52 protein-coding genes and 1 rRNA gene (1 of these 53 cut by a window edge) are annotated in these 56275 nt (G+C 62.8%); 26 read left to right on the forward strand and 27 right to left on the reverse strand.

What is annotated here, in order from left to right:
* Positions 1-160 (reverse strand): 16S ribosomal RNA (locus B9A31_RS12625); the annotation flags it as partial.
* A 457-nt stretch (positions 161-617) separates the two neighbouring features.
* On the opposite strand from B9A31_RS12625, the gene B9A31_RS12630 reads away from it, so the two are divergent.
* Positions 618-1514, forward strand: a complete 897-nt coding sequence (locus B9A31_RS12630; protein WP_019098624.1) for a formate/nitrite transporter family protein — start codon at positions 618-620, stop codon at positions 1512-1514.
* Between the two features lie 3 nt (positions 1515-1517).
* On the opposite strand, the gene B9A31_RS12635 is transcribed toward B9A31_RS12630, so the two are convergent.
* Positions 1518-2609, reverse strand: coding sequence for an MBL fold metallo-hydrolase (locus tag B9A31_RS12635; protein ID WP_019098625.1), 1092 nt, complete (start codon positions 2607-2609; stop codon positions 1518-1520).
* Between the two features lie 128 nt (positions 2610-2737).
* Here B9A31_RS12635 and B9A31_RS12640 point away from each other — a divergent pair, with 128 nt between their 5' ends.
* Positions 2738-3811, forward strand: a complete 1074-nt coding sequence (locus B9A31_RS12640) for a diguanylate cyclase (RefSeq protein WP_026020440.1) — start codon at positions 2738-2740, stop codon at positions 3809-3811.
* A gap of 51 nt (positions 3812-3862) precedes the next feature.
* Positions 3863-6448 carry a bifunctional diguanylate cyclase/phosphodiesterase gene (locus tag B9A31_RS12645; protein WP_084297040.1) on the forward strand — a complete coding sequence of 862 codons (2586 nt, stop codon included), beginning with the start codon at positions 3863-3865 and terminating at the stop codon, positions 6446-6448.
* A gap of 87 nt (positions 6449-6535) precedes the next feature.
* Here B9A31_RS12645 and B9A31_RS12650 read toward each other — a convergent pair whose 3' ends face one another.
* The 8 genes from B9A31_RS12650 to B9A31_RS12675 all read right to left on the reverse strand — a co-directional run bounded on the left by B9A31_RS12650 (position 6536) and on the right by B9A31_RS12675 (position 11827).
* The gene (locus tag B9A31_RS12650) at positions 6536-6862 is read right to left on the reverse strand and encodes a DUF2025 family protein (protein WP_016713809.1); all 327 of its coding nucleotides are present in this window, start codon (positions 6860-6862) and stop codon (positions 6536-6538) included.
* A 150-nt stretch (positions 6863-7012) separates the two neighbouring features.
* Entirely contained in the window at positions 7013-7882 is an 870-nt protein-coding gene (locus B9A31_RS12655; protein ID WP_019098628.1) for an efflux RND transporter periplasmic adaptor subunit, read from the reverse strand.
* A gap of 12 nt (positions 7883-7894) precedes the next feature.
* Positions 7895-8101 carry a DUF1656 domain-containing protein gene (locus B9A31_RS12660; protein ID WP_019098629.1) on the reverse strand — a complete coding sequence of 69 codons (207 nt, stop codon included), beginning with the start codon at positions 8099-8101 and terminating at the stop codon, positions 7895-7897.
* Positions 8088-10076, reverse strand: a complete 1989-nt coding sequence (locus B9A31_RS12665) for an FUSC family protein (RefSeq protein ID WP_084297041.1) — start codon at positions 10074-10076, stop codon at positions 8088-8090. The genes B9A31_RS12660 and B9A31_RS12665 overlap by 14 nt, the downstream gene beginning before the upstream one ends.
* A 183-nt stretch (positions 10077-10259) precedes the next feature.
* Entirely contained in the window at positions 10260-10376 is a 117-nt protein-coding gene (ccoM, locus tag B9A31_RS27635; RefSeq protein WP_012273831.1) for a cytochrome c oxidase subunit CcoM, read from the reverse strand.
* 135 nt (positions 10377-10511) lie between these two features.
* A complete protein-coding gene (locus B9A31_RS27305; RefSeq protein WP_016713805.1) occupies positions 10512-10673 on the reverse strand; it encodes a hypothetical protein in 162 nt (53 codons plus the stop codon).
* A gap of 66 nt (positions 10674-10739) precedes the next feature.
* Positions 10740-11069, reverse strand: coding sequence for a hypothetical protein (locus tag B9A31_RS12670; protein ID WP_016713804.1), 330 nt, complete (start codon positions 11067-11069; stop codon positions 10740-10742).
* A gap of 62 nt (positions 11070-11131) precedes the next feature.
* Positions 11132-11827, reverse strand: coding sequence for a M949_RS01915 family surface polysaccharide biosynthesis protein (locus tag B9A31_RS12675; protein ID WP_027615427.1), 696 nt, complete (start codon positions 11825-11827; stop codon positions 11132-11134).
* Positions 11828-11989: 162 nt separating this feature from the next.
* Between B9A31_RS12675 and rapA the strand changes: the two genes are divergently transcribed.
* Both rapA and B9A31_RS12685 read left to right on the forward strand, forming a co-directional pair.
* Positions 11990-14836, forward strand: coding sequence for an RNA polymerase-associated protein RapA (gene rapA / locus B9A31_RS12680; RefSeq protein ID WP_019096589.1), 2847 nt, complete (start codon positions 11990-11992; stop codon positions 14834-14836).
* A 237-nt stretch (positions 14837-15073) separates the two neighbouring features.
* A complete protein-coding gene (locus B9A31_RS12685) occupies positions 15074-17338 on the forward strand; it encodes a putative bifunctional diguanylate cyclase/phosphodiesterase (RefSeq protein ID WP_025754554.1) in 2265 nt (754 codons plus the stop codon).
* On the opposite strand, the gene B9A31_RS12690 is transcribed toward B9A31_RS12685, so the two are convergent.
* Positions 17238-18125 carry an NAD(P)-dependent oxidoreductase gene (locus B9A31_RS12690; RefSeq protein WP_019096587.1) on the reverse strand — a complete coding sequence of 296 codons (888 nt, stop codon included), beginning with the start codon at positions 18123-18125 and terminating at the stop codon, positions 17238-17240. The genes B9A31_RS12685 and B9A31_RS12690 overlap by 101 nt on opposite strands.
* 169 nt (positions 18126-18294) lie before the next feature.
* Positions 18295-18606, reverse strand: coding sequence for a DUF2288 domain-containing protein (locus tag B9A31_RS12695; RefSeq protein ID WP_016713799.1), 312 nt, complete (start codon positions 18604-18606; stop codon positions 18295-18297).
* 359 nt (positions 18607-18965) lie between these two features.
* Between B9A31_RS12695 and B9A31_RS12705 the strand changes: the two genes are divergently transcribed.
* From B9A31_RS12705 to nhaA, 8 genes are all read left to right on the forward strand, one after another.
* The gene (locus tag B9A31_RS12705; RefSeq protein WP_025754556.1) at positions 18966-20081 is read left to right on the forward strand and encodes a branched-chain amino acid ABC transporter substrate-binding protein; all 1116 of its coding nucleotides are present in this window, start codon (positions 18966-18968) and stop codon (positions 20079-20081) included.
* A gap of 185 nt (positions 20082-20266) precedes the next feature.
* On the forward strand, positions 20267-21190 hold the full coding sequence (livH, locus tag B9A31_RS12710) for a high-affinity branched-chain amino acid ABC transporter permease LivH (RefSeq protein WP_016713796.1): 924 nt from the start codon (positions 20267-20269) through the stop codon (positions 21188-21190).
* Positions 21187-22443 (forward strand): high-affinity branched-chain amino acid ABC transporter permease LivM, encoded by a 1257-nt coding sequence (locus B9A31_RS12715; protein ID WP_016713795.1) that lies wholly within the window; start codon positions 21187-21189, stop codon positions 22441-22443. Before livH ends, B9A31_RS12715 begins: the two co-directional genes overlap by 4 nt.
* A complete protein-coding gene (livG, locus tag B9A31_RS12720) occupies positions 22440-23207 on the forward strand; it encodes a high-affinity branched-chain amino acid ABC transporter ATP-binding protein LivG (RefSeq protein WP_013973920.1) in 768 nt (255 codons plus the stop codon). Before B9A31_RS12715 ends, livG begins: the two co-directional genes overlap by 4 nt.
* On the forward strand, positions 23208-23909 hold the full coding sequence (locus B9A31_RS12725; RefSeq protein ID WP_003254879.1) for an ABC transporter ATP-binding protein: 702 nt from the start codon (positions 23208-23210) through the stop codon (positions 23907-23909).
* 159 nt (positions 23910-24068) lie between these two features.
* Positions 24069-24743, forward strand: coding sequence for a COG3650 family protein (locus tag B9A31_RS12730; protein WP_084297042.1), 675 nt, complete (start codon positions 24069-24071; stop codon positions 24741-24743).
* A gap of 103 nt (positions 24744-24846) precedes the next feature.
* On the forward strand, positions 24847-26454 hold the full coding sequence (locus B9A31_RS12735; protein ID WP_019096585.1) for an NAD(P)/FAD-dependent oxidoreductase: 1608 nt from the start codon (positions 24847-24849) through the stop codon (positions 26452-26454).
* A gap of 250 nt (positions 26455-26704) precedes the next feature.
* Positions 26705-27880 (forward strand): Na+/H+ antiporter NhaA, encoded by a 1176-nt coding sequence (nhaA, locus tag B9A31_RS12740; RefSeq protein WP_019096584.1) that lies wholly within the window; start codon positions 26705-26707, stop codon positions 27878-27880.
* A gap of 69 nt (positions 27881-27949) precedes the next feature.
* On the opposite strand, the gene B9A31_RS12745 is transcribed toward nhaA, so the two are convergent.
* Positions 27950-28414 carry an outer membrane lipoprotein gene (locus tag B9A31_RS12745; protein WP_019096583.1) on the reverse strand — a complete coding sequence of 155 codons (465 nt, stop codon included), beginning with the start codon at positions 28412-28414 and terminating at the stop codon, positions 27950-27952.
* Between the two features lie 147 nt (positions 28415-28561).
* Between B9A31_RS12745 and B9A31_RS12750 the strand changes: the two genes are divergently transcribed.
* Positions 28562-28795 (forward strand): hypothetical protein, encoded by a 234-nt coding sequence (locus B9A31_RS12750; RefSeq protein ID WP_019096582.1) that lies wholly within the window; start codon positions 28562-28564, stop codon positions 28793-28795.
* Positions 28796-28837: 42 nt separating this feature from the next.
* Here B9A31_RS12750 and pdxH read toward each other — a convergent pair whose 3' ends face one another.
* The 5 genes from pdxH to dinG all read right to left on the reverse strand — a co-directional run bounded on the left by pdxH (position 28838) and on the right by dinG (position 36296).
* The gene (gene pdxH, locus B9A31_RS12755; protein ID WP_019096581.1) at positions 28838-29485 is read right to left on the reverse strand and encodes a pyridoxamine 5'-phosphate oxidase; all 648 of its coding nucleotides are present in this window, start codon (positions 29483-29485) and stop codon (positions 28838-28840) included.
* Positions 29486-29503: 18 nt separating this feature from the next.
* The gene (locus tag B9A31_RS12760) at positions 29504-30484 is read right to left on the reverse strand and encodes an OmpA family protein (protein ID WP_016713789.1); all 981 of its coding nucleotides are present in this window, start codon (positions 30482-30484) and stop codon (positions 29504-29506) included.
* Positions 30485-30583: 99 nt separating this feature from the next.
* Positions 30584-31729 carry an EstA family serine hydrolase gene (locus B9A31_RS12765; protein WP_019096580.1) on the reverse strand — a complete coding sequence of 382 codons (1146 nt, stop codon included), beginning with the start codon at positions 31727-31729 and terminating at the stop codon, positions 30584-30586.
* Positions 31730-31837: 108 nt separating this feature from the next.
* Positions 31838-34072, reverse strand: coding sequence for a beta-galactosidase (locus tag B9A31_RS12770; protein WP_019096579.1), 2235 nt, complete (start codon positions 34070-34072; stop codon positions 31838-31840).
* 79 nt (positions 34073-34151) lie between these two features.
* Positions 34152-36296 carry an ATP-dependent DNA helicase DinG gene (gene dinG / locus B9A31_RS12775; protein ID WP_019096578.1) on the reverse strand — a complete coding sequence of 715 codons (2145 nt, stop codon included), beginning with the start codon at positions 36294-36296 and terminating at the stop codon, positions 34152-34154.
* Between the two features lie 98 nt (positions 36297-36394).
* Here dinG and B9A31_RS12780 point away from each other — a divergent pair, with 98 nt between their 5' ends.
* Positions 36395-36859 carry a CopD family protein gene (locus B9A31_RS12780; RefSeq protein ID WP_016713785.1) on the forward strand — a complete coding sequence of 155 codons (465 nt, stop codon included), beginning with the start codon at positions 36395-36397 and terminating at the stop codon, positions 36857-36859.
* Positions 36860-36908: 49 nt separating this feature from the next.
* On the opposite strand, the gene B9A31_RS12785 is transcribed toward B9A31_RS12780, so the two are convergent.
* From B9A31_RS12785 to B9A31_RS12800, 4 genes are all read right to left on the reverse strand, one after another.
* On the reverse strand, positions 36909-37667 hold the full coding sequence (locus B9A31_RS12785; RefSeq protein ID WP_019096577.1) for a hypothetical protein: 759 nt from the start codon (positions 37665-37667) through the stop codon (positions 36909-36911).
* Entirely contained in the window at positions 37660-37935 is a 276-nt protein-coding gene (locus B9A31_RS12790) for a DUF1145 domain-containing protein (protein WP_016713783.1), read from the reverse strand. Before B9A31_RS12790 ends, B9A31_RS12785 begins: the two co-directional genes overlap by 8 nt.
* 98 nt (positions 37936-38033) lie before the next feature.
* Positions 38034-38753 carry an OmpA family protein gene (locus B9A31_RS12795; protein WP_016713782.1) on the reverse strand — a complete coding sequence of 240 codons (720 nt, stop codon included), beginning with the start codon at positions 38751-38753 and terminating at the stop codon, positions 38034-38036.
* An 89-nt stretch (positions 38754-38842) separates the two neighbouring features.
* Positions 38843-39535, reverse strand: a complete 693-nt coding sequence (locus B9A31_RS12800; protein ID WP_016713781.1) for an OmpA family protein — start codon at positions 39533-39535, stop codon at positions 38843-38845.
* A 159-nt stretch (positions 39536-39694) separates the two neighbouring features.
* Here B9A31_RS12800 and B9A31_RS12805 point away from each other — a divergent pair, with 159 nt between their 5' ends.
* Genes B9A31_RS12805 through B9A31_RS12820 form a run of 4 tightly spaced genes read left to right on the forward strand, consistent with a single transcriptional unit; the run spans position 39695 to position 41352 of the window.
* Positions 39695-40189 (forward strand): DUF6231 family protein, encoded by a 495-nt coding sequence (locus tag B9A31_RS12805; RefSeq protein ID WP_016713780.1) that lies wholly within the window; start codon positions 39695-39697, stop codon positions 40187-40189.
* Positions 40190-40191: 2 nt separating this feature from the next.
* On the forward strand, positions 40192-40668 hold the full coding sequence (locus B9A31_RS12810; protein WP_025754557.1) for a YchJ family protein: 477 nt from the start codon (positions 40192-40194) through the stop codon (positions 40666-40668).
* Between the two features lie 2 nt (positions 40669-40670).
* Positions 40671-41147, forward strand: a complete 477-nt coding sequence (locus B9A31_RS12815; RefSeq protein WP_027615422.1) for an LEA/WHy family protein — start codon at positions 40671-40673, stop codon at positions 41145-41147.
* A 7-nt stretch (positions 41148-41154) separates the two neighbouring features.
* Complete coding sequence (locus B9A31_RS12820) at positions 41155-41352, forward strand: SEC-C metal-binding domain-containing protein (RefSeq protein WP_009684590.1); 198 nt, start codon at positions 41155-41157, stop codon at positions 41350-41352.
* A gap of 32 nt (positions 41353-41384) precedes the next feature.
* Here the strand turns inward: B9A31_RS12820 and B9A31_RS12825 are convergent, their stop codons facing one another.
* Genes B9A31_RS12825 through B9A31_RS12840 form a run of 4 tightly spaced genes read right to left on the reverse strand, consistent with a single transcriptional unit; the run spans position 41385 to position 44990 of the window.
* On the reverse strand, positions 41385-42287 hold the full coding sequence (locus B9A31_RS12825) for a pyridoxal-phosphate dependent enzyme (protein WP_025754558.1): 903 nt from the start codon (positions 42285-42287) through the stop codon (positions 41385-41387).
* Positions 42284-43495, reverse strand: a complete 1212-nt coding sequence (locus tag B9A31_RS12830; protein ID WP_016713768.1) for an MFS transporter — start codon at positions 43493-43495, stop codon at positions 42284-42286. The genes B9A31_RS12825 and B9A31_RS12830 overlap by 4 nt, the downstream gene beginning before the upstream one ends.
* Positions 43492-44280: an alanyl-tRNA editing protein gene (locus B9A31_RS12835; protein WP_084297043.1), complete on the reverse strand. Its 789-nt coding sequence runs from the start codon at positions 44278-44280 to the stop codon at positions 43492-43494. The genes B9A31_RS12830 and B9A31_RS12835 overlap by 4 nt, the downstream gene beginning before the upstream one ends.
* Positions 44277-44990 (reverse strand): serine O-acetyltransferase, encoded by a 714-nt coding sequence (locus tag B9A31_RS12840; protein ID WP_178092346.1) that lies wholly within the window; start codon positions 44988-44990, stop codon positions 44277-44279. Before B9A31_RS12840 ends, B9A31_RS12835 begins: the two co-directional genes overlap by 4 nt.
* Positions 44991-45161: 171 nt before the next feature.
* On the opposite strand from B9A31_RS12840, the gene B9A31_RS12845 reads away from it, so the two are divergent.
* The 7 genes from B9A31_RS12845 to pdeM all read left to right on the forward strand — a co-directional run bounded on the left by B9A31_RS12845 (position 45162) and on the right by pdeM (position 56209).
* Positions 45162-46502, forward strand: a complete 1341-nt coding sequence (locus B9A31_RS12845) for an aminotransferase-like domain-containing protein (RefSeq protein ID WP_025754560.1) — start codon at positions 45162-45164, stop codon at positions 46500-46502.
* Between the two features lie 103 nt (positions 46503-46605).
* Complete coding sequence (locus B9A31_RS12850) at positions 46606-49053, forward strand: penicillin acylase family protein (RefSeq protein ID WP_084297044.1); 2448 nt, start codon at positions 46606-46608, stop codon at positions 49051-49053.
* Positions 49054-49160: 107 nt separating this feature from the next.
* Positions 49161-50177 (forward strand): ligase-associated DNA damage response exonuclease, encoded by a 1017-nt coding sequence (locus B9A31_RS12855; protein ID WP_025754562.1) that lies wholly within the window; start codon positions 49161-49163, stop codon positions 50175-50177.
* Entirely contained in the window at positions 50174-51832 is a 1659-nt protein-coding gene (locus tag B9A31_RS12860) for an ATP-dependent DNA ligase (protein ID WP_027609174.1), read from the forward strand. Before B9A31_RS12855 ends, B9A31_RS12860 begins: the two co-directional genes overlap by 4 nt.
* 99 nt (positions 51833-51931) lie before the next feature.
* Positions 51932-53047, forward strand: coding sequence for a succinylglutamate desuccinylase/aspartoacylase family protein (locus B9A31_RS12865; protein WP_019096567.1), 1116 nt, complete (start codon positions 51932-51934; stop codon positions 53045-53047).
* 67 nt (positions 53048-53114) lie between these two features.
* Positions 53115-55562, forward strand: coding sequence for a ligase-associated DNA damage response DEXH box helicase (locus B9A31_RS12870; protein WP_027609172.1), 2448 nt, complete (start codon positions 53115-53117; stop codon positions 55560-55562).
* The gene (gene pdeM / locus B9A31_RS12875) at positions 55559-56209 is read left to right on the forward strand and encodes a ligase-associated DNA damage response endonuclease PdeM (protein ID WP_025754565.1); all 651 of its coding nucleotides are present in this window, start codon (positions 55559-55561) and stop codon (positions 56207-56209) included. The genes B9A31_RS12870 and pdeM overlap by 4 nt, the downstream gene beginning before the upstream one ends.
* 6 nt (positions 56210-56215) lie before the next feature.
* On the opposite strand, the gene B9A31_RS12880 is transcribed toward pdeM, so the two are convergent.
* Positions 56216-56275 carry the final stretch of a hypothetical protein gene (locus B9A31_RS12880; protein ID WP_016713758.1) on the reverse strand. 168 nt of this gene lie beyond the right edge of the window, so only the last 60 of its 228 coding nucleotides appear in the window; its start codon lies beyond the right edge, outside the window — the gene reads right to left on this strand; the stop codon is at positions 56216-56218.

Raw genomic sequence — 56275 nt, forward strand, 5'->3', positions numbered from 1 at the left:
TTCCTTTCGAAACGTTGTCCCCCACTACCAGGCAGATTCCTAGGCATTACTCACCCGTCCGCCGCTGAATCAAGGAGCAAGCTCCCGTCATCCGCTCGACTTGCATGTGTTAGGCCTGCCGCCAGCGTTCAATCTGAGCCATGATCAAACTCTTCAGTTCAATACTGCTTGGGTTTTTAAGAAACCCTAAACTTGGCTCAGCAATCTCAAATGACTATGTGATTTCTCGCATGGCCACTTGTGATGCTGATAATCTTTTTGACTATCAGTCCGTACCCACAAGCACCCACACGAATTGCTTGATTCAATTTGTTAAAGAGCGTTTGGTTAAGAGCTTTTCGTCTCAACCGAGGCGCGCATTCTACGCTTTCCTCATTCACTGTCAAGCGTTTATTTTGAAGTTTTTACTACCGCTTCCTTTTGAAAGCTAACAACTTCAAACACTTACCGCTTGCCCCGAAGCGTTCATCGCTGCGAGGAGGCGAATAATACGCGCTTTGAAATCAGAGTCAACACCTTGATCTGAAAAAACTTTCCGCGCGTGTTTTAACCCCACCTGGCAACTAATGAAAGCGCCATGGATCTGTAGAGAAACACCACCACGGAGCGTAGCGGCCATGAGCGATGCGCAAAGCGAGAAAACCCCGGGCCTGTCTGCAGATGAAGAACAGGAGGTCAGCCACAACCAGCCGCCGCGGGCGGCAGTGCTGCACGAGATGATCCGCTACCAGGGCGATCAGGAACTGGAACGTACCCTCGCGGCGTTGTGGTGGTCGGCACTGGCCGCCGGCCTGTCCATGGGGCTGTCGCTGATGGCCATGGGGCTGTTCTACGCACGCCTGCCGGAAGGAGAGAGTGCCCAGGTGGTCGCAAGCATCGGCTACAGCGCCGGCTTCCTCGCGGTGATCCTGGCACGCCAGCAACTGTTTACCGAAAACACCCTCACCGCCGTGCTGCCCGTCATGACGACCCCCACCCTGGCCAACTTCGTTCGCCTGCTGCGCCTGTGGGGCGTGGTGTTGCTCGGCAACCTGGCGGGCACCCTGCTAGTGGCTTGGGTCATGCTGGAGCTGCCGATATTCGACAGCAAGACGGACGTGGCGTTTCTGGAGGTTGGCCGCAAGGTCATGAAGAACGACCTGAGCCAGATGTTCGCCAAAGGCATCGTGTCGGGCTGGATGATCGCCACCATGGTCTGGATGATCCCGTCCATGGAGCACGCCAAGGTCTGGATCATCCTGATGATCACCTACCTGATGGCCCTCGGCGATTTCACCCATATAGTAGTGGGCTCCGTCGAGGTGTCCTATCTGGTGTGGGCCGGCGATGAAACCTGGCGCAGCTTTTGGCTGGAATTCGCCTTGCCGACCCTGACAGGCAACATTATTGGTGGCAGCTTCATTTTTGCCCTGATCAGCCATGCCCAGGTACGCAGCGACAGTGGCAAGCCACCCTCGCAACTGCTGAAAGACGACCAAGCCCCGCGCCGGCGCAGCAAGGATGACCACAGCTGAATCTCAGCGTGCCGCCATCGTGCGCTCTTTGGCGTGGCCCCGCTGACGCACAGGCCGTGGCTGCCACCAGTTCTGCCCGGCATGCGGTGAGTCAAGGCTGACCCGCTCGCCCATCTGCGGCGTGCTCAAGCGCACCTGGGCCTGGTTGGCCAGCGTCAGTATGCGTTCGAAAGGCTCCTGCCAGCCGTGGGTAGACAGGTCGAACGTACCGTTGTGAATCGGCAGCATCCAGCGCCCGCGCAAATCCAGGTGGGCCTGCAGGCTCTGCTCCGGCTGCATGTGTACGTTGGGCCAGGCGACATTGTAGGCGCCGGTTTCGATCAAGGTCAGGTCGAACGGCCCGAAACGCTCGCCTATCTGCTTGAAACCGTCGAAGTACCCGGTATCGCCACTGAAGAACACCCGCACATCGCCATCGATGATCACCCAGGACGCCCACAGCGTCCGATTGCTGTCCAGCAGCCCGCGCCCGGAAAAGTGCTGTGCCGGGGTGGCGACAAAGCGCACGCCCTCCACCTCGCTTTCTTGCCACCAGTCCAGTTGGCGCACCTTCGCCGGAGCCACGCCCCAGCTCATAAGTAGGTCGCCCACGCCCAGTGGGGTAAGGAATACCCCGGTGCGTGGCGCCAAATGGCGAATCGCCTGCTCGTCGAGGTGGTCGAAATGATCGTGCGACAGTACAACCGCGGCCAGTGGCGGCAACTGGTCAAGCGCCAGCGGTGGCGCATGGAAGCGCAGCGGCCCCGCCCACTGCACCGGCGAGGCGCGCTCGGCGAACACCGGGTCGGTGATAAAGAAGCGCCCGCGCAGCTTGAGCAATACTGTGGAATGGCCCAGGCGCCACATGCTGTGATCAGGGGCGTCGAGCACCTGCTCGCGGGTCATGGGCTGGAGGCTGATCGGGGTAGCCGGCCGGGTTTGCGGGGGCTTGCGCAGGAACAGGTACTTGAGCCCGATGCGCAGCTTTTTCAGCACCCCATCCTGCGGCAACGATGCCTGGTTGTGAAAACGCCCATCCCGATGTGGCGCCGGCTCGCCGGCAGCGTTGGCCAAAGGGACCATCAGCAACACTCCAAGCAACAGGAAAGCCTTCATGTTACCCCACAGTGATCAGATCAACCGTGAATTGGCTTGTAAGGTCATTTTTCGCCGTTGAAACAATGTTCAACAATATTCATGCGAGTTATGCGATAAACGGTACCCCGGCAGAAGCGATGACCACGATGGACAACCGCAGCGGCAAAGGCCTTTCATTCGTCAAGCGCATCTACCTGCCGCGCGTCATTGGCCTGGGTATCGGTCTGTTCAGCGTCATGGCGGCCATTGCGCCGCTGTCTCCCCCCACCTGGGCATGGCTGCTGGTGCTGCTCAACGGGTTGCTGTGGCCGCACATGGCCTACTTGTGGGCAAGCCGCTCGGCGATGCCCTACCAGGCAGAACAGCGCAACCTGCTGCTGGACTCGCTGATGGGCGGGTTCTGGACTGCCGCCATGCATTTCAACCCGCTCCCCAGCGTGACGGTACTTTCCATGATGACCATGAACAACGTCGCAGCCGGCGGCAAGCGCATGGTCTTTCGTGGGCTGCTGGCCCAGGTGGCAGGCATGCTTGTCTCCGTCCTGCTGCTTGGCCCCGGCCTGCAGCTGACCGCCACCCCCCTGCAGGTGTACGCCTGCCTGCCAATGCTGACGCTGTACCCGCTGGCACTGGGCTGGGTGTGCTACCAGCTGGCGATCAAACTGGCTGACCACAAGCGCCGGCTGAGCGCCCTGAGCCTCACCGACAGCCTGACCGGGCTGCTCAACCATGGCGCGTGGAAAGACCTGCTACTGCTGAAGTTCCAGGCCTGTAAACAACAGCAGGGGCACGCGGTCATCGCCCTGATCGACATCGACCATTTCAAGACCATCAACGATACCTTCGGCCACGTGGTCGGCGACTGTGTGCTGCGCCAGCTGAGCGCCGAGCTGCGCCGTAACCTGCGCGAAGGCGACCAGGCAGGGCGTTATGGCGGCGACGAGTTTTGTGTGATGCTGCCGAACACCAGTGAGGCCCAGGCTTGTCAGGCCATGGAGCGCCTGCGCGAACGGGTCGCTAACTACCGCAACCCACAGTTGCCGCACCTGCGCATCAGCCTGAGCATCGGCCTGTCACCCTTCGAAGCCACCGTGGAGTCACCCGAGCACTGGCTCGACCAGGCTGACAAGGCGCTTTACACCGCCAAGCACGCCGGCCGCGACCAGGTCAATTTTGCCCGCGGCGACGCTTCTACGCTCAAGCTGGCCTATCCTGATTGAACCTCCTTCCTGACTGCCTGGCGGGAGGCTGCTTGAAGGAGCCGCTCACGCATGGCCAGGACTGCCAAACACCGCCCAGCCAGCCCTACACCGCGCTTTCAGGTGCGCCACCTGATTGCCGGTTTCAGTGCAGTTTTCGGCCTGGCCTGCCTGGTTACGCTGGGCGCACTGTTAAACATCGCCGCCACCCTTGATCACCAGGAGCGTCAGCGTAGCGCCTTCCATGCGAACCAGGCCCTTGAGCAGCGACTGATCGCCTCGCGCCAGTTCTTGTCCAGCTATGCCGTATGGGATGCTGCCTTCGAACACCTGGCGGGCCAGGTAGACTGGAAATGGGCTTATGAAGAAAAGAACGTGGGCGAGTCGCTGTACAGCGCCAACGGCTACGAAGGGGTGTTCGTTGTAGAGGACAGCCGCACCACCTACGCGCTGTTCAAGGGACAGCCCAGCCAGGCAGGCGCTAACACTTATATAGACGCGCCCCTGCAGCCGATCATCGACCAGGCCCGCGCCGCGGCCGTACCACGGGAACAGATCACCCGGTACGTGCTGTTCAACGGCTGGCCGGCCGTGCTGACTGCCGCCGCTGTTCGACCGGATCGCGATGTCACCGACACTGAGGTACGCCACGCCCCGGTGATGCTGTTCATCGACCAGCTCACCGAAGACAAGCTGACACGGCTGGGCACCGGCGCCGGCCTTACCGGCATGCATGTAGACAAGGACAACAGGGGTGAGCACGGCCACTTGCGCATCGAGCTGGGCGATACCGGCTACCACCTGGCCTGGAACAGCCCGCTGCCGGGGCGCCAGCTGCTGTGGGCCGTTTTGCCGCCACTGGTAGGCGCGCTGCTGATGCTTGGCTTGATCATGCTGTACCTGTTCCGCCTCACCTTGCGCAGCTCGCGGGCAATCGGCCTTACACTCACTCACCTGCAACAGAGCAACCAGGCGCTGGAAGCCAGCGAGCAGCGTTTTCGCGCGGTGGCCGAATCGGCATCCGACTGGATCTGGGAAACCGACCGGCAACAACGCCTGACCTACCTGTCGCAACGCTTTGCCAACGTCACCGGCTACTCCGTGGACGACTGGCTGGGCCAACCGCTCAACCTGTTGCTGGCCTGCGATACCACCCCGCTCTCGCCTTGGCTGGACGCCCTGACCAGCGCCGATCCACAACAGTTGGCCAATTTGCGCTGCACCTACCGCGACCAGAATGGCCAAAACCGCTACTGCAGGATTTCGGCCCGAGCCATCTGGTATGACGACAAGCCCAGCGGTTTTCGCGGCACCGCCAGCGACATCACCGACGAAGTCGACGCCCACGCGCGCATTCAGCACCTGTCGTTGCACGACCCACTGACCGGCCTGGCCAACCGCAACAAGCTCGCCAGGCACCTGGAGCAAGCCCTGCTGCGTAGCACCGACTCGCCACCCTTGAGCCTGCTGCTGCTGGACCTCGACAACTTCAAACCGATCAACGACTCGCTCGGCCATGCTGCCGGGGATGCCGTGCTGCAAGAGGTGGCGACGCGTCTGCGCGATACCACCCGCGACGGTGACCTGGTAGCGCGTCTGGGTGGCGACGAGTTCATCCTGGTGCTAAGCGGCATGGACAACCGCAACGAAATCGACCGTTTCTGCGCGCGCCTGATCAGCCTGCTGCAACAACCCATCACCTTCGACAACCAACCCCTGCACGTCGGTGCCAGTATTGGCGTCGCCCAAACCCGCACCCAGGGTTTCGATGCGGGCGAATTGATCCGCTGCGCCGACATTGCCCTGTACCAGGCCAAAGCCGATGGCAAGAATACCTGGCGTTACTTCGCTGCCGAGATGAACCAGCAGATCCAGTACCGCCGCCAGTTGGAAAACGACCTGCGCAGGGCCCTGCGCAACCAGGAGTTCGAACTGCATTATCAGCCGCGCTACCGCCTCAGCGACCGACGCATCGTAGCGGTCGAAGCCTTGCTGCGCTGGCAGCACCCGCAGGAAGGGTTGCTAGGGCCGGACATTTTCATCCCGCTGGCCGAGCAAAGCGACATCATCGTCGCGCTGGGCCGCTGGGTGCTGCGCGAGGCTTGCCGCACAGCCCATGACTGGCCAGCCGACATTCTGGTTTCGGTGAATCTGTCGCCCGCGCAGTTCCTGCGCAGCGACGTGGTAGCCGATGTGCGTGAAATCCTGCTGGAAACCGCCTTCCCGGCCCAGCGCCTGGAGCTGGAAATTACCGAGAACGTGATGCTCAACGACATCGAAGGCGCGCTGGGCACCATGCTCTCGCTCAAGGAGCTGGGCGTGCGCCTGAACATGGATGATTTCGGCACGGGTTACTCATCGCTGGGCTACCTGCGTACCTACCCGTTCGACAGCATCAAGATAGACAAGCGCTTCATCAGTGGCCTGAACAACAACGGCGGCAGCGACCGTGCGGTGGTTCAGGCCATCATCAACCTGGGCGAAGCGATGGGGTTGACGGTGACTGCCGAAGGCGTCGAAAGCGAACAGCAGCTCAAAGCACTGGAGAAGGACCGCTGCCACGAAGTACAGGGCTATTTCATGAGCCGACCGCTGGACAGTGCCGGGCTGGAGGCGTTGTTGCACCAAACATCCCAAAGCAGCAAACAACCTCTGTAGGCGCGGGTTTACCCGCGAACACCGGCAACGCCGGTGCCATGCACCGCGGGGAATTCTTCGTGGGCAAGTCAGCTCCTGCAGGGGGCATCAGGGTTGTTGCAGGCTGCGCTCGGCCACGATCTCTGGCAGGTCCTGGCGGCGCAGGTAAGCACGCAGCGGCTCACCAATATTCAAGCGGTCATCCACATGCTGCTCCAGCAACAGCGCCAGCCGCTCACGGCACAACGCCATGCGCTGCCCTTGCTCAGGCCGCCAGACAAACTCGTTGCACGGGGTAATGCTGTCGTCGGCCACGTCCATGCCGAACGAATCCTCGGAAAAACGCACAATATGGACACCGCGCTTGCCATGAAAACCGACAAAGCCCTTGAGCTGGTCGGCAGCGTTGCAGATGTCCTGGGAAGTGATGGCCATGACGTAACCTCGCAATGATATCGGAAGATACGCACGCCTGGCGGGGGATGGGTCGCCTCTACCGGGCAACTCGCAAGCCGCAGCCTAACGCAGGTGCGCATGAACGCGCCATGGTTTTCAGCGCTCACCGCTCAGGGTGTAGGGTTGGAGCTACTGCCGATCCCGGTCCTCGTGCACCTGCACACTGGCCGTCATCCCCGCACTCAGGGTCACCCCTTCCGGCACCTGGTCCAGGCGAATCCTTACCGGTATGCGCTGGGCCAGACGCACCCAGTTGAAGGTAGGTTCCACTTCCGGCAGCAATTGACTGTCCGGGTTGCTGTTGCGGTCGGTAATACCGCGGCTGATGCTCTCCACATGCCCTTGCATCGGCTCACCCGCCCCCATCAGCCAGACTTTCACGGTATCCCCCACACGAATACGGGGCAGCTTGGTTTCCTCGAAGTACGCCTGGATATAGAAGGTTGAATCATCCACCAGGGCCATGACCGCTTCCCCGGTGTTCACATAGTTGCCTTCGGCCAGACGCAGGTTGGTGATATGCCCGCTGCGCGGCGCCCGCACTTCACTGCGCGCAAGGTTGATCCTGGCCACCTGCAACTGCGCCTCGGCTTCGTGCAACTCGCCACGCGCGATGGCCGCATTGATCTGGGCGTTTTCACGCAACTCGGCACTGATCGCCTCGGGCCCCAAGGCCGTGCGCCGGGCGGCTTCGCGTTCGCGCAGGCGCAATTGCTGGGCGCGGGTCTCGGTCACGGCGCTGGCCTGGTCGAACGCGGCCTGGAAGCGCTCGCGGTCGATAGTCATCAACAGGTCGCCCGCCTTGACCTGCTGGTTGTCATGGACCTTGAGCCCGCGTACCCAACCGGACACGTCAGGCGCAATCACCACCACATCGGCACGCACACGGGCGTCGCGGGTCCAGGGGGTAAGCATGTAGTACTGCCACAACCGGTAGCCGGCCAACACGGCCAAGGCCACCACACACAGCGTCACCAAGGTACGTACGGCCGCACGCATCGAAACACTCCTTCATAAAGGCCCCAGTAGGCGTACCACCAGGAACAACACACAAACGAACAGCGCCGCATCGAACAGCGCCTCATGCCAGATCCAGCGCCCCAGCGGCGTGGCCTGCACCACCAGGCGTAACAGGCCGGTGAACAGCAGCGCCAGCAACACATAAATCAGAAACGGGCTGAGCAGCACGCCGCCCACTTCCCATTCACGCAACCCCATGGGTTTCCTCCTGCCAGCGGCACCACTTGCCCCAGCTTTTTTGCAATTGCAGCACCGCACCTTCAGCCAGCCGCAATGGGTCGCTGGCAGGCAGCTGGCGCAGGGCCGCGATAAATTGCTCACTGGCGGGGTCCAGGCGCTGCCCGCGCCCGGCGGCAGGCCCTTTTGCCAGTACCGCCTCCACCTGTTGCAGGTACTCGCGCTCGGCACGCCCCAAGGGGGCCTGGGCGACCGCCAGACACATGCGCAGGTGTACCAGTTCATCACCAATGTCCAGCCCATGCAGGCCGTCGTCCCAGCGCTTACGCTCGTCTTCCGGTAATTCACTGGCATGCCGCGCCAGTTGCATCAGGCGGTCCGCCATCCGCCCGCCAAACCAGCTGTCGGCCCCACGCAGGTCGCGCCGGGTCAGGCGCACCAGGTCGCTCTGGGTGGCTGCGCGCAGTCGCCGGCCCAGCCAGGCCGGGTGACGGAACACCAATAAACGAAAGGCCATGACTGCTGCAGATACACCCACCAGCATGGCCAAGGCACTGTTCAGCATGGTCGCCACGCCAAACTGCATGGCGTTGAGCGGCGATACCAGCACAATGAAGTGCAGGCAATAGGAGGTGGCCGTGGCCCCGGTACGGGGGTGGGCCATGCCCAGCGCCCCAAGAAACAGCGGCACACCCATGGCAAGGCACAGCATGGCGAAGCTGCTCCACTGCGGCAGCACAATTTGCCCGACCAGCAACGCAGCAGGTATGGCCAGGAAAATCCCGCGCAAAAAACTCAAGCCAATTTGCGCGCCGTTCTCACGGCTGGCGAACAGGCTACAGACTACGCAGGTCAGCACCAGGCCACCCGGCGCCGAAGGCCAGGCCGTGGCCAGCCAGAACCCGCTCATAACCAGAAAGGCCAGCGCACTACGCGAACCAAACAGCAAGGCCAGTGACCAGTCGCGGTGCGCAGCCAGGCCTTGGGACACATCCTTGGGCGCCCTGCCCGCCTCCACATCCTCCAGCGCCTGGCCGGCAGCCATGGCGTAATCCAGCAGCAGGGCCATGCGCGCCAGGCAGAAGTGCTCCGCCGAACTGATCTGCTCGTCGTGGGCGGCATCCCAGATACGTTGGCGCAACAGCAACAAGCCGGGCTTGTCGGGTTTGCCCAACAGTGTGCGCACTTCGTGCAACCAGGGCGCCAGGTGCTCAGCCTCCCGCTCATCCAGTTGCCGCCACTGACGGCGCACCGAACGGGAGATGCGCAACAGCACCATCAATTTCTGGCTGAGCCCACGAATGGCGCGGGCACGCTGCCGGCCACGGTTGCCTTCGAACCAGGCATGTTCGCGCTGGCTGTCGATGGCCACGATGCGCCCCAAGCTCTCCAGCAAGCCTTTGCGCGCCTCGTCCTCGCCACCCAGCATGGCACTGGCAGCTTGCAGACCGTTCTGCCAGGCCTGTCGGGCCTGCCCGCCCAGTTGCTGTTCCACGCGCATGGGCCAGAGCAAGGCACTGCTGGCAGTGGCGCAGAAAATGCCCAGGCAGATCTCGGTGCAGCGCGCCACCGCCTGGTCAAAAACCTGCAGCGGGTGGTCGATGGCCGGCAAGGCGATGATCGCAGCGGTGTAGCCGGCCAGCACGAAGGCATAGGCCCAGGCGCTACGCAGCTGGGTGGAGGCGGCGGTGCACAGGGCCAGCCAAAAGGCCAGGGTGAGCAGAAACAAACCTGGGGTCTGTGCAAACAGGCCAATGAACAGCACCGACATGACGGTGCCGACCAAGGTACCCGCCAGCCGCGCCAGGCCCTTCTGCACCACCATGCCGGACAGCGGCTGGGCGACGATGAAAGCGGTCATCAGTGCCCATGACGGTTGCTCCAGCCCCCAACGCATCGCCAGCCACAATGCCAGGCCGCCACCGAGCAGAGTCTTGATGGCGAACTTGAGGGCGAGGCTGCTGGGGGCGAACAGGGCCTGGAAGGTAATGGGCACGAAGCGGACCTTGCGGGGATGGTCTTGTAGAAAAGATAGACAATGGGGAGCAGGATAAAGTGGAAATGAATAATTAGCTAGCTAATCATCTTTATCGGCGTGCAACCAAGCACAAATTCCAGGCAAAAAAAATGGGCGACCGAAGTCGCCCTAAATGCCTTGCGTGCTCGTGTACCCGGAAGGTCAACGCGGCTTGCGCTTTTTCGAGTCCTTCCAGATGAAAATGCCCAGACCGGCAAAGAAGGCAAACATCAACCCGACCGTTACCACACCGGCGATAACCACGTTGTCGAAGAACATGCTGGCCTCCCCATTCGTTTGCCGTTGTCCGATGGGTGCAAGGTAACCAATGTGGCGTGGGGGAAAATTGATCGGGATCAATGGTGCCCGAGGCCGGGCACGCGAGGGGGGTGCAGGGTTGACCTGCGTCAAATTTCAGCGCTTCTTCGGCTTGCTCTTGGGTTTCTTTTTCTTGCTGCTGTTCAACGGCAGGGCCTGCTCGAACGCGTTGCGCATGTCGTTCAGGCGCTTTTCCTTGAGGTCGTGGACGCGCTTGGCGCGTTCGGCATCGAAATCGATGAGGTTGTCTTGGCTCATGGGTGGGCTCGACGATCTACAGAGACTTGCATGATGAGGCCAGCCGCAGGTGCTGACCAGCCCCTGTCAGACTTCGATATCCACCAGCAGCCCCTGGCGTACGTGTTCGCCCATCAACGGGGCCACCGGCACGGTGTTGTCGGCGTTGACCTCATCACCAGGCATGGCACTGTAGCGCTCCTGATCGCCCTTCTGCCTGCGTTGCTGCTGGCGACGTTGTTCATCGCGCAGCAACAGTGCTTGCTCTTGCGGGTCACGCTGGTGCTTGAGGTCGATGGCACTTTCGCCGGACGCAGGCTGCGTCGGCACCACCGGTTTGATGTCGGGGGTGGGTTTGACCGGGTCCTGTTGCGAGGTCACCGGGGCGGCACTGAGCGGAATGATCGGCGGCAGCATGGACGTTCTCCTGTGCCCCTGTATCGGCAGGTGCGGGTTTACCTTGATGTCATGGACAACATTTACTCGGTTTCGTCGTCAGGCTCGTCGTCATCTGGCGGGCTGGCTTCGCTCCAGGGCCGCTTGTAAACCTGCTGCCAGACCGCGTCCATATGGTCGCGCAATACCTGCGGCGCGGTTTTCAGCGAGGCACTGTCCTCGCGCTCGCCACCGATCGGTTCTTCGCCCGCCGGGGTGATCAGCGACTGGCCGGTAATGGTGTAGCTGGCCTGCCCTTCGCGCATCTCGATGGCGATGTCGTGCGGGTCGATACCGCCGCCACAGAAGGCATGACTGGCTACCGTCATCTCGGCGACACCGTCCTTGTTCAAGTCGCTGGCATCACTGACGTCGGTGTAGAAGTCCACGTCCAGGTCCAGCCCTGGGCAGGTGGTTTCCTGCTCGATCTGCCAACGCGCCTTGAATGCATCACCTTCGGCTGTGCGCCCGTACAAGGTGGCCTTGAGTACCACCTTGTCCACTTCCTGTTCGCTTTCCGGGTCACTGGCCTGGCCATCGCTGCGGCTCAGTACCAGCAGGCCTTCACCGTCGCGGTCGCGGTAGTGCACGCTCTTGATCGGTGTCTGGACGCCCAGCACTTCAAGCTGTTCCATCGGAATGGGGGGCAAGGTCTCGAAATTCTTCTGCTCGCAGGCACTGAGCAGCAGCAGGCTGCCCACGGCCATGGAAGCGCTCATCCAGCGGTGCTTGGCAGACATATAGAAGCGGTGCCCTCGTCGGCTGCACAGTGCGAGGCGATGAAACAGCTAGACTGACTTACTTCCTGTTGTCGTTCGGCACCTTTCGGTGCGTTCGCACTTTGGTCTGACCGGCCGATCCGTTAACATAATCGGCTTTTTCATCGCGGGAGTTCAGGCAGTATGGCGCAGCAGTATCAACCGGGGCAACGCTGGATCAGCGACAGCGAAGCCGAGCTCGGCCTGGGTACCATCCTGGCGCAGGATGGCCGCCTGTTGACCGTGCTTTACCCGGCCACTGGCGACACCCGCCAGTATTCCCTGCGCAATGCGCCGCTGACCCGCGTGCGTTTCTCGCCCGGCGACCAGATCACCCACTTCGAGGGCTGGAAGCTGACCGTGCGCGAAGTCGAGGACATCGACGGGCTCATGGTGTACCACGGCCTGGACGCGCAGAACCAGCCGCGTACCCTGCCAGAAACCCAGCTGTCGAACTTCATCCAGTTCCGCCTGGCCAGCGACCGCCTGTTCGCCGGGCAGATCGACCCACTGTCGTGGTTCAGCCTGCGTTACAACACCCTGCAGCACACCAGCAAGCAGATGCAGTCGGCACTGTGGGGCCTGGGTGGCTGCCGCGCGCAACCGATCGCCCACCAGTTGCACATCGCCCGCGAAGTCGCCGACCGCAGCGCCCCGCGCGTATTGCTGGCCGACGAAGTGGGCCTGGGCAAAACCATCGAGGCTGGCCTGGTGATTCACCGCCAGTTGCTGTCGGGCCGTGCCAGCCGCGTACTGATCCTGGTGCCGGAAAACCTCCAGCACCAGTGGCTGGTGGAAATGCGCCGCCGCTTCAACCTGCAGGTAGCCCTGTTCGACGCTGAACGCTTCATCGAGAGCGACGCCAGCAACCCGTTCGAGGACGCCCAGCTGGCGCTGGTTGCCCTGGAGTGGCTGGTCGACGACGAAAAGGCCCAGGATGCGCTGTTTGCTGCCGGCTGGGACCTGATGGTGGTCGACGAAGCTCACCACCTGGTCTGGCACGAAGATCAGGTCAGCGCCGAATATGGCCTGGTCGAGCAACTGGCCCAGGTGATCCCGGGTGTGCTGCTGCTCACCGCCACCCCAGAGCAGCTTGGCCAGGACAGCCACTTTGCCCGCTTGCGCCTGCTCGACCCCAACCGTTTCCACGACCTGGCCGCCTTCCGTGCCGAGAGCGAGCACTATCGCCCGGTCGCCGAAGCCGTACAGGAACTGCTCGACGAGGGCCGCTTGTCGCCCAAGGCGCACGCCACCATCCAGGGCTTCCTGGGTGCCGAAGGCGAAGCCCTGCTGGCCGCGGTCAACGATGGCGACACCCAGGCCAGTGCGCGCCTGATTCGCGAACTGCTTGACCGCCACGGCACCGGCCGCGTGCTGTTCCGCAACACACGTGCCGCAATTCAGGGCTTCCCTGAGCGCCAGTTGCACCCCTACCCGCTGGCCACGCCCGAGCAGTACCGCGACCTGCCGGCTGGCGAACACGCTGAGCTGTACCCGGAAGTGGCCTTCCAGGCCCAGGGTGAGGCAGCCGACGACGAACGCTGGTGGCGTTTCGATCCACGCGTCGACTGGCTGATCGATACCCTGAAGATGCTCAAGCGCACCAAAGTGCTGGTGATCTGCGCCCACGCCGAAACCGCAATGGACTTGGAAGACGCCCTGCGCGTGCGCTCCGGCATCCCGGCGTCGGTGTTCCATGAAGGCATGAGCATTCTCGAACGCGACCGTGCCGCCGCCTACTTCGCCGACGAAGAATTCGGCGCGCAGGTGCTGATCTGCTCCGAGATTGGCAGCGAAGGCCGTAACTTCCAGTTCGCCCACCATCTGGTGATGTTCGACCTGCCCGCGCACCCCGACCTGCTCGAACAGCGCATCGGCCGCCTGGACCGGATCGGCCAGAAGCACACCATCCAGCTGCACATCCCGTACCTGCAGGACAGCCCGCAAGAGCGCCTGTTCCAGTGGTACCACGAAGGCCTCAACGCCTTCCTCAACACCTGCCCGACCGGCAACGCCCTGCAACACCAGTTTGGCCCGCGCCTGTTGCCGCTGCTCGAAGGTGGCCAGAGCAAGGCCTGGGATACACTGGTGGCCGACGCCCGCAGCGAGCGCGAACGCCTGGAGGCCGAACTGCATACTGGCCGCGACCGCCTGCTGGAGCTCAACTCTGGCGGCGCTGGCGAGGGCCAGGCGCTGGTCGAGGCCATTCTTGAACAGGACGACCAGTTCGCCCTGCCGATCTACATGGAAACCCTGTTCGACGCCTTTGGCATCGACAGCGAAGACCATTCCGAGAATGCCCTGATCCTCAAGCCAAGCGAGAAGATGCTCGACGCCAGCTTCCCGCTGGGCGACGACGAAGGCGTGACCATTACCTACGACCGTGGCCAGGCGCTGTCGCGCGAGGACATGCAGTTCCTCACCTGGGAGCACCCGATGGTGCAGGGCGGCATGGACCTGGTGCTGTCCGGCTCGATGGGCAACACCGCAGTGGCGCTGATCAAGAACAAGGCGCTCAAACCGGGCACCGTGCTACTCGAACTGCTGTTCGTCAGCGAAGTAGTAGCACCGCGCAGCCTGCAACTGGGCCGCTACCTGCCGCCGGCGGCACTGCGCTGCCTGCTCGACGCCAACGGCAACGACCTGGCATCGCGCGTAGCCTTCGAAACCCTCAACGACCAGCTCGAAAGCGTGCCGCGCGCCAGCGCCAACAAGTTCGTCCAGGCGCAGCGCGATGTGCTGGCCAAGCGTATCAGTGGTGGTGAGGAGAAAATCTTGCCGACCCACATCGAGCGCGTGGCCGAAGCCCAGCGCCGCCTGGCGGCAGAGGCCGACGAGGAGCTGGCCCGCCTGGTGGCACTGCAAGCGGTCAACCCGAGTGTGCGTGACAGCGAAATCAACGCCCTGCGCAAGCAGCGTGAAGATGGCCTGGCAATGCTGGAAAAGGCCGCCCTGCGCCTGGAAGCCATTCGCGTGCTGGTGGCGGGCTAAATACTGGAGCTATGGGGCCGCTTTGCGGCCCCATAGCCGGCACAGCAGCCCTGATCTCACGAGCCTCTATTCCGGTCCAAACTCTTTATTCCTGGCCGCAATCACACTGATTACCAAATCGTAGGAATCAATGTGCCATTAGTCAGGAAGGCTTAAATACTCCTTCCTATACTGCCTCTGGACAGTCTGCACAGGGTTGTAGCGCAGACGAGTGAAAACTCGATCAAGAGGCATTCCATGGAGTGGCTAGGGCTGCAACTGTTCGCCGACTTGCCGGCAACCGGGCGTATCGTCATTGATTGCCGTCATGAACCGTTTCTGGTTCTGCTCGCCTACTTCGTTGCCTGCGCAGCCTGCTTCGCCACGCTCGACATGGCCGAGCGACAATCCCACAGCCCCGAACCCACTGCCCACCGCCAATGGAACATGCTCGGCGCTTGCTGCCTGGCCGGTGGCATCTGGGCCATGCACTTCATCAGCATGCTGGCCTTCCAGGCACCGGTGGAAGTGCACTACGACGTTTCCCTGACCATTCTTTCGCTGCTCATCGCCCTGGGCGTAGCCTGGCTGGCCATGTACAGCCTGGAACGCACACAAATGCGCATGCATCATTTTGTGCAAAGCGCAGTGTTGATTGGCCTGGGCATCATCCTCATGCACTTTGTCGGCATGGCCGCCTTGGAAACCGGCGCCGTGCAGTATTACCAGACCGGCCTGCTGCTGGCCTCTGGCGCCATTGCCCTGCTCACCAGCCTGGCCGCGTTGTGCCTGGCCCGCTACTTCCGTAATGGCAGTGGCACTCTTTATCAGGCCATGAAGTACGGCGCCAGCCTGCTGATGGCTGCCGGTATCGTCGCTACCCATTTCACCGCGATGTCGGCCATGACGCTGGTCATCCCGGCCGATACCGCCCTGCGCCTGCCTTCTGGCGACAACAGCCTGCAACTTGGGCTGGGCATCGGCTTCATCACACTGCTCATCAGCGGTGCCAGTATCAGTGCCGCATTGGCCGACAAAAAGTTGCAGAGTAAAGAGCATGACTTGCGCCGGGTCAGCGTGCTACTCAGCCAGCTGGACCAGGCCCGCGCCTCGCTGCAACAAGCGGCGCATTACGACGCGCTCACCAATCTGGTCAACCGCCGTGGCTTCAACCAGGTGTTCGCCGAGCGGCTGGCCGAACACCAGGCCAGTGAAAGCCGTCTGGCGGTGATGTTCCTCGACATCGACCATTTCAAGCGCATCAACGACAGCCTCGGCCATGACGCCGGTGACGAGCTGCTCAAGGTGATCGCCAACCACATCAAGGCCGCCACCCGCAGCCAGGACCTGGTCGCGCGCTTCGGGGGCGACGAGTTCTGCATCGTGACCAGCCTGAATAACCGCGACGAAGCCCGACATCTGGCCCAGCGCATCATGCAACGAATGAAAGAGCCCATCGACCTGGGTGGACGGCGCATGGTCATGACCACCAGCATCGGCATCAGCATCTTCCCTGACGACGGCACCAGCGTCGAAGAGCTGCTCAAACATGCCGACCTGGCCCTGTATCAGTCAAAGGACAACGGGCGCAACAGCCTGAACTTCTTCAACGACAACTTGAAGACCCAGGCCACGATGGCATTGCAACTGGAAGAAGAACTGCGCATGGCACTGCTCGAAGAACGCGGGCTCTGCGTCCATTACCAGCCCATCTTCGATATGCGCAGCGGGCAGCTGGCCAAGCTGGAAGCCTTGGTGCGCTGGCAGCACCCGCAACATGGCCTGCTCGGCCCCGAACGCTTTATCGGCATTGCCGAAGCCAACGGCCTGATCATCGACCTCGACCTGTGGGTACTGCGCCACGCCTGCAACGATCTGGCCCACCTGCAGCGCTATGGCTACGGCGACTTCAAGGTCACGGTCAACTGCTCGGCGGTGACCCTCAGCCATGACGAGCTACCCAACGAAGTGGAGAAAGCACTGTTTCACGCCGGGCTCTGCGCCCGGCAACTTGAGCTGGAAGTGACCGAAAACGCCCTCATGGGGGATCTCCAGCGCACGGTGAACCTGCTCAAGCGCGTTCGCGCCCTGGGTGTGGCGCTGTCGATCGACGACTTCGGCACCGGTTACTCGTCTCTGGCCTACCTCAAACGCCTGCCGCTGGATGTACTGAAGATCGACCGCACGTTCCTGCAGGATGTACCGGGTAGCCAAAAGGATCGGGAAATCGTCCAGGCGATCATCGTCATGGCACACACGCTGCACTTGCAGGTGGTCAGTGAGGGCGTAGAGACTACGGAACAACAGGCGTTCCTCAAAACCCACGGCTGCGACTATCTGCAGGGTTACCTGCTGGGTCGCCCGGTACCACTGGCCGAGCTGCGACCACTGCTGGAGCGGTTGCAGCATCAGGACGGCGTGCTCAACCCTTGTTACGGTAAAGTTCTACCAGGGTCGCCGGATCTTTTTGCAGGTAACCCTGGCTACCGTGCAGGCGCATCAATTGCGCGGCGAGGCCACTGAGCGGCGTCGCCGAACCCTGCTCGCGGGAGAATTTGACCGCGCCATCAAGGTCCTTGAGTAGCGTGCGCACATGCCACTTGATCGGTTCGAAGCGGCTTTCGGCCATTTGCGGCGCCAGGATCTGCAGGGGCTTGGAGTCGGCAAAGCCACCGGCCAACGCTTCGGCGATCAACGTCGCATCCACCCCGGACTGCTCGGCCAACGCCACGACTTCGGCAATGACCAAGGCGTTGCATGCCACGATCATCTGGTTACAGGCCTTGGTCACCTGGCCTGCGCCCACCGCCCCCATATGCGTCACCCGCTGGCCAAGTACCTGCAGCACCGGCCGGGCACGCTCAAGGTCAACCGCCTCGCCACCGACCATGATCGCCAGGGTACCGGCTTCGGCACCGGGCGTGCCGCCGGACACCGGGGCATCCAGCCAGGCCATGCCACACAGTGCGGCCAGTTCGGCAGCCATTTCACGGGTGGCGGTGGGCTCCAGGCTGGAGAAATCGATCAGCAACTGGCCACTGCTTCCGCCCTGGGCAATGCCGTGTTCGCCGAACACTACCTCGCGCACCACAGCCGTATCGGCCAGGCACAGCAGCACCATGTCGCTGCCCTGGCTCAGTTCGGCGGGGCTGTGGGCCAAGCGCGCACCGGCGGCGACAAGTGCAGCGCACTTGTCCGGGCTGCGGTTCCACACGGTCAGCGGATACCCCGCCGCCAGCAGGCGTCGGCACATGGGCAGGCCCATCAGACCGATGCCGGCAAATCCAAGCGAAGGTAGTGCAGTGCTCATCAATGACTCCCGACTGTTCGAATTGTTTTACAGGTTGGCAGCGGGGTAGACACATTACGCATCCCGTAAACTGTTACCGCCACGCCGAATTGTTACTTCCCTCTACCCGCCTTGAATGCTTTCAAGCACCAATAAGGGGCTGCTGCGCATTTTTGCGCACCAAAAACGATCACGCCACTTCGGGGCCCTTCACCTGAATCACGATGAACGGCGAAACCACTACCGCCCAGATCTCTGGATCGCGGCTTTGCAGGTCCAGCGCTTGTTCGGCCGACACCGGCCCAACAGTGCCATCACTACGCCACTTGGCGAAGATCTCGCTGCGATTCTCGGCCATCGCCTCGGCAACGGTGATCAGGTCCAGGCTGGGGTCGACCCAAATCAGGTCACCCTTGGCCCAGAAACGCTCCAGCGCTTTCCACTCGATGATTGCCGTCTCGCCAAGCAATTTGGCATAGAGGGTGCTTGTTTGATCAGTCATGGGTGGTATCCGCAAAAATCGGCCAATAAAAAAGGCCGGCATTTTTGCAGAAAAACCCGGTTTCAAATATGTAATTTGGTCGATTGACCCCGAAGTTGTGGGGTGGGGTCACAGATACAGGCAGTTTGATGGCGCCTTTCTGTATCTTTCTGTCGATCAAGCGACAACCCAGGAAACAGGCACTTTTCGACCGCTTTTCAAGCGCTCGAACAGCGCTCTACACTGTACCGGTACAGTTCCGGGACATGTTCCGGGGGAAGGTGGGCTTGCGCGTTGGCATGGCCACGCCGCAAATCCCGCCCGGTCTGTAGCCCTGGCCGCCAGGACTATAAGAATTACAACAGAATGAGTGGAGCACTATGATCAAGATTTCCAAGCTGTTCGCCGCAATGGTACTGGCCGGGGTAGCCAGCCATTCGTTTGCCGCCGATACCATCAAGATCGGGATTGCTGGCCCTAAAACCGGCCCTGTGACCCAGTACGGCGACATGCAGTTCATCGGCGCCAAGCAAGCCATCGAGGATATCAACGCCGCGGGCGGCGTCGATGGCAAGATGCTCGAAGCCAAGGAATACGACGACGCCTGCGACCCTAAACAGGCCGTGGCAGTCGCCAACAAAGTGGTCAACGACGGCGTCAAGTTCGTCATCGGCCACCTGTGCTCCAGCTCCACCCAGCCAGCGTCCGACATCTACGAAGACGAAGGCGTGATCATGATCACACCGGCCGCCACCTCGCCGGAAATCACCGCCCGTGGCTACAAGCTGATCTTCCGCACCATCGGCCTGGACAGCGCCCAGGGCCCGGCTGCCGGCAACTACATCGCCGACCACGTCAAGCCGAAAGTGGTTGCAGTGCTGCACGACAAGCAGCAGTACGGTGAAGGTATCGCCACCGCGGTCAAGCAAACCCTCGAGAGCAAAGGCACCAAGGTTGCCGTATTCGAAGGCCTGAACGCCGGCGACAAGGACTTCTCCTCGATCATCCAGAAGCTCAAGCAGAACAACGTCGACTTCGTCTACTACGGCGGCTACCACCCAGAGCTGGGCCTGATCCTGCGCCAGGCGCAGGAAAAGGGCCTGAAAGCCAAGTTCATGGGCCCAGAGGGCGTGGGTAACGATTCGATCTCGCAAATCGCCCAGAACGCCTCCGAAGGCCTGCTGGTCACCCTGCCGAAGTCGTTCGATGCCGACCCGGAGAACAAGAAGATCGTCGACGCCATCAAGGCTGACGGCAAGGACCCAAGCGGCCCGTTCGTGTTCCCTGCCTACTCGGCTGTCGAGCTGATCGCCCAGGGCATCAAGGCCGCCAAGTCCGAAGACACCGACAAGGTGGCAGCCGCCATCCACGCCGGCTCCTTCAAGACCCCGACCGGCACCCTGTCGTACGACGACAAGGGCGACCTGAAAGACTTCAAATTCGTGGTCTACGAATGGCACTTCGGCAAGCCGAAGACCGAAGTCTCCCCTCAGTAACTGCGTGACTAATAGCTGACCGAAGAAGCCCACTGTGCGAGCAGTGGGCTTTGTTTTACGAGGTTCATGGGCCCGATCCCCGCGATCCGGGGGCAGGCTCACCTGAAAATCTTAAAACCGTCACCCGCGGTTTCCTGGCCTACCCCCGCCAGCGAAATGCAAATCAGGTTTTTAGGAGCGCTGTAATGCCTGAGATCTACCATTTCTTCCAACAACTGGTTAATGGATTGACCATCGGCAGCACCTATGCCTTGATCGCCATCGGCTACACGATGGTGTACGGCATCATTGGCATGATCAACTTCGCCCACGGCGAGGTGTACATGATCGGTTCCTATGTGGCCTTCATCGCCCTGGCGGGCCTGGCCATGATGGGTATCCATTCGCTGCCTATCCTGATGACCGTCGCCTTCGTCGCGACGATCTTCGTCACCAGTGCCTATGGCTACAGTATCGAGCGCGTTGCCTACCGCCCCCTGCGCAACAGCAACCGTCTGATCCCGCTGATTTCCGCCATCGGCATGTCGATCTTCCTGCAGAACACCGTCTTGCTGTCGCAAGACTCCAAGGACAAGTCCATCCCCAACCTGATCCCCGGCAGCTTCTCCTTCGGGCCAGGTGGTGCTGAAGAAGTACTGATCAGCTACATGCAGGTCCTGGTGTTCGTGGTCACCCTGGTGGCCATGACCTGCCTCACCCTGTTCATCTCCCGTTCCCGCCTGGGCCGCGCCTGCCGTGCCTGCGCCGAGGACATCAAGATGGCCAACCTGCTGGGCATCAACACCAACAACATCATCGCCCTCACCTTCGTCATCGGTGCCGCCCTGGCCGCCGTGGCGGCCGTGCTGCTGAGCATGCAGTACGGGGTGATCAACCCCAACGCCGGTTTCCTGGTGGGCCTGAAAGCCTTCACCGCGGCGGTACTGGGTGGCATCGGCAGCATCCCGGGCGCCATGCTCGGCGGGCTGGTGCTGGGTGTGGCCGAAGCGTTCGGCGCCGACATCTTCGGCGACCAGTACAAGGACGTGGTGGCATTCGGCTTGTTGGTTCTTGTCCTGCTATTCCGGCCGACCGGCATCCTGGGCCGCCCGGAGGTTGAAAAAGTATGAACAGAAATCTCAAACAGGCGTTCTTCAGCGCCTTGCTGGTATGGGCCGTGGCCTTCCCGGTGCTGGGCCTGAAACTGAGCATCGACGGCATCAGCCTGGCCGTGCACAGCCAAGGGTCGTTCACCATCAGCATCATCGCCGTGTGTTCGGTGCTGATGTTCCTGCGCGTGCTGTTCGACAAGCAGTGGAGTGCGGTAATGGGCAGCCGTTCGGATCGCAAGCTGATCCCGCCGGCCGTCAGCAACTACCTGACCCTGCCCAAGACCCAGCGCTACGTGATCATTGGCCTGATCGTCGCGGCACTGGTATGGCCGTTCTTCGGCTCGCGCGGTGCAGTCGACATTGCCACGCTGATCCTGATCTACGTGTTGCTGGGCCTGGGCCTGAACATCGTGGTCGGCCTGGCGGGCCTGCTCGACCTGGGTTACGTGGGCTTCTACGCCGTCGGCGCCTACAGCTACGCCATGCTCTCGCACTACCTGGGCTGGAGCTTCTGGGTGTGCCTGCCGATCGCCGGCCTGATGGCCGCCACCTTCGGCTTCCTGCTTGGCTTCCCGGTGCTGCGCCTGCGTGGGGACTACCTGGCGATCGTGACCCTCGGCTTCGGCGAGATCATCCGCCTGTTCCTGCGTAACCTCACCGACTGGACTGGCGGCCCCAACGGTATCAGCAACATCCCCAAGCCGGAGTTCTTCGGCCTCACCTTCGAACGCCGCGCCGCCGAGGGCATGCAGACCTTCCACGAGTTCTTCGGGCTGGAATACAACTCGATCAACAAGGTGATCTTCCTGTACCTGGTCGCGCTGTTGCTGGCCCTGCTGGCGCTGTTCGTCATCAACCGCCTGCTGCGCATGCCGATCGGCCGCGCCTGGGAAGCCCTGCGTGAAGACGAGATTGCCTGCCGTGCGCTGGGTCTGAACCCGACCGTGATCAAGCTCTCGGCATTCACCCTGGGTGCCTGCTTCGCCGGTTTCGCCGGCAGCTTCTTCGCTGCGCGCCAAGGCCTGGTGACGCCGGAGTCGTTCACCTTCATCGAGTCGGCGATCATCCTCGCCATCGTCGTGCTCGGCGGCATGGGTTCACAACTGGGCGTGATCCTCGCGGCCATCGTGATGATCCTGCTGCCCGAGCTGATGCGTGAGTTCAGCGAATACCGGATGCTGATGTTCGGTGCGCTGATGGTGTTGATGATGATCTGGCGTCCGCAAGGCCTGCTGCCTATGCAACGTCCACACATGGAGCTGCGTCGATGAGCCGCGAAATTCTGCAAGTCAGCGGCCTGAGCATGCGCTTCGGCGGCTTGTTGGCGGTGAACGGCGTGGGCCTGACCGTCAAGGAAAAACAGGTGGTGGCGTTGATCGGCCCGAACGGCGCCGGCAAGACCACCGTGTTCAACTGCCTGACCGGCTTCTACAAGCCCAGCGGTGGCACGATCCTGCTCGATGGCCAGCCGATCCAGGGCCTGGCCGGCCACCAGATTGCCCGCAAGGGCGTGGTGCGGACCTTCCAGAACGTGCGCCTGTTCAAGGAAATGACCGCGCTGGAAAACCTGCTGATCGCCCAGCACCGTCACCTCAATACCAACTTCTTCGCCGGCCTGTTCAAGACCCCGAGCTTCCGCCGCAGCGAGAAAGAGGCCATGGAGCGCGCGCAGTACTGGCTGGAGAAGGTCAACCTGACCGAGTTCGCCAACCGTACCGCCGGCACCCTCGCCTACGGCCAGCAGCGCCGCCTGGAAATCGCCCGCTGCATGATGACCCAGCCGCGCATCATCATGCTCGACGAACCGGCTGCGGGCCTGAACCCGAAAGAAACCGAAGACCTCAAGGCACTGATCGCCTACCTGCGTGAGTCGCACAACGTCACCGTGCTGCTGATCGAGCACGACATGAAGCTGGTGATGAGCATCTCCGACCATATCGTGGTGATCAACCAGGGCACCCCCCTGGCCCACGGCACGCCGGAAGAGATCCGCGACAACCCTGATGTGATCAAAGCCTACCTGGGGGAAGCGTAAATGCTGAAGTTCGAAAACGTTTCCACCTTCTACGGCAAGATTCAGGCGCTGCACAGCGTCAACGTGGAGATCAACCAGGGCGAGATCGTTACCCTGATCGGCGCCAACGGCGCTGGCAAGTCGACCTTGCTGATGACCCTGTGCGGCTCGCCGCAGGCGCACAGTGGCAGCATCAAGTACCTGGGTGAAGAACTGGTCGGCCAGCCGTCCTCCCACATCATGCGCAAGAGCATCGCCGTCGTGCCGGAAGGCCGCCGCGTGTTCGCCCGCCTGACCGTAGAGGAAAACCTGGCGATGGGTGGTTTCTTCACCGACAAAGGCGACTACCAGGAGCAACTGGACAAGGTGCTGCAGCTGTTCCCGCGCCTGAAGGAACGCTACATCCAGCGTGGCGGCACCATGTCCGGTGGCGAGCAGCAGATGCTCGCCATTGGCCGGGCACTGATGAGCAAGCCCAAGCTGCTGCTGCTCGACGAGCCTTCGCTGGGCCTGGCACCGATCATCATCCAGCAGATCTTCGACATCATCGAACAGCTGCGCCGTGATGGTGTGACGGTGTTCCTGGTGGAGCAGAACGCCAACCAGGCGCTGAAGATTGCTGACCGGGCGTATGTGCTGGAGAACGGCCGGGTGGTGATGCAGGGCACGGGTGAAGCCTTGTTGACTGACCCGAAGGTGCGCGACGCATACCTCGGCGGTTGATAGATAAAGGGCCAACTACTGGCCCTTTTTTTTGCCTGCCAGAAATGTAATGCCTGTGCCGGCGATAGGGCCGGTACGGGCAACCATTAACTTGTGATCCCGCGCCAGCCTGAGTAACGTGGCCAGCTTTCACGGCAAAGATTCCCCGGAGCCCGCCCCATGCGCCTCACCCCCACCCTGCTGCTCACCGCCCTGCTGCCCCTGTTCGCCGGCTGCCAACTGATGGCGAGCCCGCCAACCGACCCGAACATCGGCACCACGCGCATGCAGGGCGAACTGCGTGCCGCCGGTGGCCAGTTGCTGTTCAATCCATGCAGCGAAAACCGCACCTTCGTGATCAACGACGTCGGTGCGACGGGCATCCTGCAAGAGGCCGCCAACCTCGCCAAGGACGCCAACGACAAGCTGTTCGCCGACGTGCGTGGGCGCCTTACCGGGAGCAAGCAGGCCAACAATGATGGTCAGCTGGAAGTGCGCCGCCTGTACCGCCTGGAACCTTCCACCCGCGCTTGTGACGACCCCAACTTCAAGCAGCTGACCCTGCGCGCCAATGGCCACGAACCGGAGTGGGACATCAAGGCCAGTGGCAAGGGCATGGTGCTCAACCGTGTCGGCCAGGAGCCCCTACCCCTGCCCTTCCTCGAAGAAGAAGTACCCGGCGGCGGCCTGACCCTGACCAGCGAAGCCAACAACCAGCATGTGGAACTGTGGGTCGCACCGCAGCGCTGTGTAGACAACGCCACCGGTGCCATCCACCACCTGCGTGCCGAGCTGCGCATCGACGGCAAGACCCTGCAGGGCTGCGGTTACTACGGCGGCGCACGCGACAACTGATCGCCGGGCGCTTTTATCCTGCCGTTCGGGGCGGCTAACAGCTTATACTTGGCGGTTTGTGTAAAGCCGCCGGCCGCCCATGGCCGGGATACTGGACCCTGCCATGCTACGAATCACCGAACTGAAGCTGCCCCTGGACCATCCCGACGAAGCCCTGCGTGAAGCCATCGTCCAGCGCCTGGGCATCCGCGACGAGCAACTGCTCAGCTTCAACCTGTTCAAGCGCAGCTACGATGCGCGCAAGAAGAACAGCGAACTGCTGTTCATCTACACCATCGACCTGGAAGCCAGCAACGAAGCCGAACTGCTCAGCAAGTTCGCCGACGATCGCAACATCGGCCCAGCGCCGGACATCACCTACAAGTTCGTCGGCCAGGCCCCGGCAGGCCTGCAGGAACGCCCGATCGTGGTCGGTTTCGGCCCCTGCGGCATCTTCGCCGGCCTGCTGCTGGCACAGATGGGCTTCAAGCCGATCATCCTTGAACGTGGCAAGGAAGTACGCCAGCGCACCAAGGATACCTGGGGCCTGTGGCGCAAAAGCGTACTCAACCCCGAGTCCAATGTGCAGTTCGGCGAAGGCGGCGCCGGCACCTTCTCTGACGGCAAGCTGTACAGCCAGATCAAGGACCCGCAGCACCACGGCCGCAAAGTGCTGGAGGAGTTCGTCAAGGCCGGTGCGCCCGACGAGATCCTGTACATCAACAAACCGCACATCGGTACCTTCCGCCTCACCGGCATGGTCGAGCAGATGCGTCAGGACATGATCGCCCTGGGTGCCGAAGTACGCTTCCAGCAGAAGGTGACCGACCTGTTGGTCGAAGACGGCCAGCTGACCGGCGTGGTCCTGGAGAGCGGCGAGCAGCTGCATTCGCGCCATGTGGTCCTGGCGTTGGGCCACAGCGCCCGCGACACCTTCCGCATGCTGCACGCCAAAGGCGTGTACATGGAAGCCAAGCCATTCTCGGTCGGTTTCCGTATCGAGCACCCGCAAACGCTGATCGACAAGGCGCGCCTGGGCAAGTACGCCGGCCACCCGAAACTGGGCGCTGCCGACTACAAGCTGGTGTACCACGCCAAGAACGGCCGTTCGGTGTACAGCTTCTGCATGTGCCCGGGCGGCACCGTGGTTGCGGCTACCAGCGAACCGGGCCGGGTGGTGACCAACGGCATGAGCCAGTACTCGCGTAACGAGCGCAACGCCAACTCCGGCATCGTCGTCGGCATCGACCCGGAGCGAGATTATCCGGGTGGCCCGCTGGCCGGTATCGAGCTGCAAGAGCGCCTGGAAGCCCATGCCTATGTGATGGGGGGCAGCAACTACCAGGCGCCTGCGCAATTGGTAGGCGACTTTGTAGCTGGCCGGCCCTCGACCGCGCTGGGCAGTGTCGAGCCGTCCTACAAGCCGGGCGTGACCCTGGGCGACCTGGCGCCAAGCCTGCCGGACTTTGCCATCGAAGCAATTCGTGAAGCGTTGCCGGCGTTCGATCGGCAGATCAAAGGCTACAACCTGCACGATGCCGTATTGACCGGGATCGAGACGCGCACTTCGTCGCCACTGCGGATTACCCGGGGTGAGGATTACCAGAGCCTGAACCTGAAGGGGCTGTTCCCGGCGGGTGAAGGGGCCGGGTATGCGGGCGGGATTCTGTCGGCGGGTGTCGATGGCATTCGCATTGCCGAGGCGGTGGCGCGGGATATGCTCGGCCTCTGATGCTGGTTTGCCTGCCAGCGCCCTTTCGCGGGTTACCCGCGAAAAGGCGCTGGCAGGCATCAGAATAATCCACCCTCAACATCAGGCTTCCCCTCCCCCCTCCTTCCTCACTTCCATCTAGGCTTCCCCCAGGCCTGTCAGCAGCACCATATAACAAAAACGAATATTGTTTTTGTTTTAAAGTATATAGCCACAGGCTAGGGTGTACGCCCGTTCCATTCGTAAACTGCTCATGGAGAGCCTATAGCCCGTGCGTAGCCTGTTCACCCGTTTCTTCCAGCTTGAAGCCGCCAGCGGCCTGCTGCTGATCGCCGCCGCCGTACTGGCACTGATCATCAACAACTCACCGCTATCCTACCTGTACAGCGGCCTGCTCGACGTTCCCGTCGCCGTTCAGGTCGGCGCGCTGAACATCGCCAAGCCGTTGCTGCTGTGGATCAACGATGGCCTGATGGCGCTGTTCTTCCTGCTGATCGGCCTTGAGGTCAAACGCGAGGTGGTCAACGGCCATCTGTCCAAACCTTCGCAGATCGTGCTTCCTGCCACGGCCGCTATCGGCGGCATGGTGGTACCCGCGCTAATCTACTGGTTCATCAACCGCGAAGACCCTGCCGCCGTTGCCGGATGGGCGATCCCCACCGCTACCGACATCGCCTTTGCCCTCGGCGTACTGGCCTTGCTGGGCAAGCGCGTGCCGGTGTCGCTGAAGCTGTTCCTGATGACCCTGGCGATCATCGACGACCTGGGTGCAATCATCGTCATCGCCCTGTTCTATTCCGGCACCCTGTCGAGCGTGTCGCTGCTGCTGGCTGCGGCCTGCCTGGTGGTGCTGGTGGCGATGAACCGGCTTGGCGTGGTCAAACTTGGGCCGTACATGGTCGTTGGCCTGATCCTGTGGGTCTGTGTGCTCAAAAGTGGCGTGCATGCCACGCTGGCGGGTGTCGCCCTGGCCTTGTGCATTCCATTGCGCACACGTAACGCCGAAACTTCGCCGCTGCTGGCCCTCGAACATGCCCTGCACCCGTGGGTAGCCTACGCCATCCTGCCGCTGTTCGCCTTCGCCAACGCCGGTGTCTCGCTGGCAGGCATGACCCTAGAAAGCTTCACTCACCCCGTGCCGATGGGCATCGCGGTCGGCCTGCTGCTGGGCAAGACCGTGGGGGTTTTCGGCCTGACATGGGTGGCCGTCAAGCTAAGACTGGCCGCGCTGCCTGCAGGGGCCGGCTGGGGGCAATTGCTGGGGGTTGCGATACTCTGCGGCATTGGCTTTACCATGAGCCTGTTCGTTGGCTCGCTCGCCTTTGTGCCGGGTAGCAGCGAATACGCCGGCATGGACCGCATGGGTATTCTTACCGGCTCGTTCTTCGCCGCAGTGATCGGCTATGCCGTCACCGCCATGGCCAGCCGCAAAACCCACGCAGGCTGAGTTGGCTGACGCATGAAAAAACCCCGACTGGCAGGTGCCATGTCGGGGTTTTGTTTTACCGTACGGCGATCAGTGCGAAACGCGGCTGGTACCGTCAACGGTCATGATGCGTACACGGTCGCCCACGCGGAAGATTTCGTTCTCCTGCACGGCCTGAACGTAGGCGCGCATGCTGCCATCGTCCTCACGTACGGTGATCTCGACGCCTTGGGTGCGCGTCAGCCCTTCCTCGGCAGCGGACCCGGCCAGGCCGCCGGCAACAGCACCGATAACAGCTGCCACGATGCTGCCACGGCCACCGCCTACGGCACTACCGGCAACGCCACCCACGATGGCGCCAGCGCCGCCACCGATCGGGGTCTTGGTACCCTCGATCTTGACCGGGCGCAGGGATTCGATGGTGCCCATGCGCACGGTTTGCACGCGGCGGGCTTCGTCACGGGAGTAGCTATCACCGGTCAGGCTCGAGGCACAGCCCCCCAGCAGCAGCGACAAGGTGGTAAAAGTCGCCACCAGCAAAGCGGATTTACGCATGGGTAAAGTCTCCATAAGTCAGGTGCTCATTAGACGCTGCACATTGACGGCTGTCACGGTACAAACGTAATAAAATTGTTTTCATTCAGCCGGGGTACAGCCTGCCAGGCTGTGTCGAAGGCCTTTCAAGTGAGACCAAGGATAGCCATGGATTACTTCATCGTCGTGGTCACCACCGTTGCAGGGCTGTATTTTCACGGGTGGTTGTATGTGCGCATGCGCCGCTGGATGGACCGTGACCTGGCGTTGTCATTGGCGGGGACGGATGCGGGGAAGCGCGCGTATATGCTGCAGCGGCTGGAGCAAGCACGGGTGGAAAAGGTGGGGCGCAAGCAGTTGGCAGGGTGGTTGGAGCGGGAGGCTGCGGGGTATGTGGGGTAGCCTCTGGTCGAATATTGGGGCCGCTTTGCGGCCCCAACGTTTTCAGGGTGCCAGACGCTCGCGCTGCCATTGCCCATCAACCAGCCGATAGTTCAGCCGGTCATGCAAGCGGCTCGCCCGGCCCTGCCAGAACTCGATGCGCTCAGGCAGCAAACGGTACCCACCCCAATGCTCAGGGCAATGTGGCTGGGTGTCCGAGAAGCGCGCCTCAGTCGCCTTGACCAGCCCCTCCAGTTCTTCACGCCCAGCAATCACCCGGCTCTGCGGCGAAGCCCAGGCCCCCAGGCGGCTGCCCAGCGGGCGCACCTGGTAGTAGTCGTCCGACTCCTTGGCCGAGACCTTTTCCACCAGCCCCTCAATACGCACCTGGCGCTCCAGCGCCGGCCAGAAGAAGGTCATGGCTGCGAAGGGGTTGGCCTGCAGCTGCTGGCCCTTGGCGCTTTCGTAGTTGGTGAAGAAGGTAAAACCACGCGTGTCGAGCCCCTTCAGCAGCAGCACACGGCAATGCGGGCGGCCTTCGCCATCGACAGTGGCCAGGGTCATGGCGTTGGCTTCCACCGGTACCTGCTCGGTTTTCACCGCATCGGCAAACCACTGGTGAAACAGGGCGAACGGCTCACCCGGAGCCTGGGCTTCGGCCAAGCCATCACGGGTGTAGTCGCGGCGCATATCGGCCAGGGATTGGGTCATTGCTGCGTTCCTTGACGATCAGTTGGTCTTCGCAGGGCTGTTGGCAGCTACTTTCTTGTCAGTGGTAGCTTTCTTGGCGGCAGGCTTGGCCGGCGCGGCTTTTTTCTTGGCGGTGGTCTTGGCTGGAGCCTTGGCCTTCGCTGCTGGTTTTTTCGCCACTGGCTTCTTCGCTGCTGGCTTGCTGTCGGCGGCCTTGGCAGCTGGTGCCTTGGCATCCTGAACCGCAACCATCGAAGCCGGCGCAGGTGCCGGGCCGGCCTGCTGATATTTGGCCAGCAGTGCGACCATGGTGTTCTGAGGGGTCAGCAACATTTCAACACGGCGGTTCAGGGAACGGCCTTCGGCGCTGTCGTTGGCGGCACGCGGCATCACCGAGCCCATGCCCTTGAGGGTCAGGCGGTCACGCTGCAGGCCGCTGAGGCGGAAAATGGCCGATACCGACGCGGCGCGCTCCAGGCTGAGCTTCTGGTTGGCAGCTGCAACACCGCTGCTGTCGGCGTGGCCGAGCACCAGCACGGCAGTTTTCGGGTCACCTTCGACGGCCTTGGCCACTCGGGTGATCGGGCCGAGCGTCATGGGCAGCAGCATGTTCGGGCGGTCAGGGTTGTACGAGCTGTCTACCGGCAGGGTTACCGCCAGCACGTTGTCGCGACGCTCCAGCTCCAGCTTGCTGTCCTTGATGGCTTCGCGCAGCTTGGGCTCGTACTCGTCCAGCCAGGCCTGGGTGGCCTTCTGGTCGATCTTCGGCACCACAGGCCCTTTGGCTTGCTTGTCATCACCACCGAACGGCCACCACCAACGGCTGGCGCTTTCAGACTTGGCATCGGCTTTGGCCACGTTTTCAGTGACGGCTGCCTTCACTTCCTGCTCGGCAACCTTGTCCGAACCGAAAGGCCACCAGCTGGAGCCACCTGCCTTGGAGCCTTCCGGAGAGTGGCTGGCACAGCCGGTAACGGCGGTCAGGCACAGGGCGAGTGCTAAGGTTTTATGTGAAGACATCAGCGATACACCATGAAATTAAAAGAAATTGTGCCCACACACATAAGGCGTTGGCATTGAGGATAGTCAAAGGGCTGGAGCAATACCCGCATTACCCGATCAAAGGCAACTGGCAAGGACACGCACCAGCTTCTGGGCTCGTGGGTCCATCAGCACATAAGGGCCGAGGGTATTGACCACGAAGCCGAACGCCACATCATGCTCCGGGTCGGCAAAACCGACCGAGCCACCGGCACCGGGGTGGCCAAAGGCACGTGCGCCGAGGCCGAATGTGGCATTGGCCACATCGGGCTGGTCAAGCATACAGCCGAGGCCGAAACGGGTCTGGGTGAGCAAGGTACGGTCCTGGCCCAGGCTGTGTTCACGGGTCAGTTCATCGAGCAGTTCGGACTCGAGCAGGCTGCCGTCCAACAGCCCGGCATAGAAACCCGCCAGGCTGCGTGCATTGCCATGGCCATTGGCCGCTGGCTGCTGCATGCGCCGCCATTCCGGCTTGTTGGTGCTGGTCAGGATGGCTGGCGGGTTGGTGAAGGCACGGGTCGACAACGCCTCGGGCTCACGCATGGTCACCTGCAACAGGCGCTGCGCGGCGGCATCCCCGGGGTTGCCCTTGCCACGGGCGATATGCGCGACGCGGTGGAACTCTTCATCTGCCAGGCCAACATGGAAGTCCAGCCCAAGCGGGCGGGCGGTACGGGCCACGATCGAGTCGCCAGGGCCACGGCCATCGGCTCGACGGATCAGTTCACCGATCAGCCAGCCGTAGGTGATGGCTGCATAGCCGTGTTCCGTACCTGGAGCCCACCAAGGTTTCTCGGCCGCCAGGGCATCCACCATGGTCTGCCAGTCATACAGGGCTTCGGCTGGCAGCAGTTCACGGATGGCCGGCAGGCCGGCACGGTGGCTAAGCAGTTGGCGCAGGGTGATCGACTGTTTACCCGCTTGGGCAAACTCTGGCCAGTATTTGGCCACTGGCGCATCGAGGGCCAGCTTGCCCTCCCCCACCAGTTGCAGGGCAGTGACGGCAGTGAAGGTCTTGGTACAGGAGAACAGGTTGGCGATGGTGTCGCTATGCCAAGCCTGCTGCCCATCCTTGTCGGCGCTGCCGGCCCACAGATCGATGACGGTTTCGCCACCAACCTGGATGCACAGCGCGGCGCCACGCTCCTGGGGATCATCGAACAGCGCGGCAAAGGCTTCGCGCACGGCTTCGAACTTCAGCTCATAGTGACCCTGGATCTGCACCCGCTGTACCCCGTACGACCATGTTCAAAAAAGGTGTGCATTGTTTCAGTAGTTAAGTGTTTTGCAAACTGGCTTGGGCCAAATGGTCGCGACGAACGGTAACCTCACTCAAGGCGCCGGCTTTTCCAGCTGGGTACGCAGTTGGCTCACGGCCTGCAGGTTGCTCTTGCGCACAGCATCGACAAACCCTGGGTAGGGCATATCCGTAATCGCGACCAGCCCCAGGTGCCCATTCTCGCCGTCGAGCAGGCGGCCGCTAGCTGGCTGATCGAGGTACTGGAACCAGTGAGCACCCACGATCATGGGCTGCGCCAGGGCCGCCTTGAGGAAGTTGCCATAAGCCGGGCCACGGTCTTCTTCCCGCGCCACCTCCAGCGGCCCAGGCCAGAACGGCCCGCGATCGCGCGAACCGAACTGGAACTCGGACACCAGCACCGGCTTGTCCAGCTCGGCCAGGCGCGCGAAGTCATAGCCGTCCTGCGGCTTGAGGGTATAGAAGTTGAAGCTGAGCACATCGCAGAACTCGGCACAGGCCTTGACCGCCTCCGGCGTGCTGACCGCATAGCGGCCCCCCAGCAGCAGGTGATTGGGGGCATGCCATTTCAATGAGTCGGCAATGGTCTTGAAGTAAGTCTCGGCGAACACCTGCTGGAAGTGCTGGTAGTCGCGCTCGATTTCCGGGTGTTCCGGGTTGGGCAACGGTGCCTCGAAGCCAGGGTCTTCCATCAGCTCCCAGGCGGTCAGTTCGATGCCCCAGGCCCTGGACAGCCCCTCCTGGTTACGGTACTTGTCGCGCAACTGCTTGAGGAAGGCGCGCTTGGCCGGTACGTCGGTGGTCAGGCGCAAGGTGCCATAGGCCAGGCCATAGCGGGCTTTGGGGTCGTCACCGGGGGCAGCCCAGGCCAACTCGTTGTCGGCAAAATAGCCGATCAGCCAAGGGTCGTCGCGGTGATCGCGGGCGGCAATGGCCACGGCGCGCTCTGTAGCCATGGCAAAACGTGGGTCGAACGGGTCGGGCATACTGCCCCACCAGTCCATGCCGGTGCTGATACTGGCGTAGTCTCCCACGATCGACAGCGGCAAGGTGTAGGGCATCCGCTTGGCCTGGCCCAGGGCAGGCTCGCTCCAGTTGCCGATCGTGTTGAACCCCCAGGCCTGCAACCGGTCGAGCGCATGCGCCTGCCAGCGGGCAGCATCCAGTACCAGCGGCGGGCAGCTGGCTGGCTGCCCTTCCAAGGCCGGCGAGCAGGGTTTACCGTAGGTACGCTGCAGGTTGGCAGCATAGAAGTCGAACCAGCGCCCTTGCTTGAAACTGCGCCCTTGCGACGAGGCATTGCCATCGTCGTTGTTGCCTTCGCCATAGAATGCCGCCAATGCCTCGCCCTCACCCGGCAATGCCTTGAACATGCCTTCACGGCCGGCGACGTAAGTACGCCCGCCGTCTGCAGCTACCGCATTCACCCCCAGGGAGTAGAACGGATGCCCCTCGGGCGTTACCAGGTACCAGCGGCCATCACGCTTTTCGGTACGGAAGAACCCTTTGGCCTCGAACGCCGGCCCGGCAACAAGCCCGCCGTAGCTGTCCAGTTGCTGCTTGTCACGCTCAGCCAGCCAGCCCTTGAGCTGTTGCTGCTCGCGCTTATCGGCCGCCTTGAGTTGATCGTCATTGGCGACCTTCTCTGGCCAGTTGGCGCGGGTGGACTGGCCGTAGGCATCGATCAGCTCGCGGTAAGCCGCCTGGTAGGCCTGGTCGTCATCCTGGATGCCCACCCGTTCGATCAGCAGGTTCTGCGCCACCTTGGGGTTGGGGATGCTCAGGCTGACCGCGGTCACCTGCTTGAGGTCAACCGCACCAGCGCTGCTGGTCAGTAGCAGGCGCTGGCCGCCATGGTTCCAGGGCATGGGAGGGCCGGCGCGCATGCCCTGGCTCAACGGCGAGCTGGCTGTCAGTGGCACCATCACGGTTTGCGCAGGGCCGGCTGGCAGGTCGATGCGGCTGGTCAAGGTGCGGCCATCGCTGCCTTGCACCGTAACATCAACCGTCAGCGCCCAGTCCATGGCACTTTGCAGACGCAAGGTGAGGAACTGCCCGGCAGACCAGTCCCACACCCCGCCTTGCGGGCTCAGGCGCAAAGTCGGTCGCGGGGCCGGGTTGAACACCACACGTCGCAGCACCTCGCCCTCGGCCGTTTGCTCCGCGTTGTACTGCGGCATGCCTGCATCTTCGGTCGCCACGTTGACCACCGAGGCCGGGCGCACGAAGCTGAACAGCGTCTGCTGCCCGGCCAGCAAGGGCGAGCTGAACAACAGGGCGAAAACGGCGGGCAGGGTACGGCGGACCATAAGGCTGGGGCTCTCCTTCAGGGCCGTCATGGCCCAAGACTGAGTAATGGACAACGCGCCGGAGCAAGTGCTCCGGCGGTCAGGAAATCTCCCGCCGGAACGGCGGCAGCGCATTGAGAATAGCCTTGCCGTAGCGCTGGGTGACCAGGCGCCGGTCGAGCAAGGTGATGACGCCGCGATCCTGCTCGGTACGCAGCAGGCGGCCACAGGCCTGGATCAACTTCAACGAGGCGTCGGGCACGGCAATTTCCATGAACGGGTTGCCCCCGCGAGCCTCGATCCACTCCGACAAAGCGGCTTCCACCGGGTCGTCGGGCACGGAGAAAGGTATTTTGGCGATGACCACATGCTCGCAGTACGCACCTGGCAGGTCGACACCTTCAGCAAAGCTGGCCAGGCCGAACAACACGCTGTGCTGGCCATCATCGACCCGCGCCTTGTGCTTGTTCAGGGTTTCCTGCTTGGACAGGTTGCCCTGGATCAGCACCAGCTTGCGCCAGTCACGGTCCAGGCCGTCGAACACATCCTGCATTTGCTTGCGTGACGAGAACAGCACCAGCGCGCCACGGGCATCCTCGACGATGTTTGGCAGCTCACGAATGATCGCCGCCGTATGCGCCGCCGCATCGCGGGGGTCGGCCTGCAGGTCGGGGACCCGCAGCAGACCGGCATCGCCATGTACGAACGGGCTGGGCACCACGCAGGTGACGGCATCGCGCGGCAACCCCGAGCGCATGCGGAAACGGTCGAACTTGCCCAGCGCGGTCAACGTCGCCGACGTGACCAGTGCGCCGTGGGCAACACTCCACAGGCTGCGGCGAAGCATTTCGGCAGCGAGGATGGGGCTGGCGTTGACTTCGATGTCGAACAGAGCGCCACTCTCGGCCAGCGTCAGCCAGCGAGCCATGGGCGGGCTGTCTTCCGGGTCCTCGGCGGTAAAGGCCGTCCACAGTTCCCAGTTGCCTTGGGCACGGGTGACCAGGCTGCCAAACAGCGGGTACCACTCCTCGGCCTGATGGCTGGCGATGCCGATATTGACCTCGCCGTCCATGCCCTCCTTGAGCAGGTCGGCCAGGCGGGTGAACAGGTCGTTGAGGCGGGCAAAGCCCTTTTTCAGTTCGATGCCCACTTCGCGGATCTGCTCTGGCACCACACCGCCCTCGAAGCGGTAACGCGGGCGTTCGCGGCCTTCGGTATCCTCGCTGGGGCGGAAGTCTGCCACCTGCTCGCACAGGGTGAACATGAACTGCTGTTGGGTACGCACTTCCCGCGCCAGCTCCGGCACCTGCTCGATGTACTTGCCAAGGTCACCGGGCAACGGGTGCTGAGCCAACAGTTTGGTCAGGTTCTTGGCGGTCTGTTCCAGCCAGTCGGCGGTGGAACGCAGGCGCGAATAATGGGCGAAATGGCCGATGGCCTTGTCTGGCAGGTGATGGCCTTCGTCGAACACGTACAGGGTATCGCGCGGGTCGGGCAACACCGCGCCACCGCCCAGGGCCAGGTCGGCCAGCACCATGTCGTGGTTGGTGACGATCACGTCGACCTTGCCCATGCCTTCGCGGGCCTTGTAGAACACGCACTGCTGGAAGTTCGGGCAGTGGCGGCCCGTGCACTGGCTGTGGTCGGTGGTCAGCCGTGCCCAGTCCTGGTCTTCCAGGGCCTCGGGCCAGCTGTCACGGTCACCGTCCCAGCGGTTGCCAGCGAGCTTCTCGATCATGCTGTTGAACAGCTTCTGGCTGCGCTCGTCGACTTCGATGCGGAAGCCTTCTTCCTCGAACAGCTGGGCGGTGGCCGACTGGGCATGGCCTTCCTGCAGCAGGATGTCGAGCTTGGACAGGCACAGGTAACGGCCACGGCCCTTGGCCAGGGCGAAGCTGAAGTTGAGCCCGCTGTTGCGCATCAGGTCGGGCAGGTCCTTGAAAACGATCTGCTCCTGCAGGGCCACGGTCGCGGTGGCGATTACCAAGCGCTTGCCGGCGGCCTTGGCGGCCGGGATGGCTGCCAGGCTGTAGGCCACGGTCTTGCCGGTACCGGTGCCCGCCTCGACTGCCACCACGGCAGGCTCCCCGGCACGGCGGCCTTCATCGTCGCAGGCGATGTCGCCAAGCACCTTGGCCACTTCGGCGATCATCAGGCGCTGGCCATAGCGCGGCTTGAGGCTCTTGGCTTCGAGAAAACGCGAATAGGCGCCCTGGATGGTGGCTTTGAGTTCGTTGCTGATCATGGTCTGCAGGCGCCCGAAGGGCTGGATATATTTTCAGTGTTTCACACGGGGCGGCTATCATACCCCGCTATTGCCCATTATGCCGCATGGAGATCCGGATGCTTGCCTTTGCCCTGCCCTACACACTGCATGTCCTGGCTGCCCTGATATGGGTCGGCGGCATGTTCTTCGCCTGGCTGGTGCTGCGCCCGGCAACGGTTGCAGCCCTTGAAGGGCCTGCGCGCCTGCGCCTGTGGGTGGAAGTTTTCCGACGCTTCTTCGGCTGGGTCTGGGTGGCTGTAGCGATTTTGGCGATAAGTGGTATCGGCATGTTGCACATGCGCTTCAGCGGCTTCGAGACTGCGCCGAAGTATGTGCAGGTGATGATCGGTGGAGGGATCGCCATGTTTGCCTTGTTCATGCGCATTCAGGCATTGCTGTTGCCCGAGCTGAAGACGGCGGTGCAAGCCGAGGACTGGCCGACGGGTGCGGCAGTGCTGGGGCGGATTCGGCGCATGGTGGGGATCAACCTCCTGCTGGGCCTGGCGGTCGTTGCAGTTGCCAGTTCGCGACTGATGCTCTGACAGCTGATTATCTAACGACCTGCGCGGCCCCTTGTAGGAGCGGTGTGGCTCAGAGGCGCTGCAGGATCAGCTCACCCGCGGCCCCCGCCAACCCAGGTTGGCCCGGCTGTCCCGGCCGGCCATTGGCCCCAGCGTCGGTGCTGTACACCAGGCAACCTTTACTCGCCCCGCCTTTACCCGCCTTGCCTGCCGCCCCGGCCTTCCCCGGGGCGCCGCCATCCAGACGCGCCACAATGTGCTCCTGCGGGAACCCTTGCGGCAGGCTCAGACGAATGCGCCCACCCGGGGCGCCGTCGTGCCCGTTGCCGCCATTATCGCCATTGGCACCGCGACTGGCCTGGCCCCATGTGCAACCACCTGCCTGGCCATTGGCACCATCAAGCCCCACGTACCCCGGCGCACCGGCGCCGCCACGGGCATCGATCGCCACCCGTTCGGCATCCAGTTCAGCCAGTTTCAGGTCCAGACTGCGGCCCGAGCGGGCTGCCCGCTGGTAGCTCCCGGCAGCCCCTGGAGCACTGAATTCACTGCCTTCGCCCAACCTGGCGCTGCGCGCCTCGATCAGCAACGGGCTATCGGAAGGTGCAATGGCGATACGCGCATCACGCCCCAGCTCCAGCTGGTCGACCTTCAATTCCGCAAGCGAGGCAGGCAGCAGCAGGGTTGCCGAATCAGCGACACGCAAGTGCGTGAGGTGCACGCTGGCCGACTTGTCGGGCAGGCGCAGCATGGAATTGGCGGCGACTTCCAGGCTTTCGGCCTGAGCCAGGGGAGTGGCCAACATGGCCAGCAACATCAGATTACGCATTTCGCGGCGCCTCCTGCGCACGGGGAATGGACATGACATGGAAGATGCCCGTCAACAGGATCTGCAATCGGTCGAACCAGCGATGGCTGCGCCCACGCAGGCTGCCATTGAAGAACAGCACTTCGAGCAGGTGCAGGCCGAACAGGAAAATACCAGCGGCATTGATCAGCAGATTGAAGGGCAAAGGTTGTGGCAACAACTGATTGAACAACACCACACCCCAGAAAGCGACCGTCAGGACCTTGCCCAGGCCCAGGATGAACTTCATACCCCGCCCCTATCGATTGTTGTTATGTCGAGACGGCCCGATCGAGCGGGCCGTGCACCCCACATTAACTGCAATGCCAAGGCAGGCGCCAGCGCCGCTCAGTTGAGGTGCAGCTCCACCCGTCGGTTGCGCGCGCGGCCCTCCTCGGTTTCGTTGTCGGTGACCGGCTCGCTTTCCCCACGCCCCTGGCTGGTGACCTTGCCGGGCTCCAGGCCCTGGCTGATAAGGTATTCGGCAACACTGCTGGCACGGCGCTCGGAAAGCGCCTGATTGTAGGTGTCGGAGCCCACGCTGTCGGTGTGCCCGACCACGGCGACCTTGGCTACCGTCGGGGAATTGAGCTTAGCCACCAGGCCTTGCAGCCGTTGCTGGGCCGCCGGGGTCAGGTCGGCGGAATCGAAGGCGAACATCACCGCGCCGTTGTCATCCAGGATGATCACCTCAGGTGCAGGTTCGGGTGCGGTAGCAGGGGGGGCTGCCGGATACACCTTCAACGGGCAACCCATGTGGTCGACCGCCGTGTTGGCTGGGGTGTCGGGGCAACGATCGCGGCGGTCGAAAATACCGTCGCCATCTTCGTCACCGTCCTGGGCATAGCAGATCAGCCCCCCGGTAATGGCGCCCAGGGCGCCGCCACCTGCGGCCCAGGCAGAACTTTCGATAGCGCCCAGGCCGCCACCGACCAAGCCGCCCAACAGGCTGCAGATGGGCCAGGTCCTTTGGTTGAGGGGCGCGCTGCCATCGCTATGGGTAGCGCAGCCTGCGAGCAGGCTGGCAGCCACCAACAGCGGCAGTGCCGCCTTCGACGTCACACTCATGCTGAATGCTCCTGTGTCTTTGGCCACAAACGGCTGGCCGGCATCAAGACGCGCCCGTGCCACTGCTCAAGGCACGGGCGCATGCCGTGTTACCGCTGGATCTTGATCTCGGTACGACGGTTCATCGCACGCCCTTCGGCCGTGGCATTGTCAGCCACCGGTTGGGTTTCACCGGCACCGACCACCGAAACGAAGCTGCTGCGCGGTACGCCGCTCTCGACCAGGTAATCGGTCACCGAGTGGGCACGACGTTCGGACAGTTTCTGGTTGTAGCTGTCGGAACCGACACTGTCGGTGTGGCCGCTGACACTCAGGCGGGCGGATGGTGCTTCCTGCTTGAGGCGCGTGGCAATGGTGTTGAGGCGCTCTTTATCGCGGGCGGTCAGCTTCGCAGAGTCGAATTCGAAGTGCACATCGCGAATGACGATGACCTCTTCTTTCTGCACCACCACTTCCTCGACCACGGCTGCCGGCTCAGGCGGGCACCCGTTGGCATCGACCTGCACCCCACGCGGGGTGCCAGGGCACTTGTCACGGCTGTCCGGCACGCCGTCGCCATCCTCGTCGCCATCTCCATGGGCCCAGCAGTAACCCGCCGCCAGGCCACCGCCCAGCAACGCGCCCCAGCCAGCCCAGCTGGAACTTTCAATAGCGCCCAATGCGGCGCCGCCTACACCCCCGACGGCGGCACATTTCGGCCAGTCGGTTTTTTGCAAACCTGCACAACCAGTCAACACACTGGTGAGCAGTACCAGGGGTATCGCTGTGCGTACTATGCTCATTTCATTGCTTCTCCTAGGGGGAATCGGCATAAGGCCGATCTCTGGGAGTAAAGACCGCGCATTCCAACCCTGCCAGCAATCAGCCACGACGCGGTCACATGCCTCTTTGCCCGCAGGCTGCGGCCCGCTAGTCTTGGACGACTTGAACGAGGATTGGCAATGACCGAAGGTTTCTCCCAACGTACGCCGCAGCAGGCTTTGGCAGCCCTGCTGGAGCGCTTCACCCCGCAACGCCTGCTGCTGGTGGGCACACGTTTCCCGGCGCTCGACGCCTTCGCCGAAGCACACCCGCAGGTGACCATCGCCACAGCGGCCCCTGGCCCGCTTCCGGCCGAGCTTGCGGCCCAGCGTTTTGACCTGGCGGTGCTGGTGGACTGCCTGGAGCACCTGCCCAAACGCACGGGCCTGGAGCTGCTCGGCGGCATCCGCAACCTCAATGCCAGCCGGGTTGCCGTGCTGGCCGATCTGGCCGCCTGCGGCTGGCAAGACACCGACTTTTTCGCCCTGGCCCTGTCGGCCAGCGAGAAATTCTGCCGTGACCAGCAGGTATTGAGCCTGTTCACCTATGATCTACATGACTACAAGCAGGTCCCGGACTGGCTCAACGCCAGGTTCTGGGCCAACCCTGAAAACTTCGGCAAGTACTGGTGGTGATGATGAGTGTCTCGGTCTGCCCCTGTGGCAGTGGCAACCTGCTTGATGCCTGCTGTGGGCATTACCATGCCGGCACCCCGGCACCCGATGCCCAGGCGCTGATGCGCTCACGCTACAGTGCCTACGTGCTGGGCCTGGTCGACTACCTGGTGGCCACCACTTTGCCCGCCCAACAAGCCGACCTGGACCGCGCCGCCATGGCCGCCTGGAGCGCCCAGAGCACCTGGCTGGGCCTGGAGGTAGAAAGCGCTGAAGTACTCGGCGGCCAACCGGAACACGGCTTTGTCACCTTTACCGCACGCTGGCACGACCAGGAGGGCGACCACCAGCACCGTGAACGCTCGGCGTTCGTCCAGCATGCCGGGCGCTGGTACTTCATCGACCCTACGGTCGGGTTGAAGGCCGGGCGCAACGACCCCTGCCCCTGCGCCAGCGGGCAGAAGTTCAAGAAATGCTGCGCCAGTTACGTCGGGAGCTGAACATGAACGCCCGCGCCCGCCTGCTCCTGCTCGGTACACTGATGGCATGGCTGGCGGGCTGCAGCAGTTGGGGCGGTGAAGACTGGCGCGAACCCGAGGTGCGCCTGGTCGAAGTCGAAACGGTCAAGGCCAGGTTGCTGGATCAGGAATTCGTGCTGCACCTGCAAGTCGACAACCCCAATGACAGCCGCCTGTTCATCCGCAACCTCTCGTATGCCGTGCGCCTGAACGATCTGCTGCTGGTGCAGGATGAAACCAGCGTATGGCGCAGCGTGGGCGGGCATGCCCGGCGTACCTTCAAGATCACCGCGCGTACCAACCTGTGGCAGCACCTCAAGCCGCTGGCCAAGCTGCTCAGAAGCAAGCAACCGCTGCACTACACCCTGCAGGGCGAACTGGCGACCGGGCTGCTTATCCATCGGGACCTGCACTTATCGCGCAGTGGTGAGATAATCCCCGGCGATCACATCCCGGAGTAACCCTGCAATGTCCCAGCAACCCCACGTTCATGGCCCTGACTGCAACCACGACCATGATCACCACCATGACCATGGCCATGTTCACGGCCCGCACTGCAACCACGGCCACCAAGAGCCGGTACGCAACGCCCTGAAGGACGTTGGCCGTAACGACCCGTGCCCATGCGGTAGCGAGAAGAAGTTCAAGAAGTGCCACGGCGCCTGATCTGACGTTGCCTCCCTGCTGAGGGCCTTGGCCTAGGCGGCCTTGCGCCGTGTCGCCCCCAGCAGGTCCTGGTACCACAGGCCGGCGTCATAGGCGATGGTCACCACAGTGGTCCCGGCATACCGCGGGTGCTGGGCCATGCGCTGAGCAACGGCCAGGCAGGCGGCAGCGGTATTGCCCACGAAAATGCCACTTTGCATGTAGAACCAGCGCTGCGCAGCCAGCATCTCTGCGTGTTGCACCTGGGCCCGCTCGTCCACCAGCGACCAGTCCATGAAAGGCGGGCAAACCCCCACTGCCATGCCTTCGAAGCGGTGGTCGGCAAACACACCCGCCCTTGAGTCGCACCCGCTGGGGTCGACCAACACCGTCGACACCTCGAAACCGTGATCCTTCAGCCCCAGCGTAATGCCCGTGAAGCTTGCCCCCGTACCCGCACAGCCAACAAACAGGACATCCCGCCCTGCCCCGGCGTTGGTCAGTTGCACGGCCAGCTCGCTGGCCGTCTGGTAACGATGGGCGTCGATACCCATCGGGTTGTTGAACTGGTCGGTATAGAAGTATGACTTGCCCAACGCGGCCTGGTTATCCAGGTGGTGCATGACCACATCCTTGGGGGTGGCACCGGCCATCAACATTTCCTTGCCGATCAGCCGCGCACCGAAACACTCGAGCAAATCCCGCTTGGTCTGGCTGAAGCTCAGCCCGACCGCCAGCTCCACGGCGACCTGGTACTTGTGACAGGCCGCCAGCAAGCCGAAGCCGAAACTGCCACCGGTTTTCTCGATGACGGTTGTCACACCGGGAATGATGTCGCCATTGCGTACGGCATGCTCGACGATGCGCCGGGCCGCTCGGTATTTGTGGCTTCCCCCAGGGTTGTTCATTTCCAGCTTGGTATAGATGCGATCGCTGACACTGATGAGCTCGCTCATTTGCGGCTACCTTCCATTGAAGTATGCAGGCAGGTCTTGTTCTGCAGCAGGCCGGCAGTGGCAACCAGCAGCCCGATGCACAGGGCCATGCAGATGGCGTTGGTGCCATCCCAGCCGACCGTGCTCAGCAACAGCGAAGGGCTGAACGCGCCGAGGGTGGCGAAGATGGCAATGGCCAGGTCGTTCTTGCCCTGCATCTGCATCGCTGCCGGGCTGTTCTGCAGCGACTGGGCCAGCAAGGCGCCGCCGCCTACATACGTCAGGTTCCAACCCAGCCCGAGGGCAATCAGTGCCAAGGTCATCATGGCGTAGCTGTGCGACCAGATATTCAGGGCCGAGCAGCCGATCAGCAGGGCCAGGCCCGCGCAAATGGTGGTCCTGATACCCAACCGCTGGATGATCGCACCGGTGAAGAACGACGGGGCAAACATGGCAATCACATGCCACTGGATCGCCAGGCGTACGTCCGAGAAGTCCTCGTGCATGTGTTTCATGTGCATCGAGGCCTGGATCATCAGCAGGTTCATGATCCCGTAGCTCAGTGCAGCAACGCCCATTGCCACCACCACACTCGGGCTTAACGGCTCGGTGCGTGGGCGGGCCGACTGGGCGGCGCTGTTGACCGTGCTGGTCACACCGCCATCGTCTGGCAGGCAAAGGGCAATCAGCAGTGACAGCAGCGCCAGGCCGACAAACGCGGCATAACACAGCGAAAACAGTGGATAGCCGCCCACATCACGCAGCCACTCGGTAAGCGTCGGCCCGACCACCGCGGCGATGACGCCCCCCGCCACAACCAGCGAAAGGGCTTTGGGTTTCAGGGCCTGAGACAGATTGTCGGTGGCCGCGAAGCGGTTGAAGTTGGCGAAGGCGATATACACACCCAACGCAGAATGGCTAAGTACCAGCGTTGCAAAATGCTGGTGCTCCACCGCCAGAAAGCCGCTGACACCCGACAATGCCAACGGAATTGCGCCCAGCATGAAGGCCTTCTTGCGGCCGATGCGGCTCATCAGCCTGGAGACCGGGTAGGTTGCCAGCATCAGGCTCAGAAACTGAAACCCGTACGGCACCGTGGACCACGCGGCATCAGGCGCCAGCGCCGCGCCGACAATGGCGGCCATGGTCACGGACATGACCGCTGTGGTCAGGTTGATCGACTGTGCGGTGAAATACAGGTACGTGCGCCGCGGTAACGTGCTGTTCATAGTGCGTGCACGTGGTAGGTGGACAGGTCGATTTCGGCATCGGGAAACGCGCAGATCAGCCGTTCCTTACCTTTGCCCAGGCGTTTGCGCCTGACGCTCAGGCGCCCTATACGCCCCGGTGAATCGAGGTGTGTGCCACCGCACGGAATTTCGATGCCGTTGTAGGTCCACAAACGTGCGTCTTCCAGGCCCTCGACCGCGTAGTGCTCGATGGGTGCATCGAAGCCGATCAGTTCGTTGGCCCGCCGTTCTATTTCAACCACCTCTTCGGCCGTGAAAGCGTCCTCGACCAGGAAGTCGAAACGTGCCGAATCCTCTTTGATGTGGCAGCCGATGGTCCATTGCTGCAGCTCTTCACGCAGCCCGATCGCAGCGGCATACAGAAAGTGACTGGCACTGTGAGACAGCGTCAGCCGTTCGCGCCGTTCAATATCGATGGTGATGCGAGCCGGCATGCCTGGCGTGACGTCATCCAGCAGGTGCAGGTCATCAGGGTGCAGGCTGTGAATAATGATGCCGCCCAGTTTTCCACCTTTGAAACCTTCTAGGCGAATCGGGCTGCCATACAGTTTTTTCACCCAGACAAAGCGCACAGTTCCCACCGGTAATTCAATGGTGCCTAAGTCTGCTTCCTGGCCGCCGCCCTCCGGGTAAGCCACGGTACTCTGCAATTCAATGCCATCACTGTGCACGCGTGTTACTTGCGTATCAACGCCGGCCAGATACTGGTCTTTGTAATACAGCTTTTCGGTATTGCGTAACACTTCATAGTTCAGAGTGTTCATGGTTCCAGTACCACCTGCAATGATGTTTTAACCTGTACCCGGGCAGCCGCTGGAACATCTTTGGTAATAATGCAGCCCGGCCCGATAAATGCGCCGTCACCGACGTGGATAGCGCCCAGCACACTGGCGAACGCGCCGATTTGTACCCGGTTGCCCAAGGTCGGGTGCCTGGGGCTTGAAGGGTTGCCGCTGATACCGCGGGCGCCAAGGGTGACGCCGCCCAGCACGTAGCAATCGTCACCAATGGTCGTGGTTTCGCCTATGACGGTGCCCATGCCGTGATCGATGATGAAGCGTGCGCCAATACGGCTGCGGAAGTGGATTTCCGCGCCGGAGAGCATTTTGCCGCGCCTGGAGATCATGGCCGCCAGGCATTGACCGCCGGCACCATAGGCAGCAGCGGTATTGTTGTAGATCCAATGGGCGAGCCGATAATGCAGAACGGCAGAATAAGAGGTGTACGTTCTTGCAATGAATACCAGGTCGCGGCCAGCTGCCGGATCTTTCAGGGCAAAGGCCTGCAAATCGGCATGGGCTTGTTCGGTGACACACTGAATAACCGAAGTTTCTTTAAACGCTTCGAATTCATCAACTGAACAACACTCCAATAGCGCCGATGTAACAAGGTTCCTTACAACCTTGAAAGTTTCCGGTTCATCAGGCACAGGTAGCCTGGCAATGACGGCTGATTGCATATCCATAGAGTGCATGGGCTCAATATCCAGTTGTCTGGTTGAACAGACGCTTAAGGTGCTGCCTTTGCGGGCAACCAACACTTCCGACCAGGGAATAGTGGCATGTACTGGCCAGTTGAAAACGAACAGTCGACAAGCATTTCCGTTAACTGTTAGGCTTTTTTTTCTAACGGTTTGAGACCTGCCATGAACACTCGCAGCCTTCATCACCAGTTAAGACAACGCCTGGATGCAGGGGAGTGGCTGCCCGGGCAGCGCATGCCCTCCATCCGCAAACTGACAGCTGCAGTCGACTTCAGCTACCACGACGTTGTTTCGGCCTACGCCCAGCTGGTCAGCGAAGGTGTGTTGACCGCTTCGCCGGGCAGGGGCTACTTCGTCGCGACCCGGTCACGGCAAACCAGTGTGATCCACGAGCCCGAATGCATGGCGGGCGACCCGCTTTTCAAGCTGCTGCAAGGCGGCCAGCACTACACCAAGCTGGGCAGCGGCTGGCTCCCCCCCGCCTGGCGTGACACCGAACTGCTGGCCAAGGCCATTCGCCGCACGGCGCGGCTGGAGCAAAGCTCGCTGGCCGAATACGGCGACATCCAGGGCTACCTGCCCATGCGCAAACAGCTGTGCGTGCACATGAAACGGCTGACCCGTGTCGATGTCCGCCCCAACCAGTTGCTGACCACGCTGGGCGCCACACAAGGCCTTGACCTGGTTGCGCGGCTGCTGATCAAGCCAGGCGACCACGTTTTCGTCGACGAGCCGGGTAACGGCAACCTGATCAAGCTGATCCAGCTGGCGGGCGGGCACGTTGTCGGCATACGGCGAACCCAGGACGGGCCAGACGTGGAAGAGATGAAAACCTACCTGGCCGGCCACAAGGTCAAGGCATTTTTCTGCAACAGCACCTTCCACAACCCGACCGGCAGCAACATCAGCCCGCACAACGCCTTCAGTGTCCTGCGCCTGGCGGTAGAGCACGAGTTCTTCGTGGTCGAGGACGATGTGTATGGCGACTTCAGCCCGGCCGTACGCCAGACCTTTGCCGAGCTGGACAACCTTGACCGGGTTATCTACATCGGCAGTTTCTCCAAATGCCTGTCCGCATCGCTACGCGTGGGTTTCATCGCCTGCTCACACGACCTGATCGAACCGCTGACACGCCTGAAACTGCTGACCTGTGTTGCCGTCCCGGCGTTTTGCGAACGCTTCGTCAACACCATATTGTCGGATGGCACCTATGCCCGGCACATGAATGATGTGCAGCAGCGCCTGATCAGGCAGCAGGTCCAGACCCAGCGGCTTCTGATCGAGCGAGGCTGGCAGTTTGAAATCGCACCGCAAGGGGGGATGTTCCTCTGGGTCTACCACCCGGACCTGCCAGACCTGCAACCCCTGGTGCGCAAACTGGAACAAAACAAGATCCTGCTGATGCCCGGCTCGGCGTTCGCCGTCACCCGTGACTACCGGCGCTATGCGCGCATCAATTGCACGCACTTTTCCGAGACGTTGGCAGACCACTTCAACGTTTGAGGCAGCGCTGGCAAATAAACCGACCTGGGACCTTGCATGGCGCCTGCGCGCTTACTACCTTAGCGCCTTTCGAAACCCGCCACGCCTTGCAGGAGCCCTTGTCATGGCCGCCCCCGCCTTTCCTCCCTTCCGCCCGCGGTTCGCAACCGCTGCCACGCTGCTCGGCATGCTCGGGCTGGCCGGCTGCCAGACGGGCGGCTACCAGGACAGCGTGCCACCGACCAGTGGCGTGCAGCCGCTCAAGGGCCTGGCGCAGAATGTTTCAGTACGCCGCAATGCCATGGGTGCGCCACTGATCGAAAGCAGCAGCTTCCATGATGCGCTGTTCAGCCTGGGCTATGTGCATGCCGGTGACCGCATCGAGCAGATGGTCGCCATGCGCCTGCTGGCCCAAGGCCGTCTGGCCGAACTGGCCGGCAGCGAAGCGCTGGACATCGACCGCTTGATGCGCGCGGCCAACCTCAAGCAAAGCGCCGCCCAGCAGTACGCCGACGCATCGCCACGGCTCAAGCGCTTTTTCGAAGTGTACGCACGCGGGGTCAACGCCTACCTGTTCCGCTACCGCGACAAGCTGCCGGCCGGCCTGGCCAGCAGTGGCTATCGCCCGGAATACTGGAAGCCCGAAGACTCGGCACTGATCTTCAACCTGTATGCGTTCAGCCAATCGGTGAACCTGCAGGAAGAATTGAGTGCCCTGACCCTGGCGCAGAAAGCCGGCAGCGACAAACTGGCCTGGCTGCTGCCTGGCGCCCCGGACGAGCCATTGGCCGAAGGCGAGGTGGACAAGCTCAAGGGCCTGAACCTGGCCAGCCAGCTGCCGGGCCTGCCAGCGCTGGCGGCCGCCAGCCAGAAACTGGCCGACCTTGACCTGCTCGGCAGCCCGGGCTCGGCCAACCTGGCCCTGGCCCCGCAGCGCAGCCGCAGCCGCAGCGGCAAGAGCCTGCTGGCCAGCGACAGCAGCGCTACCTGGGCCCTGAGCCCGGTACAGATTCACACCGGCAAGTACCAGGTTGCCGGCCTGTCGTTGCCGGGTTTGCCGATCGTGCTGGCCGGTTACAACGGCAAACTGGCCTGGAGCAGCAGCGCCGTGATGGCCGATAACCAGGACCTGTTCCTGGAACAACTGCGTCGTCAAGGCAGCCAGCTGAGCTACCTGGCCGACGGCAAATGGCTGCCGGCCCGCGCCCGTAGCGAAACGTTCTTCGTCCGAGGCCAGCGCCCGCTGCGCGAGGTGATGTATGACACCCGCCACGGCACCCTGCTGGCCCAGCCAGACAACGCCAGCCTGGGCCTGGCGCTGAACTTGCCGCAGTTCAAGGGCGACCGCAGCCTGGATGCACTGTTCGACCTGACCCGGGCCAGGAACGTGGAACGCGCCTTCGACAGTACCCGCGAAGTGACCGCCGCGGCCCTCAACTTTGTCTTCGCCGAGCCGGAGCACATCGGCTGGCAAGTCAGTGGCCACTACCCCAACCGCCGCGAAGGCCAGGGCCTGCTGCCCTCGCCGGGCTGGGACGGGCGCTACGACTGGGACGGCTATGCCGACCCGATGCTGCACCCGTATGACCAGGACCCGCCTGCTGGCTGGATCGGCCACGCCAACCAGCGCAGCCTGCCGCGTGGCTACGGCATGCAGCTGTCCAGCACCTGGTACTACCCCGAACGCGCCGAACGCCTGGCCCAGTTGGCCGGCAATGGCCGCCACGACAGCCGCAGCCTGATGGCCCTGCAGAACGACCAGGTAACCCTGCTGGCCGACAAGCTCAAGCAGATGTTCGACGCCCCCGGCATGGCCCAGCCACTGAAGCAGGCGATCGACGCCCTGCCTGCCGCACAACGCGACAAGGCCCGCGACACACTGGCCCGGCTCAAGGCCTTCGATGGCCGACTGAGCCCGGTGTCAGCGGATGCCGCGCTGTACGAGCTGTTCTTGCAGGAGGTAACGCGGCAGACCTTCCTCGACGACCTGGGCCCGGAATCCGGCCCTGCCTGGCAGGCGTTCGTCAGCAATGCCCGCTTGTCGTTCTCGGCCCAGGCCGATCACCTGCTGGGCCGCGACGACAGCCCGTTCTGGGATGACCGCAACACCCCACAAAAAGAAGACAAGCCTGCCATTCTCGCCCGCAGCCTGGCGGGAGCAATGGACGCCGGGATCGCGCAACTGGGCGCCGACCGCCGCGCCTGGCAATGGGGCAAGCTGCACCAGTACCGCTGGCCAGCACCGGCCTACCATGGCCTGGGCGAAGCCATCAGCCGCTCACCGCTGGCTGCAGGTGGCGACTTCACCACCCTCGCCCTGACGCCATACGCCTGGGGCAGCGACTTCGACACCCGCCTGCCGGCCTCGGCGCGGATGATCGTAGACTTCGGCCAGGCCGAACCGTTGCAGGTGCTGACCAGCAGCGGCCAGTCCGGTAACCCGGCAAGCGCGCACTACAGCGACGGGCTGGATGCCTGGTTGAAAGGCCGGTTCATGAGCCTGCCGCTGCAGCAACAGAACTTCGGGCGGGCGTATGGCAACCAACGACTCACGCTGGTGCCTGGCAAATAACGGGCATCGCCTGTTTTGGGGCTGCATTGCAGCCCCAGCCATTTCCAGTCGAACTTCCTTTCTCCTGCATGGCTCCTAACTGGTAACTCCAAACCAGCGCCCGCGCCATGGACCTTGTCATCGCCCGCCCCGAAGGCCTCTACTGCCCACCCGGTGATTTCTACATCGACCCTTGGCGGCCCGTGGACCGCGCCGTGATCACCCATGGCCACGGTGACCATGCACGGACCGGCAATGGCCATTATCTGACCGCCAGCCCCGGTGCTGGCATTCTGCGTAGCCGGTTGGGCCAGGGCATCGATTTGCAGACCCTGCCCTACGGTGAGCGCCTGCTTCACCATGGGGTGACCCTGAGCCTGCACCCGGCCGGGCACGTGCTGGGTTCGGCACAAGTGCGCCTGGAGTACCAGGGTGAAGTCTGGGTCGCGTCCGGTGACTACAAGGTGGAGCCCGATGGCACCTGTACGCCCTTCGAACCCGTGCAGTGCCACACCTTCATCACCGAATCGACGTTCGGCCTGCCCATTTATCGCTGGCCCAGCCAGGCTGAGGTGTTCGCCGACATCAATACCTGGTGGCGGGCCAACAGCACACAGGGCAAGGCCAGCGTGCTGTTCTGCTATGCCTTCGGCAAGGCCCAGCGGATTTTGCATGGGCTGGACGCCAGCATCGGCCCGATCCTCGTGCACGGCGCCGTCGAGCCGCTCAACCGGGTGTACCGGGACGCCGGTATCCACCTGCCGAAAACCCTCTATGCCGGCGACATACCGCGCAACGACCCACTGCTGCGCCAAGCGCTGATCCTGGCGCCCCCGTCAGCCAGCGGCAGTAGCTGGATGCGCCGCTTCGGCGAGTACAGCGATGCCTTCGCCAGTGGCTGGATGCTACTGCGCGGCACCCGCCGGCGGCGCGGTGTGGATCGGGGCTTCGTCCTCTCGGACCATGCCGACTGGCCCGGGCTGCTGTGGGCAATTGGCCAGACCGGCGCCGAACGGGTGATGGTCACGCACGGCTCGGTCAACGTGCTGGTGCGCTACCTCAACGAACAAGGCCTCGATGCCCGCGCCTTCGTCACCGAATACGGCGACGAAGACGACGTCGTCACTGCCGAACCCACACCATGAAAGCCTTCGCCACGTTGTACCTGCGCCTGGATGCGACCACATCCAGCAACGCCAAGCTTGAGGCACTGCGCGACTATTTCGCCAATGCCCCCGCCGAGGATGCCGCCTGGGCCGTGTACTTTCTGGCCGGCGGGCGCCCGCGCCAGCTGGTGCCCACTCGTGTGTTGCGCGCACAGGCAACGGCTCAGGCCGGGTTGCCAGACTGGCTCTTCGAAGAAAGCTATCAGGCAGTGGGTGACCTGGCCGAAACCATTTCGCTATTGCTACCCATACACGCCGATGGCAGCGATGAAGGCCTTGCCACCTGGGTGGAGCAGCATTTGCTGCCCCTGCGCGGGCTACCGCCTGAGCAGGTTCAGCAGCGCCTGCAGCCGCTCTGGGCGCAGCTGGATCGCCCCAGCCTGATGCTGTGCCTGAAGCTGATCACCGGCAGTTTTCGCGTGGGCGTATCGAAGTTGCTTGTCACCCGCGCCTTGGCGCAACTGGCCGGGCTGGACGCCAAGCGCGTGGCCCAACGCCTGGTCGGTTACACCGATATTGGCCATCGCCCTACCGCAGCCAGCTACCAGAAGCTGATCGCCCCGGAGTCCGCCGATGAGCATCGCCAGCGTGGCGGCCAGCCCTACCCATTCTTCCTGGCCCACCCGCTACAAGCCTCTACCGACCAGTTCGATACTTTGCTCGGGCCGCCAAGCAACTGGCAAATCGAGTGGAAGTGGGACGGCATTCGCGCCCAGGTGGTCAAGCGCGAGGGCCAGCTCTGGGTGTGGTCGCGCGGCGAAGAGCTGGTGACCGAGCGCTTCCCCGAACTGCACAGCCTGGCGCAGACGCTACCCGATGGCGTGGTGCTCGACGGCGAGATTCTGGTCTGGAAACCAGGTGATACAGGGGCTGAACTGGCCGTGCAGCCTTTTTCCCTGCTACAGCAGCGCCTGGGGCGCAAAACGCTGGGCAAGAAATTGCTGACCGACGCACCGGTGGTGTTGCAGGCCTACGACCTGCTGGAGTGGCAAGGCGAAGACTGGCGCAACCGGCCGCAGCACGAGCGCCGCAGCCAACTGGAACGCTTGGTCGATGCGCACCCGCTTGCCCCCGTGCTGCTGTCGCCGCTGCTGACAGGTCCGGACTGGGCCGACCTTGCCCACCAGCGCGAACAGTCGCGCAGCCTGGGTGTCGAGGGCCTGATGCTCAAGCAGCGCGAGGCCCTTTACGGTGTGGGGCGCACCAAGGATATGGGTACCTGGTGGAAGTGGAAGATCGACCCGTTCAGCGTCGATGCCGTACTGATCTATGCCCAACGCGGCCACGGTCGGCGTGCAAGCCTGTACAGCGACTACACCTTCGCCGTGTGGGACGCACCGGCCGGCACTCCGGGGCGAGCACTGGTACCCTTTGCCAAGGCCTATTCGGGGCTCAGTGACGAAGAAATGCGCAAGGTCGATGCCATTATCCGCAAGACCACGGTGGAAACCTTCGGCCCGGTACGCAGCGTAACGCCTACGCTGGTGTTCGAACTGGGCTTCGAAGGCATTGCCTTGTCCAGGCGCCACAAGAGCGGTATTGCCGTGCGCTTTCCGCGCATGCTGCGCTGGCGGCTGGACAAGCCGGTGGAAGAGGCGGATGACCTGGCCTCCTTGCAGGCACTGCTGGCCTGAAAGGTCGCGCCCCCATTGAGGCGCAACGCTGAAAACTATGCTTCTATCAGTGTGCCGACCTGTGTCGCAGACCGTATTCGCCACGCATCCAGGACCACCATGCACCATTCAACCCACGACCTGCTCTCTCCCGTTCCGGGCATCACCCGCCAGTTGCACAGCTTCCACTTCGGCCCTCGCAGTGGCGGCAAAGTCTATATCCAGGCCTCCCTGCATGCCGACGAACTGCCCGGCATGCTGGTGGCATGGCACCTCAAGCGCCGCCTGATAGCGCTGGAAGAACAAGGCCGCCTGCAGCGCGAGATCATACTGGTGCCGGTGGCCAACCCGGTCGGCCTGGAGCAAGTGCTGCTGGATGCGCCGCTGGGGCGCTTCGAACTGCAAAGTGGCGAGAACTTCAACCGCAACTTCGTCGACCTGTCGGACAGCATCGGCGATCAGATCGAAGAGCACCTGACCCAGAACCCGGCGCACAACGTCGAGCTGATCCGCGAATACCTGCGGCGTGGGCTGGACGCGCACCCGGCCCGCACACCGCTGCAAGCCCAGCGCCTGATCCTGCAGCGCCTGGCCTGCGATGCCGACATGGTGCTGGACCTGCACTGCGACTTCGAAGCCGTTGAACACCTGTACACCACACCCGATGCCTGGCCACACATCGAGCCGCTGGCCCGCTACCTGGGCGCCCAGGCCAGCCTGCTGGCCACCGACTCGGGCGGGCAGTCGTTCGACGAATGTTTCAGCCTGGTCTGGTGGCAGTTGCAGCAACGCTTCGGCAAGCGCTTCCCGATCCCGCTGGGCTGCTGCTCGGTAACTGTCGAACTGCGCGGCCAGGCCGATGTCAGCCATGACCTGGCCAGCAAAGACTGCCAGGCGATACTCGACTTCCTTACCCACGCAGGCGTTATCGAAGGCGCCAGCCCTGCCCTGCCGCCCTTGCCCAGCCCGGCCACGCCGCTGGCTGCAGTGGAACCGGTAGTGACGCCGCTGGGCGGGTTGCTGGTGTATCACGCCATACCCGGACAGCACCTGGAAGCTGGGCACTTGATTGCCGAAGTCATCGACCCGCTCAGTGACCGGGTAACGGCAGTGCGCAACAGCCAACCGGGCCTGCTGTATGCCCGCAGCGTAAGGCGCATGGCCACTTCTGGCATGGTCATCGCTCATGTTGCTGGCGAGCAGGTATGTCGCAGTGGCTACCTGCTGGGCAACTGATTCGGTAAAACCATTGCACGTGGCGGGCGGTCTGTAGAAGCACAGCCTTCAAAGGACCACTTGCCTCATGCCCGCCACCGACCTCGCCAATGCCTGGTTTGCCAGGCGTGGCTGGAAGCCATTCGCTTTCCAGCGCCGCGTTTGGGCAGCTGTGGCGCGCGGCGAGTCCGGCCTGCTGCACGCCAGTACCGGGGCCGGCAAGACCTACGCCGTGTGGCTCGCCGCGCTTCGTGCGTTCAAGACCCAGCCCCAAGGCAGCCAATCGGTGCCATTGCAGGTGGTGTGGGTGACGCCCATGCGTGCCTTGGCCGCCGACACCGCACGCGCCCTGCAGGTGCCCGTGGATGAACTGGCGCTGCCGTGGAGCGTTGGGGTACGCAGCGGTGACACAGGCAGCGCAGAACGAGCCCGACAAGCTCGGCGCCTGCCAAGTGTGCTGGTCACCACACCCGAGAGCCTGACGCTGCTGCTGACGCGCGCACAGGCCCGCGAAGATTTCGCCACCCTGCGGCTCGTAGTGGTGGATGAATGGCACGAACTGCTGGGTAACAAGCGTGGGGTACAACTGCAGCTGGCCCTGGCCCACCTGCGCCACTGGCATCCAGGCCTGCCGACCTGGGGCCTCTCCGCCACCCTGGGCAACCTGCAACATGCGCTGGACGTTCTGCTGCCGCAAGGCGGCCTGCTGGTACAGGGCCGACAGGACAAGGCGCTGCAAGTCGATACCCTGCTGCCAACAGCGATCGAACGCTTCCCTTGGGCCGGGCACATGGGCCTGAAGATGCTCAACCAGGTCAGCCAGGAAATCGAGGCCAGTGCCAGTTGCCTGGTGTTCACCAACACGCGTGCCCAGGCCGAGCTCTGGTACCAGGCCCTGCTTGAAGCCCGCCCTGACTGGGCCGGACTGATTGCCCTGCATCATGCCTCGCTGGCCCGCGATACCCGCGACTGGGTGGAACGTAGCCTCAAACAGGGCAGCCTGAAAGCGGTGATCTGCACGTCCAGCCTTGACCTTGGCGTGGACTTTCTACCCGTGGAACGGGTGTTGCAAATCGGCTCGGCCAAAGGCATCGCCCGCCTGATGCAACGCGCCGGGCGCTCCGGGCACGCACCGGGGCGGCGCTCGCGGATCACCCTGGTGCCTACCCACAGCCTGGAACTGGTGGAGGCAGCTGCAGCCCGACAGGCACTGATAGCCGGGCACATCGAAGCCCGCTACTCGCCGCAACTGTGCATGGACGTGCTGGTGCAGCACCTGGTCAGCATGGCCTTGGGCAGTGGTTTTCGACCCAAGCAGCTACTGGCCGAAGTTCGCAGCACCTGGGCCTTCCGCGCGTTGCGCGACAGCCAGTGGCAGTGGGCGCTGGACTTCGTCTGCCACGGTGGCAGTTCACTTTCCGCCTACCCGGATTACCAGCGCGTCGAGCCCAGGCCCGACGGCGTTTACCGGGTTGCCAGCGAACGCCTGGCACGGCGCCACCGCATGAGCATCGGCACCATCGTCAGCGACGCCAACCTGCAACTGAAATACTGGAGCAAGGGCGGCGGGGGCAAGACGCTGGGCAGTGTCGAAGAAGCGTTCATCGCCCGCCTGCGTCCCGGCGACACGCTAGTGTTTGCCGGGCGGGTGCTGGAACTGGTACGCGTGGAAAACATGACCGCCTATGTGCGCCGCAGCACCGCGCGCAAGGCTGCGGTGGCACGCTGGAACGGTGGGCGCATGCCGCTATCGAGCGAACTGGCCGACGCGTTGGTCGAGCAACTCGATTCTGCGGCCCATGGCCGCTTTGACGGCCCGGAGATGCGAACCGTGCGCCCGCTGCTGGCGTTGCAGGCACAGTGGTCGGCGTTGCCAACCACCGGCACGCTGCTGGCCGAGACCTTCAAGTCGCGCCAGGGCTGGCACGTGTTCTTGTACCCCTTTGCCGGGCGCCTGGCCAACCTGGGCCTGGCCAACCTGATTGCCTGGCGGGTCAGCCGCGTACAACCGCTGTCGGTATCGATTGCCGTCAACGACTACGGGTTCGAACTGCTCAGCCCTGCGCCGGTGGACTGGACAACGCACCTGCCAAAGGCGCTGGGTACCGAGCACTTGCTGGAAGATGTGCTGGCCAGCCTGAATGCAGGTGAAATGGCACTGCGGCGTTTTCGCGAAATTGCCCAGATTGCCGGGCTGGTGTTTGGCGGCTACCCGGCGGCACAGAAGAGCACTCGACAGATACAGGCATCCAGCGGGCTGTTCTATGAGGTGTTTCGCAAGCATGACGCCGGTAACCTGCTACTCGGCCAGGCACGGGACGAAGTGCTGGGCGAGGAGCTGGAGATCGAGCGGCTGCGTCGGCAATTGCTGAAAATGGCCAGCCTGAAGCTGGACCTGCAGGTATTGAAGCGACCGGGACCGCTGGCGTTCGCTTTACTGGTAGAGGGCATGCGCGAGACGCTGAGCACCGAGAAGCTTGCAGACCGGATTGCGCGAATGGTTGCAGAACTGGAACAAGCGGCAGGTAAGGCATGAATGTCCAGCCCATCGAACACGCAGGCCAGGTGCTCTGGCTGCTTGCCGACAAGGCCATCTATTGGCCCAGGCGCCGAGCATTGCTGGTGGCCGACGTACACATCGGCAAGGCTGCCAGCTATCGTGCCCTGCACCAACCTGTACCGCGTGGTACCACAGACGCGACGCTCGCCCGGCTGGATGCCTTGCTGGCAGCCCATGACTGCGACCAGCTGATCGTTCTCGGGGATTTCCTCCATGCACGCACTGCCCGGGCGCCTGCAACGCTGGCCAGGCTGCATGCGTGGCGGCAGCGCCACGCGCAGATGAATATTGTGCTGATACGCGGCAATCATGATCGCAACGCCGGCGATCCACCTGCATCGCTTCGCATTGAAGTCAAGGATGAGCCTTGGATACTGGAACCTTTCGCGCTACAACACGACCCAACGCCTCACCCGGCTTACCCAGTGCTGGCCGGCCATGTGCACCCGGTTTTTGTGCTGCGCGGCACGGCTCGCCAGCGCCTGCGACTGCCATGCTTCCTGATCGACGCTCACGTCAGCCTGCTGCCGGCTTTCGGTGAGTTCACCGGCGGCTGGAAGATCGCGCCATCCAGCACCAGCCGGGTATACCTGGCTGGCGCAGGACGGGTCTGGCCGCTGTAACGGCGTTCAGGCGACAGGTGCTGGCGGCGGCTCATCCGGTAAGGTCGGCTCGCCCGGCTCCATGGG

This window comes from Pseudomonas sp. URIL14HWK12:I5 (assembly GCF_900176445.1).
GTDB classification, from domain to species: Bacteria; Pseudomonadota; Gammaproteobacteria; order Pseudomonadales; family Pseudomonadaceae; genus Aquipseudomonas; species Aquipseudomonas monteilii.

Bases quoted from the DNA above. Each gene is read 5' to 3' on its own strand.
- B9A31_RS12630 (WP_019098624.1), top strand. From the start codon at position 618: ATGAGCGATGCGCAAAGCGAGAAAACCCCGGGCCTGTCTGCAGATGAA.
- B9A31_RS12635 (WP_019098625.1), bottom strand. From the start codon at position 2,609: ATGAAGGCTTTCCTGTTGCTTGGAGTGTTGCTGATGGTCCCTTTGGCC.
- B9A31_RS12640 (WP_026020440.1), top strand. From the start codon at position 2,738: ATGGACAACCGCAGCGGCAAAGGCCTTTCATTCGTCAAGCGCATCTAC.
- B9A31_RS12645 (WP_084297040.1), top strand. From the start codon at position 3,863: ATGGCCAGGACTGCCAAACACCGCCCAGCCAGCCCTACACCGCGCTTT.
- B9A31_RS12650 (WP_016713809.1), bottom strand. From the start codon at position 6,862: ATGGCCATCACTTCCCAGGACATCTGCAACGCTGCCGACCAGCTCAAG.
- B9A31_RS12655 (WP_019098628.1), bottom strand. From the start codon at position 7,882: ATGCGTGCGGCCGTACGTACCTTGGTGACGCTGTGTGTGGTGGCCTTG.
- B9A31_RS12660 (WP_019098629.1), bottom strand. From the start codon at position 8,101: ATGGGGTTGCGTGAATGGGAAGTGGGCGGCGTGCTGCTCAGCCCGTTT.
- ccoM (WP_012273831.1), bottom strand. From the start codon at position 10,376: ATGTTCTTCGACAACGTGGTTATCGCCGGTGTGGTAACGGTCGGGTTG.
- B9A31_RS27305 (WP_016713805.1), bottom strand. From the start codon at position 10,673: ATGAGCCAAGACAACCTCATCGATTTCGATGCCGAACGCGCCAAGCGC.
- B9A31_RS12670 (WP_016713804.1), bottom strand. From the start codon at position 11,069: ATGCTGCCGCCGATCATTCCGCTCAGTGCCGCCCCGGTGACCTCGCAA.
- B9A31_RS12675 (WP_027615427.1), bottom strand. From the start codon at position 11,827: ATGTCTGCCAAGCACCGCTGGATGAGCGCTTCCATGGCCGTGGGCAGC.
- rapA (WP_019096589.1), top strand. From the start codon at position 11,990: ATGGCGCAGCAGTATCAACCGGGGCAACGCTGGATCAGCGACAGCGAA.
- B9A31_RS12685 (WP_025754554.1), top strand. From the start codon at position 15,074: ATGGAGTGGCTAGGGCTGCAACTGTTCGCCGACTTGCCGGCAACCGGG.
- B9A31_RS12690 (WP_019096587.1), bottom strand. From the start codon at position 18,125: ATGAGCACTGCACTACCTTCGCTTGGATTTGCCGGCATCGGTCTGATG.
- B9A31_RS12695 (WP_016713799.1), bottom strand. From the start codon at position 18,606: ATGACTGATCAAACAAGCACCCTCTATGCCAAATTGCTTGGCGAGACG.
- B9A31_RS12705 (WP_025754556.1), top strand. From the start codon at position 18,966: ATGATCAAGATTTCCAAGCTGTTCGCCGCAATGGTACTGGCCGGGGTA.
- livH (WP_016713796.1), top strand. From the start codon at position 20,267: ATGCCTGAGATCTACCATTTCTTCCAACAACTGGTTAATGGATTGACC.
- B9A31_RS12715 (WP_016713795.1), top strand. From the start codon at position 21,187: ATGAACAGAAATCTCAAACAGGCGTTCTTCAGCGCCTTGCTGGTATGG.
- livG (WP_013973920.1), top strand. From the start codon at position 22,440: ATGAGCCGCGAAATTCTGCAAGTCAGCGGCCTGAGCATGCGCTTCGGC.
- B9A31_RS12725 (WP_003254879.1), top strand. From the start codon at position 23,208: ATGCTGAAGTTCGAAAACGTTTCCACCTTCTACGGCAAGATTCAGGCG.
- B9A31_RS12730 (WP_084297042.1), top strand. From the start codon at position 24,069: ATGCGCCTCACCCCCACCCTGCTGCTCACCGCCCTGCTGCCCCTGTTC.
- B9A31_RS12735 (WP_019096585.1), top strand. From the start codon at position 24,847: ATGCTACGAATCACCGAACTGAAGCTGCCCCTGGACCATCCCGACGAA.
- B9A31_RS12745 (WP_019096583.1), bottom strand. From the start codon at position 28,414: ATGCGTAAATCCGCTTTGCTGGTGGCGACTTTTACCACCTTGTCGCTG.
- B9A31_RS12750 (WP_019096582.1), top strand. From the start codon at position 28,562: ATGGATTACTTCATCGTCGTGGTCACCACCGTTGCAGGGCTGTATTTT.
- pdxH (WP_019096581.1), bottom strand. From the start codon at position 29,485: ATGACCCAATCCCTGGCCGATATGCGCCGCGACTACACCCGTGATGGC.
- B9A31_RS12760 (WP_016713789.1), bottom strand. From the start codon at position 30,484: ATGTCTTCACATAAAACCTTAGCACTCGCCCTGTGCCTGACCGCCGTT.
- B9A31_RS12770 (WP_019096579.1), bottom strand. From the start codon at position 34,072: ATGGTCCGCCGTACCCTGCCCGCCGTTTTCGCCCTGTTGTTCAGCTCG.
- dinG (WP_019096578.1), bottom strand. From the start codon at position 36,296: ATGATCAGCAACGAACTCAAAGCCACCATCCAGGGCGCCTATTCGCGT.
- B9A31_RS12780 (WP_016713785.1), top strand. From the start codon at position 36,395: ATGCTTGCCTTTGCCCTGCCCTACACACTGCATGTCCTGGCTGCCCTG.
- B9A31_RS12785 (WP_019096577.1), bottom strand. From the start codon at position 37,667: ATGCGTAATCTGATGTTGCTGGCCATGTTGGCCACTCCCCTGGCTCAG.
- B9A31_RS12790 (WP_016713783.1), bottom strand. From the start codon at position 37,935: ATGAAGTTCATCCTGGGCCTGGGCAAGGTCCTGACGGTCGCTTTCTGG.
- B9A31_RS12795 (WP_016713782.1), bottom strand. From the start codon at position 38,753: ATGAGTGTGACGTCGAAGGCGGCACTGCCGCTGTTGGTGGCTGCCAGC.
- B9A31_RS12800 (WP_016713781.1), bottom strand. From the start codon at position 39,535: ATGAGCATAGTACGCACAGCGATACCCCTGGTACTGCTCACCAGTGTG.
- B9A31_RS12805 (WP_016713780.1), top strand. From the start codon at position 39,695: ATGACCGAAGGTTTCTCCCAACGTACGCCGCAGCAGGCTTTGGCAGCC.
- B9A31_RS12810 (WP_025754557.1), top strand. From the start codon at position 40,192: ATGAGTGTCTCGGTCTGCCCCTGTGGCAGTGGCAACCTGCTTGATGCC.
- B9A31_RS12815 (WP_027615422.1), top strand. From the start codon at position 40,671: ATGAACGCCCGCGCCCGCCTGCTCCTGCTCGGTACACTGATGGCATGG.
- B9A31_RS12820 (WP_009684590.1), top strand. From the start codon at position 41,155: ATGTCCCAGCAACCCCACGTTCATGGCCCTGACTGCAACCACGACCAT.
- B9A31_RS12825 (WP_025754558.1), bottom strand. From the start codon at position 42,287: ATGAGCGAGCTCATCAGTGTCAGCGATCGCATCTATACCAAGCTGGAA.
- B9A31_RS12830 (WP_016713768.1), bottom strand. From the start codon at position 43,495: ATGAACAGCACGTTACCGCGGCGCACGTACCTGTATTTCACCGCACAG.
- B9A31_RS12835 (WP_084297043.1), bottom strand. From the start codon at position 44,280: ATGAACACTCTGAACTATGAAGTGTTACGCAATACCGAAAAGCTGTAT.
- B9A31_RS12840 (WP_178092346.1), bottom strand. From the start codon at position 44,990: ATGCACTCTATGGATATGCAATCAGCCGTCATTGCCAGGCTACCTGTG.
- B9A31_RS12845 (WP_025754560.1), top strand. From the start codon at position 45,162: ATGAACACTCGCAGCCTTCATCACCAGTTAAGACAACGCCTGGATGCA.
- B9A31_RS12850 (WP_084297044.1), top strand. From the start codon at position 46,606: ATGGCCGCCCCCGCCTTTCCTCCCTTCCGCCCGCGGTTCGCAACCGCT.
- B9A31_RS12855 (WP_025754562.1), top strand. From the start codon at position 49,161: ATGGACCTTGTCATCGCCCGCCCCGAAGGCCTCTACTGCCCACCCGGT.
- B9A31_RS12860 (WP_027609174.1), top strand. From the start codon at position 50,174: ATGAAAGCCTTCGCCACGTTGTACCTGCGCCTGGATGCGACCACATCC.
- B9A31_RS12865 (WP_019096567.1), top strand. From the start codon at position 51,932: ATGCACCATTCAACCCACGACCTGCTCTCTCCCGTTCCGGGCATCACC.
- B9A31_RS12870 (WP_027609172.1), top strand. From the start codon at position 53,115: ATGCCCGCCACCGACCTCGCCAATGCCTGGTTTGCCAGGCGTGGCTGG.
- pdeM (WP_025754565.1), top strand. From the start codon at position 55,559: ATGAATGTCCAGCCCATCGAACACGCAGGCCAGGTGCTCTGGCTGCTT.